The sequence below is a fragment of the Streptomyces sp. Ncost-T10-10d genome, from assembly GCF_900091955.1.
In the GTDB taxonomy this organism is placed as follows: domain Bacteria; phylum Actinomycetota; class Actinomycetes; order Streptomycetales; family Streptomycetaceae; genus Streptomyces.
This window is the reverse complement of sequence record NZ_FMDF01000015.1, coordinates 1-41,957: the sequence shown is the minus strand read 5'-3', so window position 1 is coordinate 41,957 and position 41,957 is coordinate 1. Positions and strand designations below refer to the sequence as shown.

Below are 41,957 nucleotides of genomic sequence, written 5' to 3'. Positions count from 1 at the left end.
GGCGCGCCCATGAGAGCGGGCTCGCGGCGCTCCTCGCTGCGGGCGGGCGCGTGGCGGAGGGGGACGGGGTGACGAGCGCCTGGGGCGGGCACATCGATCTCGTCGTGGACGGGATCACCGGCATCGGCGGGCGCGGCGGGCTGCGTGCGGAGGCCGCCGCGCTGGTGCGGGACTTCGGGGCGACCGGTGCGGCCTTCGTCGCCGTCGATCTGCCCAGCGGGGTGGAGGCCGACACCGGTGAGGTGCTCGGCGACGCGGTGCGGGCCGACGCGACCGTCACCTTCGGTACGTACAAGCCGGGACTGATCATCGACCCGGCCGCCGACCTGGCGGGCGCGCTGCACCTCGTCGACATCGGGCTCGGGCCCGAGCTGCCCGACGTACCCGACCTGGAGGCCTTGCAGTACGCGGACGTCGCCGCGCTTCTGCCGGTTCCCAGCAGCGAGAGCGACAAGTACCGGCGTGGTGTCGTCGGCATCGTCGCCGGGTCGGCGCGGTACCCGGGGGCGGCGGTGCTGGCCGTCTCCGGGGCGCTGCGGGGCGGTGCCGGAGCCGTGCGGTACGTCGGACCCGGCGCCGGCGCGGTGATCGCCCGCCATCCGGAGACGCTGGTCCACGCGGGGCCGCCGTCGAAGGCGGGGCGGGTGCAGGCATGGGTCGTCGGGCCCGGGCTCGGTGACGGTACGGAGGCCGTCGAGGCGGTCCGTGGCGTGCTGGCCGCGGATGTTCCGGTGCTCGTCGACGCGGACGGGCTGCGGCTGCTCGACGCCACCGCCGTACGCGCGCGCACCGCGCCGACCGTCCTCACCCCGCACGCCGGTGAGGCCGCGGCCCTGCTCGGCGTCCCGCGCGAGGAGGTCGAGGCGGGGCGGCTCGCCGCCGTGCGGGAACTGGCCGCCCGCTACCGCGCCACGGTCCTGCTCAAGGGGTCGACGACGCTGGTCGCCACCCACACCGGAGACACTCCCGTACGGGTCAACTCGACCGGCACCGCCTGGCTGGCCACGGCCGGCAGCGGCGACGTCCTCTCCGGCCTGACCGGCTCCCTGCTGGCCGCGGGCCTCGCCCCGCGCGACGCCGCGTCCGTCGGCGCGTATCTGCACGGCCTGGCCGCCCGCCACGCCTCGAACGGCGCTCCCGTCGCCGCGCAGGACGTCGCCGAGGCGATGGCGGCGGCGTGGCGGGATGTACGGGCCTGAGTGATCCTGGGCGCAGGCAGACGCCGACATGCGCCGACAGGGGTCGACAGGAGGGCCGATCGTGGGCAGCAGCAGCGATGTGCGTGTACGCCGGGTGTACGACCCGCAGGAGGACGCCGACGGCACCCGAGTCCTCGTCGACCGGCTCTGGCCGCGCGGCGTGGCCAAGGACCGGGCCCGGATCGACAAATGGCTCAAGGACGTCACCCCGTCGAACGAGCTGCGCGCCTGGTATCACGACGACCGCACGGGCACCCGCTACGACGACTTCGTCGACCGCTACCGCGCCGAGCTGGCCGACCCCGCCCACGCCGCGGCCGTCGGGGAACTGGTGGAACTGGTCCGCGAGGGCGGCCCGGTGACGCTCGTCACGGCGGTCAAGGACGTACCGCACAGCCATGTCCCGGTCCTCGTCGACCATCTGGAACACGAGCTGCGCCGTCACTGAGGTGTACGCACCCGGCACGGCGGGCGACCCCGGCTGCGCGCCCTTCCCGACCCGCCGCCCGAGGGCCCTGTCGTACGCCTCTGAGAGACTGGGCGCGATGAACGAGACAGCGTCCTTGAGAGCCCGTGCCGAGATCGACCTCGCCGCATTGCGCGCCAACGTGCGTGTGCTGCGCGCGCGGGCGGTCGGCGCGCAACTCATGGCCGTCGTCAAATCCGATGCGTACGGGCACGGGGCGGTGCCCTGCGCCAGGGCCGCGCTGGAGGCAGGGGCGACCTGGCTGGGCACCGCGACGCCGCAGGAGGCGCTCGCCCTGCGGGCTGCCGGACTCGGCGGCCGGGTGATGTGCTGGCTGTGGACGCCGGGCGGCCCCTGGCGCGAGGCGATCGAGGCCGACATCGACGTGTCGGTGAGCGGGATGTGGGCCCTGCGCGAGGTCGTGGCCGCGGCCACGGAGGCCGGCATTCCGGCCCGTGTCCAGCTCAAGGCCGACACCGGCCTCGGGCGCAACGGCTGCCAGCCCGCCGACTGGCCGGAGCTGGTCGCCGCCGCCCGTGCCGCCGAGGACGCGGGCACCGTCAGGATCACCGGCCTCTGGTCCCACTTCGCCTGCGCCGACGAGCCCGGCCACCCCTCCATCGCCGCCCAGCTGAACGCGTTCCGGGACATGGTCGCGTACGCGGAGAAGGAGGGCGTCGACCCCGAGGTGCGCCACATCGCCAACTCCCCGGCGACGCTGACGATCCCCGAGGCGCACTTCGATCTCGTCCGGACCGGGATCGCGATGTACGGCATCTCGCCCAGCCCCGAGCTGGGCACCCCGGCCGACTTCGGGCTGCGCCCCGTCATGACGCTCGTCGCGTCGGTCGCCCTGGTCAAGCAGGTGCCGGCCGGTCACGGGGTCAGTTACGGACACCACTACACGACCTCCGCCGAGACCACCCTGGGCCTGGTACCGGTCGGCTATGCGGACGGCATCCCGCGCCATGCCTCCGGCCGTGCTCCCGTCCTGGTCGCCGGTGTGCGGCGGCGGATCGCGGGCCGGGTGGCCATGGACCAGTTCGTCGTCGACCTCGACGGGGACGAGGTCGAGGTGGGCAGCGAGGCGGTGCTCTTCGGCCCGGGGGACCGGGGCGAGCCGAGCGCCGAGGACTGGGCGAAGGCCTGCGACACGATCGCGTACGAGATCGTCACCCGGATCAGCAGCCGTGTGCCGCGCGTCCATCTGAATGGAACCCCGGCCGAGTCCTGACCGATCAAGCGCCCCTGACCAGGCACGATCTGAGCACGACCGGAACAGACCAGCCCTGACCTGACGGATACGACCGACGAGGAGCGCGGCACGGTGAGCGAGATCAGCGCGGGGGACGCGGTGACGACGGCTGCTACGGCGGTCGGCTGGCGCCGGGCAGGGATCGCCGGAGCCGCCATAGGTGTGATCGCGGCGGGTGCGGCCGCCGGTGTCGCGGTCGAGCGGCTGACCGTGGGCCGTGGCATGCGCAGAAGGGCGAGGCTGGCGCTGGACGCCTCGGGGCCGTACGGCTCGCTGCGCGGGCTGCCGGGCCGGGCCGCGGCCGACGACGGCACCGAGCTGTACTACGAGGTCGACGAGGTCGAACCGGACGGCGGCCCGGGGGCCGGGGGCGGCGAGAGCGGTACCGGCGACTCCGCTGCCGCCACGGGGGCCGGTACGCGCCGCCGCCGGCTCTTCGGCCGCAAGGCACCCGCGCCCGTCACCGTTGTCTTCAGCCACGGCTACTGCCTGAGCCAGGACTCCTGGCACTTCCAGCGGGCGGCCCTGCGCGGCCTGGTCCGCACCGTCCACTGGGACCAGCGCAGCCACGGCCGCTCCGAGCGGGGCCGGGCCCAGGCGGACGGGGTGACGGTCGGTATCGACCAGCTCGGCCGTGATCTGAAGGCGGTCATCGACGCGGCCGCCCCGGAGGGCCGGCTGGTGCTGGTCGGGCACTCGATGGGCGGAATGACGATGATGGCGCTCGCCGAGCAGTACCCCCAGCTCATCCGGGACCGGGTCGCCGCCGTCGCCTTCATCGGCACATCGAGCGGAAAGCTCGGCGAGGTCAGTTTCGGGCTGCCGATCGCGGGCGTGAACGCCGTGCGGCGGGTGCTGCCCGGGGTGCTCAGGGCGCTCGGCTCCCAGGCCGAGCTGGTGGAACGGGGCCGGCGGGCGACGGCCGATCTCTTCGCCGGGCTGATCAAGCGGTACTCGTTCGGTTCACGGGACGTGGACCCGTCGGTCGAGCGGTTCGCCGAGCGGCTCATCGAATCCACGCCGATCGATGTGGTCGCCGAGTTCTACCCGGCCTTCACCGAACACGACAAGAGCCACGTCCTGCCCGCCTTCCGCGACCTCCCGGTGCTGATCCTGGCGGGCGACAAGGACCTGGTGACGCCCAGCTCGCACAGCGAGGCCATCGCGGACCATCTCCCGGACGCGGAGCTGGTCATCGTCCCGGACGCCGGTCATCTGGTGATGCTGGAACACCCGGAAACGGTGACGGACCGGCTGGCGGACCTGCTGGTGCGCGTCGGCGCGGTGCCGGCAGCGACTAACGTTGGCGGGCATGGAAGCACCGCACAACAGCCTGGCGGCTGAGGTGGACGAGAGCGCCGCGCCGCGCACCGTCACCGTGAGCCTCGCCGTCGAGTCCCCCGAACAGATGCAGGCCCTCGGCCGCCGGATCGCGGGTGTACTGCGCCCCGGCGACCTCGTGATGCTCACGGGTGAGCTCGGCGCCGGGAAGACGACGCTGACCCGGGGGCTCGGCGAGGGCCTCGGGGTGCGCGGCGCCGTCACCTCTCCCACCTTCGTGATCGCCCGCGTCCACCCGTCGCTGACCGGCGGTCCCGCGCTGGTCCACGTCGACGCGTACCGCCTCGGCGGCGGGCTGGACGAGATGGAGGACCTGGACCTCGATGTGTCGCTGCCGGAGTCGGTGGTGGTCGTGGAATGGGGCGACGGCAAGGTCGAGGAACTGTCGGAGGACCGGCTGCAGGTGCTGATCCACCGCGCGGTCGGAGACACGGACGATGAACGGCGCTCGGTGACGCTGGTGGGGATCGGGGCCCGCTGGGCGGAACTGCGGGGGGCGCGCGGGGCGCTGGAGGGCTGAGCGCGGGTGCGCTTTCCGACAGTGTGTCGGCACGTTGTTGCGCCGGGCGGGGCAGGCGTGGTCACATGGATGGCGAGAGCGTGTTAGGTCTGCCTAACCACGCCTTCCATCGGAGCCTCAGGAGGCATCCATGACGACGCCCGCCGAACGTGAAGTGCCGCCGCCGCCATCGATGAGAGACCTGCTGGCGGCCGGCGCCGCGGCCACGGCGGTCTCGACGCCGCCACCGCCGTCCACAAACCAGGCTCCGGCCGTTGTCCCGCCCTCCGGCGCCGACCATGCCGAATCCGCCCTGGAGCGCAGGGCAGGCTGAACGGACGGGCGGCAACGCGGTGAGGGGTACCCCAAGCCGTGTGGGCGGAATTCAAGCCCGCCCGGCGATTGCGGGCACCCCCGGGGTCACGGAACGACGACCACCTTCGTGCGCACCGTCGCGAACTTCCACATCGCATCCCCGTCGGCCCGGGACATCCGCACGCCGCCCGTCTTCAGCGACGGGTCCGGGCTCCCCATCGAGCCGTCCAGCGCCGCGCTGAATCCCACGGCCACGCCGTCCGCCATCGCGAACCGCACCACGTGCTCGATCATCACGCCGTCCGAGCCCTTGGTGGCGGGCCCCGAGCGCGTACCCACCTCGTACGTCCCGGGCTTCGGACTCAGCGCGCTCGGCATGACCTCGAAGGTCCTGGTCACATCCCCGGCCGCCTCGACGAGCCACACCTGACGGTCCTCCAGGGCGTACACCACACGCTTCCCGGAACCGGAGACGGCAGGGAGCGCAGCCGGAGACTTCTTGGCCTTCGGCTTGTCATGGCTGGTGACAGGGGCGCTGCTGGAGACCTTCGGCTTGGGGGCGGCGACGGAGTCGGGGGCGTTCGCCGATGCCTGGTAGGCCAGGAAACCGACCGCGGCGAGAGCCGCCGCAGTGAGCCCGGCCACGATTCCCGAGCTGCCCCTAGCCACCGTGCGCGCCCCTTTCACTTCTGTATGTAGTACAAGCGTTTACGTCGTACCCGCGTGTACACGGTGACGGTAGCAGCCGGGGCCGGTCGTACCAGGACGCCGTACGGGACGCCGTGCCCGGTCGGAGGAGCCGTAGGCTGTTTGCGTGCTCTTGCTCGCCGTGGATACCGCCACCCCCGCCGTCACCGTCGCCCTTCACGACGGGACCTCCGTCGTCGCCGAGTCCGGCCAGGTCGACGCCCGAAGGCACGGGGAGCTGCTGCTGCCCGCCGTCGACCGGGTTCTCGCCGAGGCCGGGGTGAAGCTCGACGCCGTGACGGACGTGGTCGTGGGCGTCGGCCCCGGACCGTACACCGGGCTGCGCGTCGGCCTGGTCACGGCCGCGACCTTCGGCTCCGCGCTCTCCGTACCCGTGCACGGGCTGTGCACCCTGGACGGTCTCGCGTACGCCGCCGGACAGGACGGCCTGGAAGGCCCGTTCGCCGTCGCGACGGACGCCCGCCGCAAGGAGGTCTACTGGGCGAGATACGAGGACTTCCGTACGCGCGCCACGGAGCCCGCCGTCGACCGGCCCGCCGACCTCGCCGAGCAGCTCGCCGGACTTCCTGTCGTCGGGGCGGGCGCGGTGCTCTACCCCGAGGCGTTCCCCGACGCCCGGGGCCCGGAGCACGTCTGCGCAGGTGCGCTGGCGGCCCTTGCCGCCGAGCGTCTCGCCGCGGGCGCGGAACTGCTGCCGCCGCAGCCGCTCTACCTCCGCAGGCCCGACGCCCAGGTCCCGAAGAACTACAAGGTGGTCACCCCGAAGTGACGACCATGACTGCCGTACTGCGTGAGATGCGCTGGTGGGACATCGATCCGGTGCTGGAGCTCGAACACGAGCTGTTTCCGGACGACGCCTGGTCGGCCGGCATGTTCTGGTCCGAGCTGGCGCACTCCCGCGGCCCCCAGGCCACCCGCCGCTACGTCGTCGCCGAGGACCCCGCCACCGGCCGGATCGTCGGCTACGCCGGGCTCGCCGCGGCCGGTGACCTCGCCGACGTACAGACGATCGGTGTCACCCGCGACCACTGGGGCGGCGGCCTCGGCTCCGAACTCCTCACCGATCTGCTGAAGCACGCCACGGCCTTCGAGTGTGCCGAGGTGCTCCTGGAAGTCCGCGTCGACAACACCCGGGCGCAGAAGCTGTACGAACGCTTCGGCTTCGAACCGATCGGCTTCCGCCGCGGCTACTACCAGCCCGGCAACATCGACGCACTCGTCATGCGCCTGACGGTGCAAGAGCCCGCACAAGAGACAGAGACTGACTGATGGCTGACGAACCGCTCGTACTCGGCATCGAGACCTCCTGCGACGAGACCGGCGTCGGCATCGTCCGCGGGACGACGCTGCTCGCCGACGCCGTGGCGTCCAGCGTCGACACGCACGCCCGCTACGGCGGCGTCGTCCCCGAGATCGCCTCCCGCGCGCACCTGGAGGCGATGGTCCCCACCATCGAGCGCGCCCTGAAGGAGGCCGGGATCAGCGCCCGCGACCTCGACGGCATCTCCGTCACCGCGGGGCCCGGCCTCGCGGGCGCGCTGCTCGTCGGCGTCTCGGCGGCGAAGGCGTACGCGTACGCGCTGAACAAGCCGCTCTACGGGGTCAACCACCTCGCCTCGCACATTTGCGTCGACCAGCTGGAGCACGGCCCGCTGCCCGAGCCGACGATGGCGCTGCTGGTCAGCGGCGGCCACTCCTCGCTGCTGCTCGCGCCGGACATCACCAATGACGTACGGCCGCTGGGCGCGACCATCGACGACGCGGCGGGCGAGGCCTTCGACAAGATCGCCCGGGTGCTGAACCTCGGCTTCCCCGGCGGTCCGGTCATCGACCGGCTGGCGAAGGAGGGCGACCCGAAGGCGATCGCGTTCCCGCGCGGTCTGAGCGGCTCGCGCGACCCCGCGTACGACTTCTCCTTCTCCGGTCTGAAGACCTCGGTGGCCCGCTGGATCGAGGCCAAGCGGGCGGCGGGCGAAGAGGTGCCGGTACGGGACGTGGCCGCGTCCTTCCAGGAGGCCGTGGTGGATGTGCTCACCCGGAAGGCCGTCCGGGCCTGCAAGGACGAGGGCGTCGACCACCTGATGGTCGGCGGCGGTGTCGCGGCCAACTCGCGGCTGCGGGCGCTGGCCGAGGAACGGTGCGAGCGGGCCGGCATCCGGCTGCGGGTGCCGCGGCCGGGGCTGTGCACGGACAACGGGGCGATGGTCGCGGCGCTGGGAGCGGAGATGGTGGCCCGGGGCAGGCCGGCGTCGGATCTGGAGCTGTCCGCGGACTCCTCGCTGCCGGTGACCGACACCCATGTCCCCGGTGCCCATGCGCACGACCACGACCATGTGCACGAGATCAGCAAGGACAACCTCTACTCATGAGCGGTACGACCGTTGCGCTGATGTGGGAGGCCCGCGCCGCCGACGGCAGGGGCTCCGAACTTCTGGAGTGGGCGCGCGCCCGGTCGGCCGAGCTGGCCCGCGAGCCGCTGCGCCGCGAGCTGCTGCGCGCCCCGCAGGACCGGGTCCTGGTCATCACCTGGTGGGAGGGGGCGTACGGCGACGAGCTGCCCGAACTCCCCGAACCGGACGCCGAGTTGATCACTCGTCCGGTGCACCGATGGCGTTTCGAGTCCCTGGGGGCCGTCGGGTCCCTCGGCTGATCAGCCCCTCGGTGATCGCGTGCCGTGCATGTGCACCGCCACCGCGAGCAGCCGCTCGCGCGGGTCCTCGGGCAGTTCGGGGCGCGGGAAGGCGGCCGCGGTGCTGCTCCCGGCACCGGAACGGACCGCTCCGGTGGCCGCCCCGGTGGCCGCTCCGGAAGATTCTCAGAAGAATTCGGGTGGAGCTGTCGATCCGGCCGTCTCCCGTTCGACGCAAGGGTGAGAGGCGGGGAAGGACCCCGCCCTTCGGACCGAGGAGTCACCATGCCCCGCTTCATGTCGCTGATCCGCATCGATGAGCAGAACCTTCCCTCCGAGAACCCGGGCCCCGAGTTCGAGAAGCGCATGGGCGCCCTGTTCGAGGAGATCACCAAGGCCGGGGTCATGCTGGAGACGGCCGGGCTCACCCCGACCGCCCAGGGCACGAGGATCACCTGGTCCGGTGGCAAGCTCAGCTGCACCGACGGTCCCTTCACCGAGACCAAGGAGGTCGTCGGCGGCTACGCCATCCTCCAGGCCAAGGACAAGGCCGAGGCCCTGGAATGGACCAAGCGGTTCCTGCAGATCCACCCGGCGAACTGGACCGTCACCTCCGAGGTCCGCCAGATCGACGAGGCCACGGGCCTCTGACCGGTCGCGCTTGCCGCTTCCCGGCACGGCTGTTCTGATGAGTGACCGTGACGGCAGCAAGCGCGAGGACGACGGTCGAAGCGGTCTTCAGGATCGAGTCCGCGCGGATCATCGCAGGTGTCACCCGCATCGTGCGGGACGTGGGCATCGCCGAGGAACTCGCGCAGGACGCCCTGGTGGCCGCGCTGGAACAGTGGCCGGAGTCAGGTGTCCCGGACCGGCCGGGCGCCTGGCTCATGGCCACCGCCAGACACCGCGCGATCGATCTCGTACGCCGCAAGGAGACGTACGCGCGCAAGCTGGCCGAGGTCGGGCGGGCCCTGGAGGACGTGCCACCGCCCGAACCCGCCGAAGCGGACGACATCGACGACGACCTGCTCCGGCTGATCTTCACCGCCTGCCATCCGGTGCTCTCCACCGCGGCCCGGATCGCCCTCACCCTGCGGCTGCTCGGCGGGCTCACCACCGATGAGATCGCCCGCGCGTTCCTGGCGCCCGAACCGACCGTCGCCCAGCGCATCGTCCGGGCGAAACGGACCCTGGGCCGGGAGGGCGTCCCCTTCGAGGTGCCCCACGGAACCGAGCGCGCCGCCCGCCTCGATTCCGTCCTCGAAGTCATCTACCTGATCTTCAACGAGGGGTATGCGGCGACCGCAGGCGACGACTGGCTGCGCCCGGCGCTGTGCGAGGACGCGCTGCGGCTGGCCCGGGTGCTCGCGGGCCTGATGGAGCGGGAGCCCGAGGTCCACGGCCTGGTCGCGCTGCTGGAACTCCAGGCCTCGCGCACCGCCGCCAGGACCGGGCCGGACGGCGCGCCGGTGCTGCTCGCCGACCAGAACCGGGCCCGCTGGGACCACCTGCTGATCCGGCGCGGTGTCGCGGCCCTGGAGCGGGCCGTGGCCGCGACGGAGGAGGGCGCCGGTCTCGGCCCGTACGCCCTGCAGGCCGCGATCGCCGCGTGCCACGCCCGGGCGGTGACGTACGAGGACACGGACTGGACGACCATCGCCGCCCTCTACGACCGCCTGGCCGTGATCGCACCGTCCCCGGTCGTCGAGCTCAACCGGGCCGTGGCGGTCTCGATGGCGCAGGGCCCGGCGGCCGGCCTCGCCCTGGTCGACGCGCTGGCCGACGACCCGGCGCTCAAGGACTACCACCTGCTGCCCAGCGTCCGCGGCGATCTGCTGGCCAGGACGGGCCGTACGGACGAGGCGCGGGCGGAGTTCGTACGGGCGGCCGGACTGACCCGGAACGAACGGGAACGCGCGATGCTCCTGGACCGTGCCGCACTTCAGGGCCGCGCCGACCGATGAGTTCCGGGCGCCGGACCGGTCCACCCCCCGTACAGGCTTCGGCACCATCCGACTCCGCGCCACCCGACAGGAGCAGACCATGCAGAAGATCAAGACCTTCCTGTGGTTCGACAACCAGGCCGAGGAGGCCGTGCATCACTACATCTCCATCTTCGGCGGCGACTCGAAGGTGCTGGACACGACGTACTACAACGAGGCGGCGCCGGGCGAGACGGGCAAGGTCATGACCGTCGACTTCCGGCTGGCCGGCCAGGAGTACATCGCGCTCAACGGCGGCCCGCAGTTCCCCTTCACCGAGGCGATCTCGCTGTCCGTGGACTGTGCGTCGCAGGAAGAGGTGGACACCCTGTGGTCCAGGCTCACCGAAGGCGGCGAAGAGGGGCAGTGCGGCTGGCTCAAGGACAGGTACGGCCTGTCCTGGCAACTCGTTCCGCAGGGGCTGAGCGAGGCGCTGTCCGACCCGGACCCGGCGAAGGCCGAGCGGGCGATGAAGGCGATGCTCGGCATGAGGAAGCTGGACATCGAGGCGCTGCGCAACGCCTGAACCCCGCACCCGGAACCGGCCCCCTCAGGGCGCGGCGACGCCCATCGAGTCGGCACCCATCGGCCTCGGCGCGCCCTTCTCGTAGAACACGTCCAGGTCGACGATCGTGAACCCCGCGGCCGTCAGCATCTCGGCGACCGGCCGGGTCAGACGGCACCCGGCGAAGAGCCGCCGCTCCAGCGGATCGAGGCGGCGCTGCCAGCGGCGTACGTTCTCGTCCTCCTCCGGCGCCAGCCCGTGCTCCAGGAAGTGCAGGGTTGCGCCGGGCTTGAGAACCCGCCGCACCTCGCGCAGCGCCGCATCGGCGTCGGGGATGGTGCACAGCGTCCACGTGGACAGGGCGCCGTCGAAGGTGTTGTCCTCGAACGGCAGATACCGGCTGTCCAGACAGGCGCGCCGTACCGGGGCGTGCCCCGCGTCGATACGGTCACGGGCCAGCTTCCAGCCGAGATCGGACGGCTCGACCGCGGCCACGTCGGTGACGGCATCCGGATAGAACGGAACGTTGTGCCCGGAACCGAACCCGATCTCGATGATCTCGCCGTACAGGCCTTCGCAGACCCGGCGCCGCAGCGGCTCGGCCGACTTCATTCCGCCGACGGCATCGGCGATCCGGGGCACGATCCGCTCGACATAGAACCCCATCGCGAACCTCCGTGTGTCCCTTCCCAGCATGGCACTGCGGCGGCCCCGACGCACTGTGCCCCCTCGCAGGGAGTGGGGGCCCGGTCGATAGGGTCGGGGCCATGGTCAGCCCTGCACAACTTCCGCCGCCCCCACCGCCCGTGGAGATACGTGCCTGGCCCGACCGTGAGGCGCTGCTCGCCGACCGGGCCGTGGTGCTCGGGGAGTTGGTGAAGATGCATGTCTCACCAGGGCGGCTCGCGATGCTGTGGCTGTGGGGAGCGCTCTGTGCGGTGGGCTGGTCGCTGGTGGGCTCGGCGATCGTCACGTTCGAGCAGTCGTACGACGTCTTCAGCATCGTGCTCGGTGTGATTCTCGTCGGCATGGGTGCCTTCTGCATGGTGCCCGCGATCATCCTCGTCGTCGTCGGTCTGCGCCGCGACCGCCGCATCCGCCGACTGCTCGCCGCCTGGGGCGGGTTGGACCGCGATCCGGCACGCGATGCGCGGTTGCGGATGCCGGGCGTCAGTCTGGTCTGGCTGCTGATGTCCTTCGCGCTGTGCGCACTCGGGCTGTACGCATGCTTCGCCGTCCCGGCGACCGTCGAAGCGGGCCGGGGGGCCTACGGCCTGGTCGCCCTGACCATGGGACTCGGGATGACCGGCTGGATCGTCGGACTGATCGGCATCACCAAGGCGTTCGCCCACCGCCGTTGGGTGCTGCGGGTACTGATCGGGGCGCCCGCTCCGGAGCCGCTGTTCTCCGTCGGGGGCGGGGCGCACCGTTGACCCCGGACCTATCCTGACCGGATACATGAGTCACGCAGGGGGAGGAGTGTCACATGGAGTGGTATTGGTGGGTGCTCATCATCTTCTGGACGGGCGGCTTCGGGTGGGCCGTCGACAACGTCCGTACCACGCTGCGCAACCGGCACACCCGCAAGCTGGAGCTGCTGGAGGCGGCCAAGCAGGAGCGGCTGGCCGTCGAAGCGGCCCACAGGCCGCCGGAGCCGGTCTGTGGCTGCACGCACCATCTCGCCAAGCACGACAAGCAGGGCAAGTGCCATGAGCGGGTCGAGGTACCGACCGCCTGGGACGAGTCCAAGAAGCCGGTCCGCTTCGAGTCGGGGCAGTGCAACTGCCAGCAGTACGTGGGTCCTCAGCCGCTCTCGCAGGTGTACGCCGACGACCTGACCGACCTGGCCTGATGGCCGCTCCGCCGGTCAGGCGGGTCCGGCCAGCGGGTGGCCGATCAGCATCGTCGGGGCTCCGGCCACCCGGGTGAGGAAGACCGTCGCGGCGTTCGGCCCCTGGAGCTTCATCCTGCGGCGCAGTTCCTCCGGCTCGACGGCCGAGCCGCGCTTCTTCACCGTCAGGACGCCGACCTTCCGCTCCCGCAGCAGGGCCTTGAGCTTCTTCATGTTGAACGGCAGCCGGTCGGTGATCTCGTACCCGGCGGTGTACGGGGAGTCGTACAGCTGGTCGCTCGTGACGTACGCGATGGTCTCGTCGACCAGTCGGCCGTCGCACCGCGCCACGATGTCGGCGACCAGATGGGCGCGGATGACGGCGCCGTCCGGCTCGTACAGGTAGCGGCCGACCGGGCCGACGGGTGGGGCGGGCAGCGGGGCGCCGGACCACAGGGTGGCGCCGGCGGGAAGCACGGTGGCGCGGTAGGAACCGGCCGCGAAACCCTCGCCGAACCAGAGCACCGCCTCCTTCACATCACCGCCGTCCGAGATCCACTCGGCCTCCGCCTGCGCCGGGATCGCCTCGTGCGGGATGCCGGGGGCGATCTTCAGCGCGGCACGGGGCGCGTCGAGCGCGGCGCCGGTCGCCCAGGAGAGCGGCGGTGAGTACGACTCGGGGTCGAAGATCCTGCCTCTGCCGCCGCGCCGGGCGGGGTCGACGAAGACCGCGTCGTAAGGCGAGGTGTCGATCCCGGTGACATCGGCGCACCGCACCTCGATCAGACCGTCCAGGCCGAGCGCGGCGGCGTTGGCGCGGGCCACCTCGGCGGTCAGCGGGTCGCGGTCCACTGCGAGGACGGAGATGCCCGCCCGGGCGAGCGCGATCGCGTCGCCGCCGATCCCGCAGCAGAGATCGGCGACGCTCCGCACCCCGCCCGCCGCCACGAACCGCTGTGCGCGATGGGTGGCCACCGACGTACGCGTCGCCTGCTCGACACCGTTCGGTGTGAAGAACATCCGGTACGCGTCCTCGGCACCGAATTTCGCCACCGCCCGCTGCCGCAGCCGCGCCTGTCCCAGCGCCGCCGAGACCAGCGAGGCCGGGTGGGTGCGGCGCAGTCGGGTGGCGGTGGCGAGCTCCTGGGCGGGGTCGTACGACCGCAGCCCGTCCAGGAGCGCCGCGCCCTCGGGGGTGCGCAGGGCCATGAAAGCGGCGAGGGGGTCGGACGGATCGGGGGTGTCGGACCTGTCGTCGGCGTCGGACGGGTCGTTCGGGGCGAAGGCGTTCACGCGCCCCATTGTGAGCCAGCCGGGTTGACCGGCGGGCCCGGTGGCGGTGTCGGGCCGGGGCTCCCCCTCACGTGCTGGCAGGATGCGACGCCATGCAACTTGTACGACAAAAGGAAAAATTAACCATGAAAAGGAGCGGATCGGGTGTGCCCGGACCGGGGGGCGGGCGGGGCTCCGGCAGGCATCGGCAGGCCTGCGCGGTCCTGGCCGCACTCCTGGTCGCCGCGGTCTGCTCCGGCTGCGCCTCCGGGACCGGCGGCCGGTCCGGCGACGAGCACCGGGCCCGACCCGCCGCCGGACCGCCGGGCGCTCCCGGACCGGGGGTGATTCCCGGACAGCTTGCCGGCCAGGGCGGCGCACCCGCCGGGCTCCGTGAGAACGCGAGGTTCAGCGCGGCCGTACGGGCGGCCCTCGCCAAGAAGTGGGGGCTGGACAGGCCACCGCTGATCGCACCCCCGCCGCCCGCCGTGAAGCCGCACATCACCACGCGCGAGGGGTTCGAGGTCAACGGCGGCGACGACTCGCTGCCGCCGGTCTTCACCACCGTCCCGACCAAGGACCGGGTCGTCTTCCTGACGATGGACGACGGTGGCGAGAAGGACCCCGAACTGCTGCAGATGATGGACGAGCTGGACATCCCGTACAGCGCGTTCCTCAGCGACTACCTGGTGCGCGACAGCTACGGGTACTTCATGGAGATGCAGCGGCTGGGTGTCGGCCTCAACAACCACACGCTCAACCACCCCTACCTGCCCGGACTCCCGTACAGCGAGCAGAAGAGCGAGATCTGCGACCAGCAGGCCATCATCGAGAAGCAGTACGGGCAGCGGCCCACCCTCTTCCGCCCGCCGTACGGCAACTACAACGGGGACACACTCCGCATCGCGAAGTCCTGCGGCATCAAGGCCGTACCGCTCTGGAACGCAGAGGCGTTCCCGGACCACATGGAGTGGCGCGAGGCGGACCAGGACCTGCACCCCGGCGACATCATCCTCACGCACTTCCGGGGCCGGAAGGACTGGGGCGGCAGCATGGCCGACCTGGTGCGGGCGGTCATGAAGACCATCACGGACAAGGGATACGCCGTGGCCCGGCTGGAGGACTACGTATGAGAAGGGCGCATCGGCTGCTCGCCGGACTGCTGACCACCGGTGCGCTGCTGGCCGCCACCACCGGATGCGCACAGTCGGTGGACCCGATCGAACGGCTGGGCCGCAAGGCCGCGCAGAAGGTGACCCACCCGAAGCCGAGCCCCGCGGCGGGCCCGCAGGCGCATTCGCACGGCGATCACGGGGAGCCGGGGTCGCCGGTCGTCACCGCCTGCCGTCAGCCGCCGGAATCCAGGCACTCGCGGCTGTCGCCGCCGCTGAGGCACTGGTGGCCGGACCGGCCGGGATCGTACGAAGGGGTGGAGGCCGGTGCAGGGTGCGAGCGGCGGTAGTCCTCGTGCCCGGCCAGTGCCGTCACCACGCACAGCAGGAGCGCGGCCAGGATCTGGACCGCGCCCGCCCAGGGCCGGTTCGCGCGGATCAGCACCACGGCGAACAGGCAGATCACCACGGCGATCGCGCCGAAGACGAGGACGGGCGTCCAGTCCATCGGCGGCGGCTCCGTCGACTCCTGGCCGTCGGGGTCCCACTGCGAGAAGGTCAGGTAATAGGCGGCGGCTGCGCAGATCAGCCCCTCCAGGACCACCAGCAGCAGACCCAGCAGCACGTCGAGGCAGCCGTTCACGGGGCGCGAGGAGTCCTGCGCGGCCGAGGGGCGATGCGGGAGCGGGTTCGACGGCTGGTACGGAGGTTCGAGCACCGACCCACGGTCGTACGGAACGGTACGGTCCGTCCCCACGTTGCCTCTATGTTGTCCGGACCGTTGCGTTGTCCGGACTGTCGCATGCGACGGGCGCCCCGTCGCACCGTGCGCGAGCGGGGCCCGCATGACGCCACGACTGGCTGAATTGGCACTCCGCTTGACCGAGTGCTAATCCCGGTCATAGTCTCGGTGCTGGCACTCACCACTGGAGAGTGCCAGCAGTACTGTGCGACTGGCAGGTCCGGCACCCGCGACGACGGATCCACCTGGTCGCCACCCAAAGACTCTTAACCCCGTGAGATCTCCGAAGGGGGAGACCGGATCGTGTCGACCGCCAGCACCAAGGTTGCGATCAAGCCGCTCGAGGACCGCATTGTGGTCCAGCCGCTCGACGCCGAGCAGACCACGGCCTCCGGCCTGGTCATTCCGGACACCGCCAAGGAGAAGCCCCAGGAGGGCGTCGTCCTGGCCGTGGGCCCGGGCCGCTTCGAGAACGGCGAGCGCCTTCCGCTCGACGTCAAGACCGGCGACGTCGTGCTGTACAGCAAGTACGGCGGCACCGAGGTGAAGTACAACGGCGAGGAGTACCTCGTCCTCTCGGCTCGCGACGTTCTCGCGATCATCGAGAAGTAATTCACCCACGTTTGCTTGTGTTCTGCGCCCCTGGCCCCCTGCGAATAACCAGCCGGGTGGTCGGGGGCGCAGTTCGTTTGAGAGGAAAGCTCAGCTGCCATGGCGAAGATTCTGAAGTTCGACGAGGACGCCCGTCGCGCCCTTGAGCGCGGCGTCAACAAGCTTGCCGACACGGTCAAGGTGACGATCGGCCCCAAGGGCCGCAACGTCGTCATCGACAAGAAGTTCGGCGCTCCCACCATCACCAACGACGGTGTCACCATCGCGCGCGAGGTCGAGCTCGACGACCCGTACGAGAACCTCGGTGCCCAGCTGGTGAAGGAGGTGGCGACCAAGACCAACGACGTGGCGGGTGACGGTACGACCACCGCCACCGTGCTGGCCCAGGCGCTCGTCCGCGAGGGTCTGCGCAACGTCGCCGCGGGTGCTTCCCCGGCCGCCCTGAAGAAGGGCATCGACGCCGCGGTCAAGGCCGTGTCCGAGGAGCTCCTCGCGACCGCCCGCCCGATCGACGACAAGACCGACATCGCCGCCGTGGCCGCGCTCTCCGCGCAGGACCCGCAGGTCGGCGAGCTCATCGCGGACGCGATGGACAAGGTCGGCAAGGACGGTGTCATCACCGTCGAGGAGTCCAACACCTTCGGTCTGGACCTCGACTTCACCGAGGGCATGGCCTTCGACAAGGGCTACCTGTCCCCGTACATGGTGACCGACCAGGAGCGTATGGAGGCCGTCCTCGACGACCCGTACATCCTGATCCACCAGGGCAAGATCGGCTCGATCCAGGAGCTGCTCCCGCTGCTGGAGAAGGTCATCCAGGCCGGTGGCTCCAAGCCGCTGCTGATCATCGCCGAGGACGTCGAGGGCGAGGCGCTGTCGACCCTCGTCGTCAACAAGATCCGTGGCACCTTCAACGCCGTCGCGGTGAAGGCCCCGGGCTTCGGTGACCGCCGCAAGGCCATGCTCGGCGACATCGCCACCCTCACCGGTGCGACCGTCATCGCCGAGGAGGTCGGCCTCAAGCTCGACCAGGCCGGTCTGGACGTGCTGGGCACCGCCCGCCGCGTCACCGTCTCCAAGGACGACACGACGATCGTGGACGGCGGCGGCGAGCCCGGCGACGTCAAGGGCCGGGTCAACCAGATCAAGGCCGAGATCGACGCCACGGACTCCGACTGGGACCGCGAGAAGCTCCAGGAGCGCCTCGCGAAGCTGGCCGGCGGTGTGTGCGTGATCCGCGTCGGTGCCGCCACCGAGGTGGAGCTCAAGGAGAAGAAGCACCGTCTGGAGGACGCCATCTCCGCGACCCGCGCCGCGGTCGAGGAAGGCATCGTCTCCGGTGGTGGCTCCGCTCTGGTCCACGCCGTCAAGGTTCTCGAGGGCAACCTCGGCAAGACCGGCGACGAGGCCACCGGTGTCGCGGTCGTGCGCCGCGCCGCCGTCGAGCCGCTGCGCTGGATCGCCGAGAACGCCGGTCTCGAGGGTTACGTCATCACCTCGAAGGTCTCCGAGCTCGACAAGGGTCAGGGCTTCAACGCCGCGACCGGCGAGTACGGCGACCTGGTGAAGGCCGGCGTCATCGACCCGGTCAAGGTCACCCGCTCCGCGCTGGAGAACGCCGCGTCCATCGCGTCGCTGCTGCTCACGACCGAGACGCTGGTCGTCGAGAAGCCGGCCGAGGAAGAGGCCGAGGCCGGTCACGGCGGCCACGGTCACTCGCACTGACCCGTAGCTCCACCCAGCCACTGAGGCCCGGTACCCCGTCGCGGGGTACCGGGCCTCGGCGGTGCCCGGCCAGGCGTCGAGCGACGGTGGTGCACGCTGTGCGTGGTGTGGGCCGCTCGTTCCCGCGGACGTGGTGGACGTGGTGGACGTGGAGCATGTGCGGCCGCTCGCGCGTGGTCGCGGGACACGGACCGGATTCGGGCCCCACTGCCTCGGCAGTGAGGCCGAAGGCGAGAGCAGCATGGACGTGAGCGTGGGCATACCGCCTGTTCGCCGCGTTCGAGCCCGGGCTCGACCGTCGGCGTCGCAGGGTCGGCACCATGCCCCGATGCCCGCGTCGTCCTCGGCTGCGAGATCGTCGATCCACTGATCCCGGACCGGAGAAGGTGGACAGCCCGCGGGTTCACGGAAACTGTCGGGGCGACGGCCCGGGAGTCGACCGCGCTGACCGGTCTCCTCCCGCCCAGGGCGATCAACCGGTCACAGGGATGCCACCACCTGCCTGCTCACGCACATCGGGAAGGAGCGGGCAGGGGACAAAGCCCGCCGTCACGCCGAGCGCGGCAGCGCCCCCGCCCGGACCGGGTCCGCGAAGGGCAGGCCGGCCGCGAACCGCTCCATCTCGTCCAGCGCCTGGTCGGCCATCCGGTGCAGCTCATCGCCCAGCGAACCCGCGACATGTGGAGTGAGCAGCACATTCGGAAGGTCGTACAACGGCGAGTGCGCGGGCGGAAGTTCGGGCTCCGTCACATCCAGCACCGCGTGCAGCCGCCCGGTGGTCAGCTCGGGCAGCAGTGCCTCCTCGTCGATCAGCGATCCCCGGGCCGTGTTGATCAGCGTCGTCCCGGTCGCCATGGCCGACAACTGCGCGGCGCCGATCATGTGGTGCGTCTCCGGGAGCTGCGGCGCGTGCACCGACACGACCGAGCTGCTGGCGCACAGCTCGTCGAGCGGGGTGAGCCGTACACCGAGCCGCGTCGCCTCCGGACCGTCCACGTACGGGTCGTACAGCAGGACGTCCAGGTCGAAGGGGCGCAGCAGCTCGATCACGCGGCGGCCGATGCGGGAGGCGCCGACGATGCCGACCGTACGGCGGTAGTTGCCGCAGCCGTCGAGCTCCGCGAGCCAGTCGTGATCGGTGCGCAGGGCGCGATAGCGATCCGCGGAGTGCAGGATGCGCTTGCCCGCGAAGAGGATCGTGGCGAGCGTGAATTCGGCGACCGGCAGCGCGTTGGCCCCGGCCGCCGAGGTGACGGCGATCCCGCGTTCCCAGCAGGCGTCCGTGATGTGGTGCTTCACGGAGCCGGCCGCGTGCACCACGGCCCGCAGCCGGGGCGCGGCCGCCAGCACCTCGGCGGTGAGCGGCGTCGCACCCCAGCAGGTGAACAGCACCTCGGCATCGGCGAGCGCGGCGGCCACCTCGGGCGTCGGGTCGGCCAGGTCGTGGGCGACGAGGTGCGGATCGGTACGGGTGAGGGTGGCCAGCCGGGTGCGGTGGCGGTCGGCGAGGAGGCGTCCGGCGATGCCGGGGCCCATCGCGAGCAGGGCCGTCGGCCGGTTGTCAGTGGCGTGGGGCATGGTGGAACTCGTACTCCTCAGGTCTCGCGTGAGAGTCACTTGACGCTGCCGGCGGTCAGACCGGCCTTCCAGTGCCGCTGCAGCGAGACGAAGGCGACGATGAGCGGGATGACGGCTAGGAGGGAGCCGGTGACGACGAGCGGATAGAAGCTCGGCTCGCCGTGGGTGTTGGTGTTCCAGGAGTACAGACCGAGGCTCAGCGGGAAGAGCTTGCGGTCCGAGAGCATCACGAGGGGGAGGAAGAAGTTGTTCCAGATCGCGGTGAACTGGAAGAGGAAGACGGTCACGAAGCCCGGCATGACCATGCGCAGTCCGATGGACCAGAAGACGCGCAGTTCGCCGGCCCCGTCGATACGGGCGGCCTCCAGGGCCTCGTTCGGTATGTAGCCGGTGCTGAACACCCTGGCGAGATACACGCCGAACGGATTGACGAGCACCGGGATCAGCACGGACCAGTAGGTGTTGACCAGGCCGGTCTTGGAGGCCAGGAGATACATCGGCAGAGCGAGTGCGGTGGTGGGGACGAGCACGCCCATCAGCACGAGGCCGAACAGCTTCTCCTTGCCCCGGAATTCGTACTTGTCGAAGGCGTACCCCGCGGCGACACAGATCAGCGAACAGACGATCGCCCCGCCGCCCGCGTAGAAGAGGCTGTTGAGGTACCAGCGGAAGTAGATGCCGTCGCCGTAGGAGGCCAGGTTCGACAGATTCTCGCCGAGGTTGAAGCCCTCGAAGGAGAAGGCGTTGCCCGCGAGCAGACCGCCGGTGTCCTTCGTGGCGGCGGTGACCAGCCAGACGAGGGGGAAGAGCATGTAGACGACGGCGAGCAGAAGGAAGCCGTTGACGGCGGTCTTCGACATCCAGCGGCCGCGGGAGGCGGGGGAGTTCATGCTTTCTTGCCCTTCCGGCCGGTGAAGCGGGTGACGACGAAGGACAGCAGCGCGGCCGTGAGCGCCAGCAGGATGGAGGCGGCCGCGGCGAGACCGTAGTCGTTGCGTTCGAAGGCCGCGGTGTACGCATACATGTTCGGCGTCCAGGTGGAGGAGACGGCGGAACCGGTCCCCTTGTTGAGGATCAGCGGCTCGGTGAACAACTGGAGCGAGCCGATGACCGTGAACAGCGCGACCATCACGACCGAGGCGCGGATCAGCGGGACCTTGATGCTGAGCGCGACGCGCCAGGCACCGGCCCCGTCGACCGTGGCCGCTTCGAGTACGGAGCGGTCGATCGCCTGCAGCGCGGCATAGAAGATCACCATGTTGTAGCCGAGCCACTCCCACAGGGCGATGTTGACGATGGAGGGGAGGGCGCCCTCGGGCGAGAAGAAGTCGAAGCCGATTCCGCCGGACTCCATGGCGCTGACCACCGGGCTGAGCTGGGGTGTGTAGAGGTAGACCCAGATCAGCGCGGCGATGATGCCGGGCACGGCATGCGGCAGGAAGAGCGCGAGCTGGAAGAACCGGCGGGCGCGGGCCAGTGCGGAGTCCAGCAGCAGGGCGAGGGCGAGGGCCCCGATGAGCAGCAGCGGAATGTAGAACAGGCAGTATCCGAGGAGTACGCCGAAGCCCTCGCGGAACGCCCGGTCGCCCAGGGCCGCCGTGTAGTTGTCGAGTCCGCTGAAGACGGTCTCGGTGCCGCCGAAGCCCAGGCCGGACTGCTTCTCGGTGAACAGGCTGAGCCAGACCGCGTATCCGATCGGCAGCACCATGGCCACGGTGAACAGTACGAAGAAGGGACCCAGCAGGATGGCGGCGGCTCTGGTCGTCCGGGCGCGCTTCATCAGCCTGCGTCCTCGACCTTCAGACCGCGCTTCTTCAGCTCGGTGACCGTGGCGTCGTGCCCGGCCTTGACCGCGTCCTTGATGGTGGTGCCGCCGCTGGCCACCTTGCCGAACTGGTCCTTGATCGTGGTGTTCGTCGTGCCGGTCGTCGGGCCCCAGCTCCAGTTCGGGCCGATGGACGTTGCGGCGCCCTCGAACACCTGGTAGATGTCCTCGCCGCCGTAGAAGCCGGCGTCGAAGGACTTCTGCGCCACCGGGCGCAGCGCCGCCGCGGCCGGGAAGGCGCTCGAAGTGCCGGACTCGATCCGTGCCTTGATGCCTTCCTCGGTGGTCGACATCCAGGTGGCGAACTCGACCGCGGCCTCGGCCTTCTTGCTGGTCTTCGTCACCGCGAAGGTGGAGCCGCCGAGCATGCCGCTGGCCGGCTTGCCGTCCCAGCTGGGCATCGGGGCGACGGCCCACTTCCCGCTCTGCTCGGGCAGCGTGCCCTTGAGGACGCCCGCGCCCCAGGCGGCGCCGAGGTAGCCGACGGTGCCGCCGTTCTTCAGGGAGTTGGTCCACTCGGGGCTGAACGAGGCGTTGGCGCGGATCAGGTCGTCGTCGAGCAGGCCCTGCCAGTAGTCGGCGACCTTGTTGGTGGCCGCGTCGGCCGTGCTGACCTTCCAGGTGTCGCCCTCGGGCTTGTACCACTGGGCGCCGGCCTGCCAGGCCATCGCCTGGAACGTGGTCGGGTCATCGGGGAAGAAGGTGCCGATACGGGCCTTCTTGTCGGCCTTCTTGATCTTCTCGGCGGCCTTGCGGAACTCGTCCCAGGTCTTGGGGACCTCGACGCCGTACTTCTCGAACAGGTCCTTGCGGTAGTAGAAGGACTGCGGCGAGGCGTCGAACGGGACGGCCCAGTTCTTGCCGCCGAGCGTCGTCAGCTCGACCGCCTGCGGCAGCAGCTTCTTCTTGATGTCGTCGGTGAAGTACTGGCCGATGTCCTGGAGCGCGCCCTGACTGACGTACTCCGGAAGCTGCGGGTACTCGATGGAGACCAGATCGGGGGCGTTGCCCGCCTTCACCGCGTTGGAGATCTTGGCGTAGCCGCCCGCGTTGCCGGACGGGATCTCCTCGTACACCACCTTGATGTTCTTGTGCGAGGCGTTGAACGCGTCAACGACCTCCTTGGACCCCTTGGCCCAGCCCCAGAAGGTGATGCTGACGGGCTTGCCGTCGCTTCCGGCGGCAGCACTGTCGTCGCCGCTGCCGCCACAGGCCGTGAGAACGGCGAGGGCGGTGGCGGCGCCGACTACGGCGAGGGACGTTCTGCTCGAACTGCGGCTCACAGCGAGGCTCCTGAACAGGCGACGACATTGGCGTTGGCCGTGATCCTTGGACCAGCCGTGACCGAAGTCAAGAGCGAAAGAGCGATTGATCGAAAAAAGATCAAATAAGTTACGTACGGAAGCTGGTGGAATGCCCCCGCGAGAGGGGTCCGCGAGGCCGCGAGAACGCCTGCTTCAAGCGGGCTTCGATGCTTGCTTCACGGCTTGGGAGAGGGGGCTCCGCACGAGTCCCGGACCCGCAACTGCGGGAGCAGCGTCAGATGACGCCGGGGCGTGTCCGCGCCCTGGTGGCCGAGTCGTTCCACCAGCAGTTCCGTCGCATGGCGGCCCACTTCGCGCTTGGGCGGTGCCACCGCCGTGAGCGGGGTGTCCGCGAGGGCCGCCACCTCGTCGTCGTACGCGATCAGCGCCAGATCGTCCGGCACCCGTACGCCCAGCTCGGCCAGGCGCTGCACCACCTGGATCGCGTCCACGTCGTTGTGGATCAGCGCCGCCGTCGCCACCCCCGAGTGGACCGCCTCACGCAGCGCCTGCACGGCCTGTTCGAACGCGTCCGGAGCGAGTTCGGCCGGTACGGAATCGATCACGTCCTGCGGTGTGCGCAGCCCGAGCACGGCCAGGGCCTCCTCGTACCCGGATCGCACCGCGACGGCGGTCGGGGAGTCCGCCCGGGCCATCAGCAGCGGCGCCCCGTGCCCGAGATCCACCAGGTGGCGTACGGCGAGCAGCACCCCGTGCGCATGGTCCGAGCAGACCCGGTCCAGGTCGTCCAGCGGGGAGCCCGCGGTGGGCCTGCGCTCCAGCAGGACGGTCGGCACGGGCAGCGAGGCGATCCAGCCGCCGAACGCGGCGGGGTCGCCGGGGTGCTGCCAGCCCGGCGCGACCAGCAGCCCCTCGGCGCCCGCGGAGAGCAGGCCCTCGGTGCGGGCGTGGTCCTCCTGCGGCCGGTAGTCGGAGATCCGCAGGATCAGCCGGGCACCCGCCCTGGCCGCGGCCTCGTGAGCCCCACGGATGACCTCGGCGAAGTAGTAGGTCGACGAGGGCGCGAGCATGCCGAGGACCAGGCCGGTGCCGCCGGGCCCCGCGGCGGCGGGGGTGGCGTCCTGCGGCCAGGACACCGAGCCGTGGACCCGGTCGAGCAGGCCCCGGCCGGCCAGCTCCTCCACGTCCCGGCGCACCGTGACGGGAGATACCCCCAGCTGCGAGGCCAGATCCGAAACCCGGGCCGAGCCCCGTTCCCGTACCAGCCCCAGCAGTCGGTCATGGCGTTCAGCAGCACTTTCGCGCACGGCAGCAGTCCCCTCGCAGTGTGTGGCCCGGCCCCCGGTCCGGCCGGTGCCGGGGCCGTTGTCCGACCCTAGACCAACGTGATCGAACGATGGGAGTTTCGATCATTCAAACGCAATCCATTGACGTTCGATCAATCCGAGTCCAGGATTCCGGCGATGCCGACTCGTCCCGTCCCTGACTGTTCGTACGGAGGAATTGTGAGACATCGCGTCACTGCTGCGACGCTCGCGGCCCTGACGGCCGCCGCCGGTCTGACCCTCGCCGGCCAGAGCGCCGCACAGGCCGCACCCACCGGCCGTACCTTCCACGTCGACTGCACGGCCGCCCCGGCCGGCGCCACCGGCAGCAAGCAGCACCCCTGGACCACGCTCGCCGAGGCCAACGCGCACACCTACGGCCCCGGCGACCGGCTGCTCTTCAAACGCGGCGCCACCTGCACCGGCACCCTCGCCCCCAGGGGCGCCGGCTCCGCCCGCGCCCCGTTCACCATCGCCGACTACGGCAAGGGCCCGGCCCGCGCCAAGCTGGACGGTGCGGGCGCCCACGATGTCGTGCTGCTCTCCAACATGCAGTACGTGCACCTCAAGGCCCTGGAGATCACCAACGCCGACAACGCCGGCAGCGAGCGCAACGGCGTCCGCCTCCGCCTCACCGACTACGGCACCGCCCGCGGCTTCGACATCTCCGGCCTCTACATCCACGATGTGCGCGGCGGTGACTACAAGACGGTGTCCGGCTCCAGCGCCATCCACATCGCGGTCGAGGGCAAGACGAAGGCGAGCCGGTACGACGGCCTGGACATCGGGCAGAACCGCATCGAGGACGTCGACCGCGAGGGCATCTACTTCAAGTCGACCTTCTCCAAGCGCGATCTGGTCGGCCAGCAGCAGGACCCGAACGTCTACCCGGGGGAGTGGACGCCGAGCACCGGAGTCCGCATCCACCACAACACGCTGAAGTCCCTGGCCGGCGACGGCATGAAGCTCGACACCACCAGCGGTGCCCGCGTCGACCACAACCGGGTCGACGGCTTCCAGTTGCGCTCGCCCTCCGCCAACGCGGGCATCTGGACCTTCAACACCGACGACACGACCGTCGAGTACAACGAGGTCTCGGGCGGCGGCAACACCCACGACGGGATGTCCTTCGACGCCGACGGCGCCTCGCAGAACACGGTCTTCCAGTACAACTACAGCCACGACAACAAGGGCGGCTTCCTGCTGATCTGCCCGTACAGCGGCGCCAAGACCATCGGCACGGTCGCCCGCTACAACGTCAGCCACAACGACGGCGCCCGCCTGATCCAGAACTGCTGGGGCCCGATCCTCGGCACGGAGATCTACAACAACACCTTCCACAACAAGGAGCAGATCCCCGGCTACCTCGTCCAGGACGACGCCGGCAGCCCCGCCACCACCCAGCACGAACTGTCCATCCGGAACAACATCTTCGTGAGCGAGGGCACCGGCGGCTACGCCTTCAAGAACCCGACGCCCGGGCTCTCCTTCGACCACAACGCCTTCTACGGCATCGACATGACCCGCCCCGACCCCGGCGGCATCACGGCCGATCCGAAGCTCCGGCCCGACTTCCGGCTCGATGCGGGTTCGCCCGCCCTCGCCGCCGGAGCCGTCATCGAGAACAACGGCGGCAAGGACTACTTCGGCAACGAGCTGAAGCCCGGCGCCCCCAACATCGGCGCCTACGCGGGCCGCGGGGCGAGGTAACAGCCCATTCGGCAACCGCCGACCCGGTAACCCACTCACTGCGGCCCGTACTTGCGGCCTGTCTTGGAGGTGACCCCTCCGAGCAGGCCGCGCGGCGTCACCTTCACGAGCCCCATCAACGCCTTGTACCGCGGGTCCGGGATCGAGACCGACCTACCACGTGCCAGATCCGCCAGGGCCGCCGCCACCAGCTTGTCCGCGTCGAGCCACATCCAGCCCGGGATGTTGCCGGTCCCCATCCCGGCCCGCTCGTGGAACTCGGTCCGCACGAAGCCGGGGCACAGCGCCATCAGCCGCACCCCCGAACCGGCCAGGTCCTTCGCTGCGCCCTGGGTGAACTGCACGACCCAGGCCTTGGACGCGCCGTACGTCCCGCGCGGCACGAACGCCGCCACCGAGGCCACATTGACGACCCCGCCCCGCCCGCGCTCCCGCATCCCGGCCGCGGCTGCCGAGGTCAGCCGCAGTACCGCCTCGCAGTGCACCTTCAGCATGTTCAGCTCGTCGGCCATGGGCACATCCAGATAGCGGCCCTTGTTGCCGAACCCGGCATTGTTGACCAACAGGTCGACCGACTGGTGAGGGTCCGTCAACCGGGCCTCGACCGCGGCGATCCCCTTGTCCTCGGACAGGTCGGCCGTCAGCACCTCGGCCTCGATGCCGTGCCGGTCGTGCAGTTCGGTCGCCTGCTCGCGCAGCCGCTCGGTGTTGCGCGCCACCAGCACCAGGTTGTGCCCATCGGCCGCGAGCCGCCGTGCGAATGCGGCTCCGATCCCTGCGGTCGCGCCCGTAATCAGTGCAGTCGTCATACGCGGCACGTTAGTGCCTGTCCGGCACGCCGCGATCAGTCGTCCGCCGCCTGTTTCTCCACGTGGTTCAGGGCGGCACGCAGCGTCTCGGGATGCAGCGCGTCCCGCGCCGCGAGCAGCTTCGGGAGCAGCTCCCGGCGCGTCGTCGAAGCCAGGAAGTCCAGCTCCACGGTGACATCGTGGTCCGGCCGGTGCACGATCTCGACCGGGTCCCCGGAGCGGATCTCGCCCGGCTCGATCACCCGCAGGTAGGCACCCGGGGCAGCCGCCTGTGTGAACCGCTTGACCCAGCGCTTCTCGTCGACATGGCCGGCGAACGTACGGCAGGGAATCCGGCTCGACGTGACCTCCAGGACCAGGTCGGGGCCGATCCGCCAGCGCTCGCCGATCCTCGCGCCGCTCACGTCCAGACCGCTGGTCGTCAGGTTCTCGCCGAACGTGCCGTTGGCCAGCGGGCGGCCGAGCTCTCGTTCCCAGACGTCGAGTTCCTCGCGGGCGAATGCGTACACGGCCTGGTCGGAGCCGCCGTGATGGCGCAGATCGCACACCGCGTCCCCGGCCAGACCGCTGCCGCCGGTGCCCTTGGGACCGGGATCGGCGACGCGTACGGGGCCGTCGGCCGGTTGCTTGTCGATCCCGGTCGCGCCGCCGGGGGCGTCGGTGTAGTCGACGGTCCTGGGCCGTCCCACATTCACAGTCAGCAGCTTCATCGGCTTCATACGAAGAACGCTAACCACTCCGCCCTCAAAGATGCATGCCAATAAGTCGCATGCAATCCAAGAATCGCTTATGGTTGAGTGGTGATCGAAGCCCGTCATCTCCGTGTCCTGCGCGCCGTGGCCGCCACCGGCTCGTTCTCCGCCGCCGCCCGCGAACTGGGCTGCACCCAGCCGGCGGTCAGTCAGCAGATGAAAGCCCTGGAAGCCTCCGCGGGGACCACCCTGCTGATCCGTACGGGACGCGAGATGCGGCTCACCCAGGCGGGCGAGGCCCTCGTCCGGCACGCCACCGGAATCCTCGCCGGGCTCACCGCCGCCGAGGAGGAGGTCGCCGCGATCGCCGGGCTGCGGGCCGGCCGGGTCCGGCTCGTCTCGTTCCCCAGCGGCAGCTCCACGCTGGTCCCCTGCGCCCTCGCGGCGCTGCGCGCGGCCCACCCCGGCACCCGGGTCTCCCTGGTCGAGGCAGAGCCGCCGCGCTCGGTCGAGATGCTGCGGGAGGGCGACTGCGACATCGCGCTGGCGTTCCGTTACGGCGCCTCCGGCGCGGAGTGGGACGACCTGGTCGTACGCCCGCTGCTCACCGACCGGCTGATCGGCCTGGTCCCCGAGGGGCACCGGCTGGCCGGTTCGGCCGCCGTGGGCATTGCGGAGCTGGCCGACGAGTCGTGGATCGCGGGCTGCCCGCGTTGCCGGCGCCAACTGGTCGAAGTCTGCGAGGAGTCCGGTTTCACGCCCCGGATCGACTTCGCCACCGACGACTACCCGGCAGTGATCGGCCTGGTCGGCGCCGGTCTGGGGGTGGCCGTACTGCCGGAGCTGGCGATCGAGTCGGTACGCCCCAAGGGGGCCCGCACGGTGACGGTGGAGCCGGCCGTCGAGCGCGAGATCGTCGCCCTGACCCTGCCCGACCTGGCCCAGGTGCCGGCGGTGGCGGCCACCCTCGACCAGCTGTCCCTGGCGGCCGCCCGCTGAGCGGGGCCTGCCTGTGGCCCGGCCCCCCTCGGTGGCCGGGTGAAGTGCGGAAACGTTTTTGTATTTGTTGTGCCGGGCGGGGTGGGATCAGCCGTGGCCCGACGGGGACGGAAGGCCCGATGGCGCCGCTGCCGCGATCAGCCGGTTGCGGGCCCGTCCCATGAGCTCCTCGCGTTCGTCCTCGGTCAGTCCGCCCCACACTCCGTAGGGTTCTCGCACCGCCAGTGCGTGTGCTGCGCATTCGGCACGTACCGGGCATCGCATACAGACCTCTTTCGCCGAGTTCTCGCGGGCGCTCCGTGCCGCCCCGCGTTCACCCTCCGGGTGGAAGAACAGCGAGCTGTCGACCCCGCGGCAGGCCGCCAACAGCTGCCAGTCCCACAGATCGGCGTTGGGTCCGGGAAGCCGGGAGAAATCTGCCATTGCTTGTCCCCTCGAAACCATGCTGAGTCGGAATCGTCGTTGTCGTCCGTTGTTGACCGTGCCCATGACATTTACATCTACGGTGTAAGTAGATGTAAATATGACTGATTGCGAATCTAGCCACAGACACCAGTAAAAGGGAAGAAAACCCGCCAAATAGGGCATATATTCACGTGAAGTTTCGGTTGACGGTTGGATGATTCGCGTCGCTCTCCTCCGTGCACGGGTCCTCACGTAGAGTGCCGAACCCGGCCGTCCGACCCGTAACTCTTTCGAGTGACCATCGTTGAGAGGGCGGAGGCGGTTGACAGAAAAAGCGATCGGGCAGATGTCCGAGAGCGTCAACCGCTCAGGTGACGACTTGTAACAGCCTGGAGGCTCAAGGTGACGCGCATCAGCTGCGGAGGACGGTCATGACATCCGTCCTCGTCTGCGACGACTCCCCGCTTGCCCGAGAAGCGCTCCGTCGCGCGGTCGCGACCGTGCCCGGCGTCGAGCGTGTGACGACGGCGGCCAACGGCGAGGAAGTCCTCCGCCGCTGGGGCGCCGACCGTTCGGATCTGATTCTGATGGACGTACGCATGCCCGGTCTGGGGGGTGTGGAGACGGTCCGGCGGCTGCTCTCCGCCGACCCCGGCGCCAGGATCATCATGCTGACCGTCGCCGAGGACCTGGACGGTGTCGCGCTCGCGGTCGCCGCCGGTGCCCGCGGCTACCTGCACAAGGACGCCTCCCGTGCGGAGCTGCGGGCCACCGTCACCCAGGCGCTGGCCGATCCGACGTGGCGGCTCGCCCCCCGTCGGCTGCGGTCGGCCGAGATGGGTGCGGCACCGACGCTCACCGCGCGTGAGATCCAGGTGCTCGAAGGAATGAGTCATGGCCGCTCGAACGCCGAGATCGGCCGTGAACTGTTCCTCTCCGAGGACACGGTGAAGACGCACGCCAGGCGTCTGTTCAAGAAGCTCGGCGCCTCGGACCGGGCGCACGCCGTGGCGCTCGGCTTCCGCTGGGGCCTGGTCCGCTGAGGACCGGCCATGGCCGGCAGTCGATCGATTCCCCGTCCGCACACCGGCGGACGGGGCGATGCGACCGACGTGCGCGGGGCGGGCTCCGCCCCGACGGCGGCGCTTTCCGCGCCGGCGGTATGTGACGCTTCCCGGCCGATGCCGCATCCTTGAGATGTGGAGTTCCTCGGGAACGATTCGGTCGAGCGGAAGGGGAGGGCGCAGGACATGACTTCCGGCGCACCCGCTCATAACGCTTCGGTGCACAACTACGGACGCGGCGGCACGGACGATGCGGCTCCGGGGCACCATGGTCCGATGCGCGACGACGAGACGACGGTGATCGGTGCACTGGTGCACCGTGCTGTCGAGGGCGACGCACAGGCCACCCATGATCTGCTGGCCCATGTCCACCCCCTCGCGCTGCGCTACTGCAGGTCCCGGCTGAACCGGCTGCCCGGTGATGCTCGCCACTTCGTGGAGGACCTGGCGCAGGAGGTCTGCGTCGCGGTGCTGATGGCGCTGCCGCGCTACAAGGACACCGGCAGGCCCTTCGAAGCCTTTGTCTTCGCCATCGCGGGCCACAAGGTCGCCGATCTCCAACGGGCCGCCATGCGGCACCCGGGATCGACGGCCGTGCCCTCCGACGAGATGCCCGAGCGGCCGGACGATTCGCTCGGGCCCGAGGAGCGCGCGCTGCTCAGCAGCGATGCGGCCTGGGCCAAGAAGCTTCTTGCCAACCTCCCGGACAACCAGCGCGAGCTGCTCGTTCTGCGGGTCGCGGTCGGTCTGACCGCCGAGGAGACCGGACAGATGCTGGGCATGTCTCCGGGGGCGGTCCGGGTCGCCCAGCACCGGGCGCTCAGCAGGCTGCGGGCCCTCGCGGAGCAGTGAGCCGGCCCCTGTCCAGGTTCTGTACGAAGCTACAGAACCTCTAGGTGATCTTGCTCGTGGAATGAGACACCGCCGGAGGCCGTTAGCATGGACATCCGCACCGATCAAGGCCATTTGGGGAAGGTGTCATGACTGCAAACGTCGACGGAGTGCCCGAGAAATTCGCGACGCTCGGGCTGACATACGACGACGTGCTGCTGCTGCCCGGCGCGTCCGACATGACGCCCGACCAGATCGACACCTCCTCGTACATCTCCAAGAACGTACGGGTGAACATCCCGCTGCTCTCCGCCGCGATGGACAAGGTCACCGAGGCCCGCATGGCGATCGCCATGGCCCGGCAGGGCGGCGCCGGTGTGCTGCACCGCAACCTCTCCATCGCCGACCAGGCCAACCAGGTCGACCTGGTGAAGCGCTCCGAGTCCGGCATGGTCACCGACCCGATCACGGTGCACCCGGACGCGACGCTGCGCGACGCCGACGAGCTGTGTGCCAAGTTCCGCATCAGCGGTGTCCCGGTCACCGACGGCGCGGGCAAGCTGCTCGGCATCGTCACCAACCGTGACATGGCGTTCGAGTCGGACCGCACGCGCCAGGTGCGCGAGGTCATGACGCCGATGCCGCTGGTCACCGGCAAGGTCGGCATCTCCGGCGTGGACGCCATGGAGCTGCTGCGCCGCCACAAGATCGAGAAGCTTCCGCTGGTCGACGACGCGGGGGTCCTCAAGGGCCTCATCACCGTCAAGGACTTCGTCAAGGCCGAGCAGTACCCGAACGCCGCCAAGGACAAGGAAGGCCGGCTGCTGGTCGGCGCCGCCGTGGGTGTCGCGGGCGACGCGTACGAGCGGGCCCAGGCGCTCATCGAGGCGGGCGTCGACTTCATCGTCGTCGACACCGCCCACGGTCACTCCCGGCTGGTCGGCGACATGGTCGCCAAGATCAAGTCGAACTCCTCGGTCGACGTCATCGGCGGTAACATCGCCACCCGTGACGGCGCCCAGGCGCTGATCGACGCTGGCGTCGACGGCATCAAGGTCGGCGTCGGCCCCGGCTCCATCTGCACCACCCGCGTCGTCGCCGGCATCGGCGTCCCGCAGGTCACCGCGATCTACGAGGCCTCGCTCGCCGCCAAGGCGGCCGGTGTCCCGGTCATCGGTGACGGCGGCCTGCAGTACTCCGGTGACATCGCCAAGGCCCTGGTGGCCGGTGCGGACACCGTGATGCTCGGCTCGCTCCTCGCGGGCTGTGAGGAGTCTCCCGGCGAGCTGCTCTTCATCAACGGCAAGCAGTTCAAGTCGTACCGCGGCATGGGTTCCCTCGCCGCGATGCAGACCCGTGGCGACCGCAAGTCGTTCTCCAAGGACCGCTACTTCCAGGAGGGCGTCGCCTCCGACGAGAAGCTGGTCCCCGAGGGCATCGAGGGCCAGGTCCCCTACCGCGGCCCGCTCTCCGCGGTCGTCCACCAGCTCACCGGCGGTCTGCGCCAGTCGATGTTCTACGTCGGCGGACGCACCGTCCCGGAGCTCCAGGCCAACGGCCGGTTCGTCCGGATCACCTCGGCGGGTCTCAAGGAGAGCCACCCGCACGACATCCAGATGACGGTCGAGGCGCCGAACTACAGCAGGAAGTAACGCAACAGCGCAGCTGAGGGGCGGCCCGGGGTTCCCGGGACCGCCCCTCAGCCGTGTGTCGGGGATACTGGACAACGCAGACGTAGAGGGAAAGGCCACACCATCGTGACTGAGATCGAGATCGGGCGCGGCAAGCGCGGCCGCCGGGCGTACGCATTCGACGACATCGCCGTCGTTCCGAGCCGTCGTACCCGCGACCCGAAGGAGGTCTCGATCGCCTGGCAGATCGACGCCTACCGTTTCGAGCTGCCGTTCCTGGCGGCTCCCATGGACTCCGTGGTCTCCCCGCAGACCGCGATCCGCATCGGTGAGCTGGGCGGCCTCGGTGTCCTCAACCTCGAGGGCCTGTGGACCCGGCACGCCGACCCGCAGCCGCTGCTCGACGAGATCGCCGAGATGCCCGTGGAGTCGGCGACCCGCCGCCTCCAGGAGATCTACTCCGCTCCGATCCAGGAGGAGCTGATCGGTCAGCGCATCAAGGAGGTGCGCGACTCCGGTGTCGTCACCGCCGCCGCGCTCTCCCCGCAGCGCACCGCGCAGTTCTCCAAGGCCGTCGTCGACGCCGGTGTGGACATCTTCGTCATCCGCGGTACGACGGTCTCCGCCGAGCATGTCTCGGGTGCGGCCGAGCCGCTCAACCTCAAGCAGTTCATCTACGAGCTGGACGTCCCGGTGATCGTCGGCGGCTGCGCCACGTACACCGCGGCCCTGCACCTGATGCGTACCGGTGCGGCGGGTGTCCTCGTCGGCTTCGGCGGCGGCGCCGCGCACACCACGCGCAACGTCTTCGGCATCCAGGTCCCGATGGCGACCGCGGTCGCCGATGTGGCCGGGGCCCGGCGCGACTACATGGACGAGTCCGGCGGCCGGTACGTGCACGTGATCGCGGACGGCGGCGTCGGCTGGTCCGGCGACCTGCCCAAGGCCATCGCCTGCGGTGCGGACGCCGTGATGATGGGCTCCCCGCTGGCCCGCGCGACGGACGCGCCGGGCCGCGGCCGCCACTGGGGCATGGAGGCCGTCCACGAGGACGTGCCGCGCGGCAAGCTGGTGGACCTGGGCTCCGTCGGCACGACCGAGGAGGTCCTCACCGGTCCTTCGCACACCCCCGACGGTTCGATGAACATCTTCGGTGCGCTGCGCCGGGCGATGGCGACGACCGGGTACAGCGACCTCAAGGAGTTCCAGCGCGTCGAGGTGACGGTGGCGGACTCGCAGCACCGCCGCTGATCGCTCTCAGCAGCACGGAAGGCCCGGACCGCAGGCGCGGTCCGGGCCTTCCGTATGTCGTGGGCGACGGCTTCGATCAGTCGGTTGCCTTGCGCGCGGCCGAGAAGGCCACGACACCGGCGATCACGATGAAGACGAAGGTCAGCGGGTCCGCGTCTTCCTTCCACACCTTGTTCAGGTCGCTGAAGTGGTCGAAGAAGATCTCGCTGACCGAGAGCGGGAGCTGCTTGCTGATGATGATGGCCTCACCGAGCAGCTGACCGAAGTAGACACCGATCAGCGCGAGGACGGCGCTGATGACCGGCAGGACGGGGTTGCGGCCACCGAGCTTGCCCGCGGCGAAGCCGACGATGGCGCCGACACCCACGGCCGCGTAGCCGATCTCGTGCTTGGTGGCGCCGATGATCCCACCGTAGATACCCGCGGCGACGAGGGCCGCGACGACGGCGGCGATCAGGCCGAGCCCCAGGTTGTTGCGGGCCGGGGCCGGCGGGGCGAACGGTGCGCCACCGAACGGAACGCCGGGCTGACCGGGCTGGCCGTACGGTCCGGGCTGCTGGCCCGCGAACGGGTTGCCGGTCGGGGCCGCGGGCTGGCCGGGCTGCTGGCCTGCGTACGGGTTGCCGCCGACGGGCTGGGCGTCGTTCGGCTGGTTCGCCGGTGGTACGGACTGGCTCATGGTGGAATCCCCCCTGGGACGGAAACGCACGACTGTGCGAGAAGTGACGCCGCAGGCTAGCAGTCGCCTACGACATCGCCCACCGAAATCCGTGAGGAGCTCTCCACCGACCGTTGGAACCCCTTTCTCACAACCGGTGTGCGGCCCCCGCCGGGGTCGCGCCCCGGGTGTCCAGGAGGAGCTGGGCCTTCACGGCGAGGCCCTGGAGATCGTACGTACGGTGGTGCTGGAGCAGCACCGTGAGATCGGCGCTCGATGCCGCCTCGTGCAGCGAGTCGGCGCGCGGGACCGGGAGTTCACGCACCCGCCAGTCCAGGACATGCGGGTCGTGGTAGCCGATCTGGGCGCCCATGTCCATCAGCCGGGTCGCGATCTCCTGGGCGGGGGAGGCCTCCTGGTCGGCGAGGTCCGGCTTGTAGGTGACGCCGAGGAGCAGCACCCGGGCGCCGCGCACGGACTTGCCGTGCTCGTTCAGGAGGGTGGCGCAGCGCTGGATCACGTACTGCGGCATCCGGTCGTTGATTTCCTGGGCGAGCGAGACCATCCGCAAGGGGTGGCCCGGGGTGCGGCTGTTGTACGGGAGGTAGCCGGGGTCGACGGGGGCGCCGTGGCCGCCGACGCCGGGGCCCGGACGGAACGGCTGGAAGCCGAAGGGCTTGGTCTCGGCGCATCTGATGACGTCCCAGAGGTCGACGCCGAGATCGTGGCAGAGCACCGCCATCTCGTTGACCAGGGCGATGTTGACGTGCCGGAAGTTGGTCTCCAGAACCTTCGTCATCTCGGCCTCGCGCGGCCCGCGGGCCCGGACGACCTTGTCGGTGAGCCGGCCGTAGAAGGCGGCGGCGGATTCGGTGCAGGCGGGGGTGAGGCCGCCGATGACCTTGGGGGTGTTGGCGTAGACGTGGGTCCTGTTGCCGGGGTCGAGGCGGCTGGGGGAGCAGGCGAGGTGGAAGTCGCGTCCGGCGCGCAGCCCCGAGCCCTCTTCGAGCAGGGGCAGTACATAGCTCTCGGTGGTGCCGGGCTGCACGGCCGATTCCAGCAGGACGGTGGTGTGCGGGCGCAGCCGGGCGGCGAGTGCGCGGGCCGCGTCGCCGACGGCGGTGAGGTCGAGGGTGCGGTCGGCGCCGAGCGGGGTGGGCGCGCAGATCACCGCGGTACGGACCCGGCCCAGTTCGGCCGGGTCGGTGGTGGGCCGGAAACCCCCCGAGAGCATCCGGCGTACGTCCGAGGCGGTGAGCGATCCCTCGACGGGGGGGTGGCCTGCGGCGAGTTCCGCGTAGGCGCGTGGGTCGGTGTCGTAGCCGACGGTCTGGACACCGGCGGCGGTGGCGGCTTGGGCGAGGGGCAGGCCGAGGTGGCCGAGTCCGATGACTGCGAGGTCTGCGGGCATGTGGCTGGGCCGTCCTTCCCTTGGACCGACCGGCAGATGGAGGGCGCCACCCTCCGTTTGCCGGTCGGTCCAAGACCATGAGAGCGGAAAGCGCAACCGCTGGGGACAGCGCAATGTCAGACTAGGCGTAAATATGACCTATATGTCGCATTGCAAGGCTCCAGCCGTCCTGGTGTTGTCCACAGGCGGTGGCCGAAGTCGTGTACGGCGGACAGAATCGAGAGGTGGGCACGGGGCGCCCGACCGCTCGGTCGGGTCGCGTCGCGTGTCGGACCACCCCGATCTACCCGGGAGGCAGCAGTGAGGACAGCGACACTGGGACCTGCGGAGCGTGCCGAGGCGCTTGCCGCGATGGCCGAGCGCGAACTGGACGTGCTGGTCGTGGGGGCGGGCGTGGTCGGCGCGGGTACGGCGCTGGATGCGGCGACAAGGGGACTCTCGACCGGCCTCGTCGAGGCGCGCGACTGGGCCTCGGGCACATCGAGCAGGTCGAGCAAGCTGATCCACGGCGGGCTGCGGTATCTGGAGATGCTCGACTTCGCGCTCGTCCGGGAGGCGCTGAAGGAGCGAGGGCTGCTCCTGGGACGGCTGGCCCCGCATCTGGTGAAGCCCGTGCCGTTCCTCTATCCGCTGCAGCACAAGGGCTGGGAGCGGCTCTACGCCGGTTCCGGCGTGGCGCTCTACGACGCGATGTCGGTGTCGTCGGGGCACGGCCGCGGCCTGCCCGTCCACCGGCATCTCTCTCGCCGCCGCGCCCTGCAGGCCGCTCCGGCGCTGAGGAAGGACGCCCTGGTCGGGGCGTTGCAGTACTACGACGCGCAGATGGACGACGCCCGCTATGTGGCGACCCTGGTGCGCACCGCCGCCGGATACGGCGCCCATGTGGCGAACCGGGCACGGGTGATCGGCTTCCTCCGGGAGGGCGAGCGGGTCGTCGGCGCCCGAGTGGAGGATGTCGAGGCGGGCGGGGAGTACGAGGTCAGGGCCAAACAGGTGGTCAACGCGACCGGGGTCTGGACGGATGACACCCAGGCGCTGATCGGGGAGCGCGGGCTGTTCCACGTCCGGGCGTCCAAGGGCATCCACCTGGTCGTCCCGAAGGACCGCATCCACTCCTCGACCGGCCTGATCCTGCGGACAGAGAAGTCCGTCCTCTTCGTCATCCCGTGGGGACGGCACTGGATAGTCGGGACGACGGACACGGACTGGGACCTGGACAAGGCGCACCCGGCGGCGTCCAGCGCCGATATCGACTATCTGCTCGAACACGTCAACTCGGTTCTGGCCACCCCCTTGACCAGGGACGACGTCCAGGGTGTCTACGCGGGGCTGCGGCCGCTGCTGGCCGGCGAGTCGGATGCGACCAGCAAACTCTCGCGCGAGCACACGGTGGCGCACCCGCTGCCGGGCCTCGTGGTCGTGGCGGGCGGCAAGTACACGACGTACCGGGTGATGGCGAAGGATGCCGTGGACGAGGCGGTGCACGGCCTCGACCAGCGAGTGGCGGAGTGCGTCACCGAGGACGTTCCGCTCCTGGGGGCGGAGGGATATCGCGCGCTGTGGAACGCCCGGGCGAGAATCGCGGCCCGCACGGGGCTCCATGTCGCCCGGGTGGAGCATCTGCTCAACCGCTACGGCTCGATGACCGAGGAGCTTCTCGATCTGATCGCCGACGATCCGGCGCTGGGTGAGCCGCTGCCGTCCGCGGACGACTATCTGAAGGCCGAGATCGTCTACGCCGCCTCGCACGAGGGGGCCCGCCACCTCGACGACGTACTGACCCGCCGGACCCGGATCTCCATCGAGACCTTCGACCGGGGCACGCTCAGCGCCCGGATCTGTGCGGAGCTCATGGCGCCGGTGCTGGGCTGGGACGAGGGGCAGATCGACCGGGAGGTCGAGCACTACGAGAAGCGGGTGCAGGCGGAGCGGGAGTCGCAGCGGCAGCCGGACGACCTCACAGCGGACGCCGCGCGGCTCGGGGCGCCGGACATCGTGCCGCTCTAGGAGGGTGCGCGGCCGCAGAACTCCGCGTCGAGGAGAGCCGGTTCGAGTGTCGTCGCAGCGGTCAGAGTGTCCGTGTCGATGCGGTACGTAAGGGTGTGCCGGCCGTCGCGCGTGGCGGCGGTACGGACGTAACTGCCCGCTATGTGGCCGTTGTGGCCCCAGACGGTGGTGCCGCAGGAGAGTTTCTGCGGATAGATGCCCAGGCCGTAGACGCCGTGCGTGGCGTCGGTGTTCAGCAGGGTCGCCAGCTGGGCGGGCGGGAGGAGGCGCCCGCCCAGCAGAGCCGCGTAGAAGCGGTTCAGATCGGTGAGTGTGGAGATCAGCTCCCCGGCCGCACCTGCCGTGCGCGGGTCGAGCGCGGTGACGTCGCGCAGGCTGCCGTCGGCCGGGTCGCGGGCATAGCCACGGCCGTGCGGGGCGGGCAGGGAGGTGCGGGCGCCCGGCAGGGAAGTACCGGTGAGACGCAGGGGGGTGATGATGCGGTGGCGGATCTCGGTGGCGTAGTCGTGCCCGGTGACGCGCTGAACGACGAGTCCGAGAACGGCGTAATTGGTGTTGGAGTAGGCATAGCCACCGGGGGCATTCGTCGGACGGTGGGTCAGGGCGACACGGACCGCGGCGCCGGCGGAGACGGGGCGGGCGGAGGTGTCGGCGGTGTAGTTGTAGAGGCCACTGGTGTGGTCGAGCAGGGCGCGCAGGGTGATGCGGCGGCCGTCGTTGCCGTTGCCCCGGATCAGGCCCGGCAGCAGTCGGCCGACGGTGTCCGAAAGGTGCAGCCTTCTCTCCCGGGCGAGTTGGAGTACGACCGTCGCCACGAAGGTCTTGGTGATGCTGCCGGCCCGGAACCGGTCCGTCCTGCGGATACCCGGGCCCGTCGAGCGGTACGTGTCGTACGGTGCGGAAGAGGCGCGATGGGCCAGCAGTGCCGCCGTGGGAGCACCGCCCCGGGCGACGAGCCGGGGAAGATAGGCCGCTGCGGGCGTGAGGTGTGGTTCGCTGGGCAGGGTCGCTGTTCCCAGGCCGAGCAGCGCCAGCAGCAACGGGGCGACGAGCAGCGCCCTGAGTGTCGGCATGGCAGGGAATCCCTTCCTCGGGCCACATCATGACGGGCCCGTGGACCCGGCACCAGGACCGGTCCCGGGGTGAGGGACAATGAACGCTCTGCCAGGGCGGGTTGATCGCAGAGGGGACGCATGTCGGAGGCGGAGCAGGCACGGGAGCCCCAACGGGACAAGGACGGACGTCTTCTCGCGGGGCGGTACCGGCTCGGGGAGGTGCTCGGCCGGGGCGGTATGGGCACGGTCTGGCGTGCCGTCGACGAGACGCTGGGCCGTACGGTCGCGGTCAAGGAGCTGCGGTTCCCTTCGGCCATCGACGAGGACGAGAAGCGCCGGCTCATCACGCGGACGCTGCGTGAGGCGAAGGCGATCGCCAGGATCCGCAACAACGGCGCGGTGACGGTCTACGACGTGGTCGACGAGGACGACCGGCCGTGGATCGTGATGGAACTCATCGAGGGCAAGTCCCTCGCCGAGGCCATCCGCGAGGACGGGGTGCTGACGCCGAAGCGCGCCGCCGAGGTCGGCCTCGCCATCCTCGACGTGCTGCGATCGGCGCACCGCGAGGGCATCCTGCACCGCGATGTGAAGCCGTCCAACGTGCTGATCGCCGAGGACGGCCGGGTCGTGCTGACCGACTTCGGCATCGCGCAGGTCGAGGGCGACCCGTCGGTCACCTCGACGGGCATGCTCGTCGGCGCCCCCTCGTACATCTCCCCGGAGCGCGCCCGCGGGCACAAGCCGGGACCGCCCGCCGACCTGTGGTCGCTCGGCGGACTGCTCTATGCCAGCGTCGAGGGCTCCCCGCCGTACGACAAGGGGTCGGCCATCGCCACCCTGACCGCGGTGATGACCGAGCCGCTCGACCCGCCGAAGAACGCAGGTCCGCTGGAGGAGGTCATCTACGGCCTGCTCGCCAGGGACCCCGATCAGCGGCTCGACGACGCCGGGGCGCGCGCCCTGCTCGACGACGTGATCCACGCTCCCGAGAAGCAGGACCCGGTGGTGCCCCCGCCTGCCGACGCCACCCAGGTCATGGCGCTGCCCGGCCAGGCCACCGAACCGGGCACGAAGGCGGCGTCGAAGTCCGGGGAGTCGGGCGAGGGCGCCCGGGACCGGCTGCGGGGTGCACTGCGCTCCGTACGGAACGCGAAGGCGACACCCGCCGCAGCGGTGGGTGCGGCCGCAGGCTCGACCACTGCGCCGCCCCCTCCCTCGACACCTCCGTCGACCGCTCCCTCGACGGGCCCTTCGAAGCCCTCAGCTCCGGCGAAGCCTGCCGCGGCCTCCGCCGCCGTACCGTCGCCGCGTCCCGCCACGTCGCCGACCACCCCGTCCCGTGCGTCCATCACGGACGTGGTGCCACGCCGCACCCTGGCGATCATCGCGGCCGTGATCGTGATCGCCGTGATCGGTACGGTCCTCGCCCTCACGCTCGACGGAGGCGGCAAGGACGACACGAACGGCGGCAACGGCAAGGACGGCAAGTCCACCTCGGCCGGGACCTCCACGACCGGCGGCTCCGCGGACACCGACAGCGGCAGTGGCAGCGGCAAGACCCAGGACCAGGGCGGCGATCAGGGTCAGGGCAAGGACCAGGGCAAGGGCAAGGACGACAACTCGGACAAGGGGTCGGACGGTTCGAAGGGTGACGCCGCTGACGCGCTGCCTGCGGGATACAAAGCCATCAAGAACAAGCAGTTCCACTTCGCGATGGCGATGCCCGAGGACTTCCGGCTCACCGACACGGCCGGTCGCAACTCCGGTGGCATCTACAACGCCGACGGGGGCTTCCCGCGCGTCCAGGTCGACTACACCGATTCGCCCGGCGGCGACGCCGCCGCAGCCTGGAACGCCGCGAAGGGCGCCGTCGCGGCCAGCAGCAACGGCTACCGACACCTCGGCGTGAAGAAGGTTCAGTACAACGGCTACCCGACCGTCGCCGACTGGCAGTTCGAGCGCACCCAGCAGGGGCAGCGGGTCCATGTGCTGAACCGGGGCTTCAAGGTCGACGCCACCCATGGCTACGCGATCATGATCAGCTGCAAGGCGAGCGAGTGGGACAGCAAGGAGTGCCGGACGCTGCGCGAGACCGCGTTCGACACGTTCGAGCCCACCGACTGATCCATGAGGCGAAAAGGGCCGGGATGTGCCGACCCCGGCGCAAGGCCGTGACTTGCCACGTATCGTGAGAGCCTGAAGACCGTACGCAGCCGGAACGGTGGGTCAATTGCACGGTAAGTGACCACAATTGATGGATTCGTGCGGTCTTCGTGGCCGGGGGGAACAGCGCGCTCTGGGGAGGCGTCGTGGATGACTATGCGGGTCGGGTGCTTGCCGACCGCTATCGCCTTCCGCTGCCCCCCTCCGATGAGTACGAACTGGTCGAGACCCGGGCGTTCGACACCTACAGCGGGCAGGAAGTCCTGGTCCGGCAGGTGCCGTTGCCCGAGGTGGTGGACGCCGAGGTGCTCGATGCCGACGGTCCGGCCCCGGCGGCCCGGCGGGTCACCGGGCGTGCCGTGCGACGGTCCACGGATCCGGCGGTCCGGCGCGCCATCGAGGCGGCGCAGGCGGCGGCCCAGGTCCCCGACCATCCCAGGCTCGACCAGGTCTTCGACGTGTTCGCCGAGGCCGGCTCGCTCTGGATCGTGAGTGAACTCGTCATGGCCCGCCCGCTCGCGGCTCTGCTGGCGGAGCGCCCGCTCAATCCTTTCCGGGCCGCCGAGATCGGCTCCGATGTGCTGACGGCGTTGCGGGTGCTTCACGCTCATGGCTGGACCCACCGCAACATCACCGTCCGCACGGTGCTGGTCTGCGACGACGGCCGCGTCGTGCTGACCGGTCTGGCGGCCGGAGCGGCGGAGGAGGCGCTCTGCGGGTACGTACCCACGCCTCGGCCCGACGACGAGGACGACGACGGGTACGGCGGCCACCCGGTATGCGAGACGGACCCGACCGGGCCGTACGTCCCGCCGCCCGCGCCGGCCCCGCCCGTCGCCCCGGCCGAGGTGCCGGCGGCGCGTGGCCCGGCGGCGATCGAGACGGGACGGGCGACCGGCGATCCGTACGGCGATGACGATCCGCACCCCGACGACCGGTACGCCGATGACTTCCATGGCGGTGTGCCGGGCGAGCTGGAGGCCGCACGGCTGCCGGTGAATCCCGCCCTCCCGGCGTCCACCCCCGAAGCGGCCGACGCCGCGCAGGTGCGGGCCGAGCGCGCCGGAGCCATCGCCGCCTAC

The 41,957-nt window shown here is 70.5% G+C and carries 42 protein-coding genes and 1 pseudogene; 27 read left to right on the top strand and 16 right to left on the bottom strand.

The window, feature by feature from the left end; all coding sequences use genetic code 11:
* The 6 genes from GA0115254_RS01800 to GA0115254_RS42870 all read left to right on the top strand — a co-directional run.
* Window positions 1–1,199 (top strand): NAD(P)H-hydrate dehydratase (locus tag GA0115254_RS01800; protein WP_093893491.1); only part of this gene is annotated, 1,199 nt, incomplete at its 5' end.
* Window positions 1,200–1,260: 61 nt separating this feature from the next.
* Window positions 1,261–1,647: a DUF488 domain-containing protein gene (locus GA0115254_RS01795; RefSeq protein WP_093893484.1), complete on the top strand. Its 387-nt coding sequence runs from the start codon at window positions 1,261–1,263 to the stop codon at window positions 1,645–1,647.
* A gap of 97 nt (window positions 1,648–1,744) precedes the next feature.
* Window positions 1,745–2,899 carry an alanine racemase gene (gene alr / locus GA0115254_RS01790; protein WP_093893490.1) on the top strand — a complete coding sequence of 385 codons (1,155 nt, stop codon included), beginning with the start codon at window positions 1,745–1,747 and terminating at the stop codon, window positions 2,897–2,899.
* A 93-nt stretch (window positions 2,900–2,992) separates the two neighbouring features.
* Window positions 2,993–4,264 (top strand): alpha/beta fold hydrolase, encoded by a 1,272-nt coding sequence (locus tag GA0115254_RS01785; RefSeq protein ID WP_093893483.1) that lies wholly within the window; start codon window positions 2,993–2,995, stop codon window positions 4,262–4,264.
* On the top strand, window positions 4,233–4,781 hold the full coding sequence (gene tsaE, locus GA0115254_RS01780; RefSeq protein ID WP_093893482.1) for a tRNA (adenosine(37)-N6)-threonylcarbamoyltransferase complex ATPase subunit type 1 TsaE: 549 nt from the start codon (window positions 4,233–4,235) through the stop codon (window positions 4,779–4,781). Before GA0115254_RS01785 ends, tsaE begins: the two co-directional genes overlap by 32 nt.
* A 130-nt stretch (window positions 4,782–4,911) precedes the next feature.
* Window positions 4,912–5,094 (top strand): hypothetical protein, encoded by a 183-nt coding sequence (locus GA0115254_RS42870; protein WP_107451289.1) that lies wholly within the window; start codon window positions 4,912–4,914, stop codon window positions 5,092–5,094.
* An 86-nt stretch (window positions 5,095–5,180) separates the two neighbouring features.
* Here the strand turns inward: GA0115254_RS42870 and GA0115254_RS01775 are convergent, their stop codons facing one another.
* Window positions 5,181–5,744 carry a hypothetical protein gene (locus tag GA0115254_RS01775; RefSeq protein ID WP_256102350.1) on the bottom strand — a complete coding sequence of 188 codons (564 nt, stop codon included), beginning with the start codon at window positions 5,742–5,744 and terminating at the stop codon, window positions 5,181–5,183.
* Between the two features lie 145 nt (window positions 5,745–5,889).
* Between GA0115254_RS01775 and tsaB the strand changes: the two genes are divergently transcribed.
* From tsaB to GA0115254_RS01755, 4 genes are read left to right on the top strand one after another with little or no spacing between them, the layout of a single operon-like run.
* Window positions 5,890–6,552 (top strand): tRNA (adenosine(37)-N6)-threonylcarbamoyltransferase complex dimerization subunit type 1 TsaB, encoded by a 663-nt coding sequence (gene tsaB / locus GA0115254_RS01770; RefSeq protein ID WP_256102349.1) that lies wholly within the window; start codon window positions 5,890–5,892, stop codon window positions 6,550–6,552.
* Window positions 6,549–7,052, top strand: a complete 504-nt coding sequence (gene rimI, locus GA0115254_RS01765) for a ribosomal protein S18-alanine N-acetyltransferase (RefSeq protein WP_093893480.1) — start codon at window positions 6,549–6,551, stop codon at window positions 7,050–7,052. Before tsaB ends, rimI begins: the two co-directional genes overlap by 4 nt.
* On the top strand, window positions 7,052–8,152 hold the full coding sequence (tsaD, locus tag GA0115254_RS01760; RefSeq protein ID WP_093893479.1) for a tRNA (adenosine(37)-N6)-threonylcarbamoyltransferase complex transferase subunit TsaD: 1,101 nt from the start codon (window positions 7,052–7,054) through the stop codon (window positions 8,150–8,152). The genes rimI and tsaD overlap by 1 nt, the downstream gene beginning before the upstream one ends.
* Window positions 8,149–8,433 carry a hypothetical protein gene (locus GA0115254_RS01755; protein ID WP_093893478.1) on the top strand — a complete coding sequence of 95 codons (285 nt, stop codon included), beginning with the start codon at window positions 8,149–8,151 and terminating at the stop codon, window positions 8,431–8,433. The genes tsaD and GA0115254_RS01755 overlap by 4 nt, the downstream gene beginning before the upstream one ends.
* A 24-nt stretch (window positions 8,434–8,457) precedes the next feature.
* Here GA0115254_RS01755 and GA0115254_RS45475 read toward each other — a convergent pair.
* A pseudogene (locus GA0115254_RS45475) lies at window positions 8,458–8,541 on the bottom strand (TetR/AcrR family transcriptional regulator); the annotation flags it as partial.
* A gap of 156 nt (window positions 8,542–8,697) precedes the next feature.
* On the opposite strand from GA0115254_RS45475, the gene GA0115254_RS01750 reads away from it, so the two are divergent.
* From GA0115254_RS01750 to GA0115254_RS01740, 3 genes are all read left to right on the top strand, one after another.
* A complete protein-coding gene (locus tag GA0115254_RS01750; protein ID WP_093893477.1) occupies window positions 8,698–9,063 on the top strand; it encodes a YciI family protein in 366 nt (121 codons plus the stop codon).
* Window positions 9,064–9,104: 41 nt separating this feature from the next.
* Window positions 9,105–10,376 carry an RNA polymerase sigma factor gene (locus GA0115254_RS01745; protein WP_370740810.1) on the top strand — a complete coding sequence of 424 codons (1,272 nt, stop codon included), beginning with the start codon at window positions 9,105–9,107 and terminating at the stop codon, window positions 10,374–10,376.
* 79 nt (window positions 10,377–10,455) lie between these two features.
* Window positions 10,456–10,920: a VOC family protein gene (locus GA0115254_RS01740; RefSeq protein WP_093893488.1), complete on the top strand. Its 465-nt coding sequence runs from the start codon at window positions 10,456–10,458 to the stop codon at window positions 10,918–10,920.
* 24 nt (window positions 10,921–10,944) lie between these two features.
* Here GA0115254_RS01740 and GA0115254_RS01735 read toward each other — a convergent pair whose 3' ends face one another.
* Window positions 10,945–11,565, bottom strand: a complete 621-nt coding sequence (locus GA0115254_RS01735; protein WP_093893475.1) for a class I SAM-dependent methyltransferase — start codon at window positions 11,563–11,565, stop codon at window positions 10,945–10,947.
* 101 nt (window positions 11,566–11,666) lie between these two features.
* Here GA0115254_RS01735 and GA0115254_RS01730 point away from each other — a divergent pair, with 101 nt between their 5' ends.
* Together GA0115254_RS01730 and GA0115254_RS01725 are read left to right on the top strand one after the other, a co-directional pair.
* Window positions 11,667–12,332, top strand: a complete 666-nt coding sequence (locus GA0115254_RS01730) for a hypothetical protein (protein ID WP_093893474.1) — start codon at window positions 11,667–11,669, stop codon at window positions 12,330–12,332.
* A gap of 53 nt (window positions 12,333–12,385) precedes the next feature.
* Entirely contained in the window at window positions 12,386–12,751 is a 366-nt protein-coding gene (locus GA0115254_RS01725; protein WP_093893473.1) for a hypothetical protein, read from the top strand.
* Between the two features lie 15 nt (window positions 12,752–12,766).
* Here the strand turns inward: GA0115254_RS01725 and GA0115254_RS01720 are convergent, their stop codons facing one another.
* Window positions 12,767–14,032 (bottom strand): THUMP-like domain-containing protein, encoded by a 1,266-nt coding sequence (locus tag GA0115254_RS01720; RefSeq protein WP_093893472.1) that lies wholly within the window; start codon window positions 14,030–14,032, stop codon window positions 12,767–12,769.
* An 83-nt stretch (window positions 14,033–14,115) separates the two neighbouring features.
* Here GA0115254_RS01720 and GA0115254_RS01715 point away from each other — a divergent pair, with 83 nt between their 5' ends.
* The gene (locus tag GA0115254_RS01715) at window positions 14,116–15,135 is read left to right on the top strand and encodes a polysaccharide deacetylase family protein (protein WP_093893471.1); all 1,020 of its coding nucleotides are present in this window, start codon (window positions 14,116–14,118) and stop codon (window positions 15,133–15,135) included.
* 214 nt (window positions 15,136–15,349) lie between these two features.
* On the opposite strand, the gene GA0115254_RS43710 is transcribed toward GA0115254_RS01715, so the two are convergent.
* On the bottom strand, window positions 15,350–15,871 hold the full coding sequence (locus GA0115254_RS43710) for a DUF6234 family protein (protein WP_141720746.1): 522 nt from the start codon (window positions 15,869–15,871) through the stop codon (window positions 15,350–15,352).
* A gap of 288 nt (window positions 15,872–16,159) precedes the next feature.
* On the opposite strand from GA0115254_RS43710, the gene groES reads away from it, so the two are divergent.
* Together groES and groL are read left to right on the top strand one after the other, a co-directional pair.
* Window positions 16,160–16,468 carry a co-chaperone GroES gene (groES, locus tag GA0115254_RS01705; protein WP_093540722.1) on the top strand — a complete coding sequence of 103 codons (309 nt, stop codon included), beginning with the start codon at window positions 16,160–16,162 and terminating at the stop codon, window positions 16,466–16,468.
* A gap of 99 nt (window positions 16,469–16,567) precedes the next feature.
* Window positions 16,568–18,193, top strand: a complete 1,626-nt coding sequence (gene groL / locus GA0115254_RS01700) for a chaperonin GroEL (protein WP_093893469.1) — start codon at window positions 16,568–16,570, stop codon at window positions 18,191–18,193.
* Window positions 18,194–18,742: 549 nt separating this feature from the next.
* Here the strand turns inward: groL and GA0115254_RS01695 are convergent.
* The 5 genes from GA0115254_RS01695 to GA0115254_RS01675 form a co-directional block, all read right to left on the bottom strand.
* On the bottom strand, window positions 18,743–19,771 hold the full coding sequence (locus tag GA0115254_RS01695) for a hydroxyacid dehydrogenase (protein WP_093893468.1): 1,029 nt from the start codon (window positions 19,769–19,771) through the stop codon (window positions 18,743–18,745).
* 35 nt (window positions 19,772–19,806) lie between these two features.
* Complete coding sequence (locus GA0115254_RS01690; RefSeq protein ID WP_093893467.1) at window positions 19,807–20,661, bottom strand: carbohydrate ABC transporter permease; 855 nt, start codon at window positions 20,659–20,661, stop codon at window positions 19,807–19,809.
* The gene (locus GA0115254_RS01685) at window positions 20,658–21,551 is read right to left on the bottom strand and encodes a carbohydrate ABC transporter permease (RefSeq protein WP_093893466.1); all 894 of its coding nucleotides are present in this window, start codon (window positions 21,549–21,551) and stop codon (window positions 20,658–20,660) included. The genes GA0115254_RS01690 and GA0115254_RS01685 overlap by 4 nt, the downstream gene beginning before the upstream one ends.
* On the bottom strand, window positions 21,551–22,879 hold the full coding sequence (locus GA0115254_RS01680; protein ID WP_093893465.1) for an ABC transporter substrate-binding protein: 1,329 nt from the start codon (window positions 22,877–22,879) through the stop codon (window positions 21,551–21,553). Before GA0115254_RS01680 ends, GA0115254_RS01685 begins: the two co-directional genes overlap by 1 nt.
* A gap of 197 nt (window positions 22,880–23,076) precedes the next feature.
* The gene (locus GA0115254_RS01675; protein WP_093893464.1) at window positions 23,077–24,168 is read right to left on the bottom strand and encodes a LacI family DNA-binding transcriptional regulator; all 1,092 of its coding nucleotides are present in this window, start codon (window positions 24,166–24,168) and stop codon (window positions 23,077–23,079) included.
* A gap of 198 nt (window positions 24,169–24,366) precedes the next feature.
* On the opposite strand from GA0115254_RS01675, the gene GA0115254_RS01670 reads away from it, so the two are divergent.
* Window positions 24,367–25,896 carry a right-handed parallel beta-helix repeat-containing protein gene (locus tag GA0115254_RS01670; protein WP_093893463.1) on the top strand — a complete coding sequence of 510 codons (1,530 nt, stop codon included), beginning with the start codon at window positions 24,367–24,369 and terminating at the stop codon, window positions 25,894–25,896.
* Between the two features lie 35 nt (window positions 25,897–25,931).
* Here GA0115254_RS01670 and GA0115254_RS01665 read toward each other — a convergent pair whose 3' ends face one another.
* Window positions 25,932–26,705, bottom strand: a complete 774-nt coding sequence (locus GA0115254_RS01665; RefSeq protein WP_093893462.1) for an SDR family NAD(P)-dependent oxidoreductase — start codon at window positions 26,703–26,705, stop codon at window positions 25,932–25,934.
* 35 nt (window positions 26,706–26,740) lie between these two features.
* A complete protein-coding gene (locus GA0115254_RS01660) occupies window positions 26,741–27,415 on the bottom strand; it encodes an MOSC domain-containing protein (RefSeq protein WP_093893487.1) in 675 nt (224 codons plus the stop codon).
* A 90-nt stretch (window positions 27,416–27,505) separates the two neighbouring features.
* On the opposite strand from GA0115254_RS01660, the gene GA0115254_RS01655 reads away from it, so the two are divergent.
* Window positions 27,506–28,396, top strand: a complete 891-nt coding sequence (locus tag GA0115254_RS01655; RefSeq protein WP_093893486.1) for a LysR family transcriptional regulator — start codon at window positions 27,506–27,508, stop codon at window positions 28,394–28,396.
* 87 nt (window positions 28,397–28,483) lie between these two features.
* Here the strand turns inward: GA0115254_RS01655 and GA0115254_RS01650 are convergent, their stop codons facing one another.
* Window positions 28,484–28,819 (bottom strand): WhiB family transcriptional regulator, encoded by a 336-nt coding sequence (locus GA0115254_RS01650; protein WP_093893461.1) that lies wholly within the window; start codon window positions 28,817–28,819, stop codon window positions 28,484–28,486.
* A gap of 413 nt (window positions 28,820–29,232) precedes the next feature.
* Here GA0115254_RS01650 and GA0115254_RS01645 point away from each other — a divergent pair, with 413 nt between their 5' ends.
* The 4 genes from GA0115254_RS01645 (at window position 29,233) to GA0115254_RS01630 (ending at window position 33,578) form a co-directional block, all read left to right on the top strand.
* On the top strand, window positions 29,233–29,844 hold the full coding sequence (locus GA0115254_RS01645; RefSeq protein WP_003948568.1) for a response regulator transcription factor: 612 nt from the start codon (window positions 29,233–29,235) through the stop codon (window positions 29,842–29,844).
* A 297-nt stretch (window positions 29,845–30,141) separates the two neighbouring features.
* Complete coding sequence (locus tag GA0115254_RS01640) at window positions 30,142–30,717, top strand: sigma-70 family RNA polymerase sigma factor (RefSeq protein ID WP_093893485.1); 576 nt, start codon at window positions 30,142–30,144, stop codon at window positions 30,715–30,717.
* Between the two features lie 128 nt (window positions 30,718–30,845).
* Window positions 30,846–32,348 carry an IMP dehydrogenase gene (gene guaB / locus GA0115254_RS01635; protein WP_093893460.1) on the top strand — a complete coding sequence of 501 codons (1,503 nt, stop codon included), beginning with the start codon at window positions 30,846–30,848 and terminating at the stop codon, window positions 32,346–32,348.
* A 105-nt stretch (window positions 32,349–32,453) separates the two neighbouring features.
* Window positions 32,454–33,578, top strand: a complete 1,125-nt coding sequence (locus tag GA0115254_RS01630) for a GuaB3 family IMP dehydrogenase-related protein (RefSeq protein WP_072486665.1) — start codon at window positions 32,454–32,456, stop codon at window positions 33,576–33,578.
* A gap of 76 nt (window positions 33,579–33,654) precedes the next feature.
* On the opposite strand, the gene GA0115254_RS01625 is transcribed toward GA0115254_RS01630, so the two are convergent.
* Both GA0115254_RS01625 and GA0115254_RS01620 read right to left on the bottom strand, forming a co-directional pair.
* A complete protein-coding gene (locus GA0115254_RS01625; RefSeq protein WP_093893459.1) occupies window positions 33,655–34,257 on the bottom strand; it encodes a hypothetical protein in 603 nt (200 codons plus the stop codon).
* A gap of 127 nt (window positions 34,258–34,384) precedes the next feature.
* The gene (locus GA0115254_RS01620) at window positions 34,385–35,647 is read right to left on the bottom strand and encodes a nucleotide sugar dehydrogenase (protein WP_093893458.1); all 1,263 of its coding nucleotides are present in this window, start codon (window positions 35,645–35,647) and stop codon (window positions 34,385–34,387) included.
* A gap of 300 nt (window positions 35,648–35,947) precedes the next feature.
* Between GA0115254_RS01620 and GA0115254_RS01615 the strand changes: the two genes are divergently transcribed.
* Window positions 35,948–37,654, top strand: coding sequence for a glycerol-3-phosphate dehydrogenase/oxidase (locus GA0115254_RS01615; protein WP_093893457.1), 1,707 nt, complete (start codon window positions 35,948–35,950; stop codon window positions 37,652–37,654).
* On the opposite strand, the gene GA0115254_RS01610 is transcribed toward GA0115254_RS01615, so the two are convergent.
* Window positions 37,651–38,727, bottom strand: coding sequence for a serine hydrolase domain-containing protein (locus tag GA0115254_RS01610; protein WP_093893456.1), 1,077 nt, complete (start codon window positions 38,725–38,727; stop codon window positions 37,651–37,653). The genes GA0115254_RS01615 and GA0115254_RS01610 overlap by 4 nt on opposite strands.
* A 120-nt stretch (window positions 38,728–38,847) precedes the next feature.
* Between GA0115254_RS01610 and GA0115254_RS01605 the strand changes: the two genes are divergently transcribed.
* Both GA0115254_RS01605 and GA0115254_RS01600 read left to right on the top strand, forming a co-directional pair.
* Window positions 38,848–40,836, top strand: a complete 1,989-nt coding sequence (locus GA0115254_RS01605) for a serine/threonine-protein kinase (protein ID WP_093893455.1) — start codon at window positions 38,848–38,850, stop codon at window positions 40,834–40,836.
* Window positions 40,837–41,021: 185 nt separating this feature from the next.
* On the top strand, window positions 41,022–41,957 hold a 936-nt coding region (locus tag GA0115254_RS01600; protein ID WP_176739935.1), incomplete at its 3' end, for a protein kinase.

Coding starts and splice junctions, on each gene's coding strand:
- GA0115254_RS01660 (WP_093893487.1), bottom strand. CDS start 27,415: ATGAAGCTGCTGACTGTGAATGTGGGACGGCCCAGGACCGTCGACTAC.
- GA0115254_RS01750 (WP_093893477.1), top strand. CDS start 8,698: ATGCCCCGCTTCATGTCGCTGATCCGCATCGATGAGCAGAACCTTCCC.
- GA0115254_RS01695 (WP_093893468.1), bottom strand. CDS start 19,771: ATGCCCCACGCCACTGACAACCGGCCGACGGCCCTGCTCGCGATGGGC.
- GA0115254_RS01740 (WP_093893488.1), top strand. CDS start 10,456: ATGCAGAAGATCAAGACCTTCCTGTGGTTCGACAACCAGGCCGAGGAG.
- GA0115254_RS01725 (WP_093893473.1), top strand. CDS start 12,386: ATGGAGTGGTATTGGTGGGTGCTCATCATCTTCTGGACGGGCGGCTTC.
- GA0115254_RS01685 (WP_093893466.1), bottom strand. CDS start 21,551: ATGAAGCGCGCCCGGACGACCAGAGCCGCCGCCATCCTGCTGGGTCCC.
- GA0115254_RS01735 (WP_093893475.1), bottom strand. CDS start 11,565: ATGGGGTTCTATGTCGAGCGGATCGTGCCCCGGATCGCCGATGCCGTC.
- tsaE (WP_093893482.1), top strand. CDS start 4,233: ATGGAAGCACCGCACAACAGCCTGGCGGCTGAGGTGGACGAGAGCGCC.
- GA0115254_RS01690 (WP_093893467.1), bottom strand. CDS start 20,661: ATGAACTCCCCCGCCTCCCGCGGCCGCTGGATGTCGAAGACCGCCGTC.
- GA0115254_RS01645 (WP_003948568.1), top strand. CDS start 29,233: ATGACATCCGTCCTCGTCTGCGACGACTCCCCGCTTGCCCGAGAAGCG.
- alr (WP_093893490.1), top strand. CDS start 1,745: ATGAACGAGACAGCGTCCTTGAGAGCCCGTGCCGAGATCGACCTCGCC.
- GA0115254_RS01625 (WP_093893459.1), bottom strand. CDS start 34,257: ATGAGCCAGTCCGTACCACCGGCGAACCAGCCGAACGACGCCCAGCCC.
- GA0115254_RS42870 (WP_107451289.1), top strand. CDS start 4,912: ATGACGACGCCCGCCGAACGTGAAGTGCCGCCGCCGCCATCGATGAGA.
- GA0115254_RS01640 (WP_093893485.1), top strand. CDS start 30,142: ATGCGCGACGACGAGACGACGGTGATCGGTGCACTGGTGCACCGTGCT.
- GA0115254_RS01650 (WP_093893461.1), bottom strand. CDS start 28,819: ATGGCAGATTTCTCCCGGCTTCCCGGACCCAACGCCGATCTGTGGGAC.
- GA0115254_RS01605 (WP_093893455.1), top strand. CDS start 38,848: ATGTCGGAGGCGGAGCAGGCACGGGAGCCCCAACGGGACAAGGACGGA.
- GA0115254_RS01730 (WP_093893474.1), top strand. CDS start 11,667: ATGGTCAGCCCTGCACAACTTCCGCCGCCCCCACCGCCCGTGGAGATA.
- GA0115254_RS01620 (WP_093893458.1), bottom strand. CDS start 35,647: ATGCCCGCAGACCTCGCAGTCATCGGACTCGGCCACCTCGGCCTGCCC.
- GA0115254_RS01715 (WP_093893471.1), top strand. CDS start 14,116: ATGCAACTTGTACGACAAAAGGAAAAATTAACCATGAAAAGGAGCGGA.
- guaB (WP_093893460.1), top strand. CDS start 30,846: ATGACTGCAAACGTCGACGGAGTGCCCGAGAAATTCGCGACGCTCGGG.
- GA0115254_RS01755 (WP_093893478.1), top strand. CDS start 8,149: ATGAGCGGTACGACCGTTGCGCTGATGTGGGAGGCCCGCGCCGCCGAC.
- GA0115254_RS01720 (WP_093893472.1), bottom strand. CDS start 14,032: ATGGGGCGCGTGAACGCCTTCGCCCCGAACGACCCGTCCGACGCCGAC.
- tsaD (WP_093893479.1), top strand. CDS start 7,052: ATGGCTGACGAACCGCTCGTACTCGGCATCGAGACCTCCTGCGACGAG.
- groL (WP_093893469.1), top strand. CDS start 16,568: ATGGCGAAGATTCTGAAGTTCGACGAGGACGCCCGTCGCGCCCTTGAG.
- GA0115254_RS01610 (WP_093893456.1), bottom strand. CDS start 38,727: ATGCCGACACTCAGGGCGCTGCTCGTCGCCCCGTTGCTGCTGGCGCTG.
- GA0115254_RS01665 (WP_093893462.1), bottom strand. CDS start 26,705: ATGACGACTGCACTGATTACGGGCGCGACCGCAGGGATCGGAGCCGCA.